The sequence below is a fragment of the Acidihalobacter sp. genome, from assembly GCF_037381185.1.
Lineage (GTDB): Bacteria > Pseudomonadota > Gammaproteobacteria > DSM-5130 > Acidihalobacteraceae > Acidihalobacter_A.
The window spans coordinates 57,672-106,041 of sequence record NZ_JARRQY010000002.1; the positions used below are offsets into that span (position 1 = coordinate 57,672).

45 protein-coding genes are annotated in these 48,370 nt (G+C 64.2%); 23 read left to right on the forward strand and 22 right to left on the reverse strand.

Annotation, left to right across the window (positions count from 1 at the left end; translation table 11 throughout):
* Positions 1 to 6 precede the first annotated feature (6 nt).
* Entirely contained in the window at positions 7 to 630 is a 624-nt protein-coding gene (locus P8014_RS00900; protein WP_337815421.1) for a DUF4232 domain-containing protein, read from the reverse strand.
* Between the two features lie 229 nt (positions 631 to 859).
* Here P8014_RS00900 and P8014_RS00905 point away from each other — a divergent pair, with 229 nt between their 5' ends.
* Entirely contained in the window at positions 860 to 1,918 is a 1,059-nt protein-coding gene (locus tag P8014_RS00905) for a hypothetical protein (RefSeq protein WP_337815422.1), read from the forward strand.
* Complete coding sequence (locus P8014_RS00910) at positions 1,915 to 2,364, forward strand: hypothetical protein (protein ID WP_337815423.1); 450 nt, start codon at positions 1,915 to 1,917, stop codon at positions 2,362 to 2,364. The genes P8014_RS00905 and P8014_RS00910 overlap by 4 nt, the downstream gene beginning before the upstream one ends.
* 81 nt (positions 2,365 to 2,445) lie before the next feature.
* On the opposite strand, the gene fis is transcribed toward P8014_RS00910, so the two are convergent.
* The 9 genes from fis to cutA all read right to left on the reverse strand — a co-directional run bounded on the left by fis (position 2,446) and on the right by cutA (position 11,294).
* Positions 2,446 to 2,730 (reverse strand): DNA-binding transcriptional regulator Fis, encoded by a 285-nt coding sequence (gene fis, locus P8014_RS00915; protein ID WP_337815424.1) that lies wholly within the window; start codon positions 2,728 to 2,730, stop codon positions 2,446 to 2,448.
* A complete protein-coding gene (gene dusB, locus P8014_RS00920; RefSeq protein ID WP_337815425.1) occupies positions 2,727 to 3,725 on the reverse strand; it encodes a tRNA dihydrouridine synthase DusB in 999 nt (332 codons plus the stop codon). Before dusB ends, fis begins: the two co-directional genes overlap by 4 nt.
* Positions 3,726 to 3,821: 96 nt before the next feature.
* Entirely contained in the window at positions 3,822 to 4,568 is a 747-nt protein-coding gene (locus P8014_RS00925; protein ID WP_337815426.1) for a DUF3426 domain-containing protein, read from the reverse strand.
* 126 nt (positions 4,569 to 4,694) lie between these two features.
* Positions 4,695 to 5,582: a 50S ribosomal protein L11 methyltransferase gene (prmA, locus tag P8014_RS00930; protein ID WP_337815427.1), complete on the reverse strand. Its 888-nt coding sequence runs from the start codon at positions 5,580 to 5,582 to the stop codon at positions 4,695 to 4,697.
* A gap of 13 nt (positions 5,583 to 5,595) precedes the next feature.
* The gene (gene accC / locus P8014_RS00935) at positions 5,596 to 6,936 is read right to left on the reverse strand and encodes an acetyl-CoA carboxylase biotin carboxylase subunit (RefSeq protein ID WP_337815428.1); all 1,341 of its coding nucleotides are present in this window, start codon (positions 6,934 to 6,936) and stop codon (positions 5,596 to 5,598) included.
* Between the two features lie 6 nt (positions 6,937 to 6,942).
* On the reverse strand, positions 6,943 to 7,392 hold the full coding sequence (gene accB, locus P8014_RS00940) for an acetyl-CoA carboxylase biotin carboxyl carrier protein (protein WP_337815429.1): 450 nt from the start codon (positions 7,390 to 7,392) through the stop codon (positions 6,943 to 6,945).
* A gap of 2 nt (positions 7,393 to 7,394) precedes the next feature.
* A complete protein-coding gene (gene aroQ, locus P8014_RS00945) occupies positions 7,395 to 7,853 on the reverse strand; it encodes a type II 3-dehydroquinate dehydratase (protein WP_337815430.1) in 459 nt (152 codons plus the stop codon).
* A gap of 850 nt (positions 7,854 to 8,703) precedes the next feature.
* The gene (locus tag P8014_RS00950) at positions 8,704 to 10,953 is read right to left on the reverse strand and encodes a protein-disulfide reductase DsbD (RefSeq protein ID WP_337815431.1); all 2,250 of its coding nucleotides are present in this window, start codon (positions 10,951 to 10,953) and stop codon (positions 8,704 to 8,706) included.
* Complete coding sequence (gene cutA, locus P8014_RS00955; RefSeq protein ID WP_337815432.1) at positions 10,950 to 11,294, reverse strand: divalent-cation tolerance protein CutA; 345 nt, start codon at positions 11,292 to 11,294, stop codon at positions 10,950 to 10,952. Before cutA ends, P8014_RS00950 begins: the two co-directional genes overlap by 4 nt.
* 127 nt (positions 11,295 to 11,421) lie before the next feature.
* Here cutA and P8014_RS00960 point away from each other — a divergent pair, with 127 nt between their 5' ends.
* From P8014_RS00960 to groL, 3 genes are all read left to right on the forward strand, one after another.
* Positions 11,422 to 11,868 (forward strand): FxsA family protein, encoded by a 447-nt coding sequence (locus P8014_RS00960; protein WP_337815433.1) that lies wholly within the window; start codon positions 11,422 to 11,424, stop codon positions 11,866 to 11,868.
* 162 nt (positions 11,869 to 12,030) lie between these two features.
* The gene (groES, locus tag P8014_RS00965) at positions 12,031 to 12,321 is read left to right on the forward strand and encodes a co-chaperone GroES (RefSeq protein ID WP_337815434.1); all 291 of its coding nucleotides are present in this window, start codon (positions 12,031 to 12,033) and stop codon (positions 12,319 to 12,321) included.
* A 53-nt stretch (positions 12,322 to 12,374) separates the two neighbouring features.
* Positions 12,375 to 14,018, forward strand: a complete 1,644-nt coding sequence (groL, locus tag P8014_RS00970; RefSeq protein WP_337815435.1) for a chaperonin GroEL — start codon at positions 12,375 to 12,377, stop codon at positions 14,016 to 14,018.
* A 79-nt stretch (positions 14,019 to 14,097) separates the two neighbouring features.
* Here the strand turns inward: groL and P8014_RS00975 are convergent, their stop codons facing one another.
* Entirely contained in the window at positions 14,098 to 14,784 is a 687-nt protein-coding gene (locus tag P8014_RS00975; RefSeq protein ID WP_337815436.1) for a Spy/CpxP family protein refolding chaperone, read from the reverse strand.
* A 321-nt stretch (positions 14,785 to 15,105) separates the two neighbouring features.
* Positions 15,106 to 15,348: an Lrp/AsnC ligand binding domain-containing protein gene (locus tag P8014_RS00980; RefSeq protein WP_337815437.1), complete on the reverse strand. Its 243-nt coding sequence runs from the start codon at positions 15,346 to 15,348 to the stop codon at positions 15,106 to 15,108.
* A 283-nt stretch (positions 15,349 to 15,631) separates the two neighbouring features.
* Here P8014_RS00980 and P8014_RS00985 point away from each other — a divergent pair, with 283 nt between their 5' ends.
* The 4 genes from P8014_RS00985 (at position 15,632) to P8014_RS01000 (ending at position 20,841) form a co-directional block, all read left to right on the forward strand.
* Positions 15,632 to 16,108 (forward strand): hypothetical protein, encoded by a 477-nt coding sequence (locus tag P8014_RS00985; RefSeq protein WP_337815438.1) that lies wholly within the window; start codon positions 15,632 to 15,634, stop codon positions 16,106 to 16,108.
* 125 nt (positions 16,109 to 16,233) lie between these two features.
* Positions 16,234 to 18,654 carry a HEAT repeat domain-containing protein gene (locus P8014_RS00990; protein ID WP_337815439.1) on the forward strand — a complete coding sequence of 807 codons (2,421 nt, stop codon included), beginning with the start codon at positions 16,234 to 16,236 and terminating at the stop codon, positions 18,652 to 18,654.
* Between the two features lie 13 nt (positions 18,655 to 18,667).
* Entirely contained in the window at positions 18,668 to 19,765 is a 1,098-nt protein-coding gene (locus P8014_RS00995) for a PilT/PilU family type 4a pilus ATPase (RefSeq protein ID WP_337815440.1), read from the forward strand.
* On the forward strand, positions 19,765 to 20,841 hold the full coding sequence (locus P8014_RS01000; protein WP_337815441.1) for a type IV pilus twitching motility protein PilT: 1,077 nt from the start codon (positions 19,765 to 19,767) through the stop codon (positions 20,839 to 20,841). The genes P8014_RS00995 and P8014_RS01000 overlap by 1 nt, the downstream gene beginning before the upstream one ends.
* 33 nt (positions 20,842 to 20,874) lie before the next feature.
* Here the strand turns inward: P8014_RS01000 and P8014_RS01005 are convergent, their stop codons facing one another.
* On the reverse strand, positions 20,875 to 21,609 hold the full coding sequence (locus P8014_RS01005) for a hypothetical protein (RefSeq protein WP_337815442.1): 735 nt from the start codon (positions 21,607 to 21,609) through the stop codon (positions 20,875 to 20,877).
* Positions 21,606 to 22,094: a sigma-70 family RNA polymerase sigma factor gene (locus P8014_RS01010; RefSeq protein ID WP_337815443.1), complete on the reverse strand. Its 489-nt coding sequence runs from the start codon at positions 22,092 to 22,094 to the stop codon at positions 21,606 to 21,608. Before P8014_RS01010 ends, P8014_RS01005 begins: the two co-directional genes overlap by 4 nt.
* A 1,110-nt stretch (positions 22,095 to 23,204) precedes the next feature.
* On the opposite strand from P8014_RS01010, the gene glnE reads away from it, so the two are divergent.
* The 9 genes from glnE (at position 23,205) to P8014_RS01055 (ending at position 33,902) form a co-directional block, all read left to right on the forward strand.
* On the forward strand, positions 23,205 to 26,099 hold the full coding sequence (gene glnE, locus P8014_RS01015; RefSeq protein ID WP_337815444.1) for a bifunctional [glutamate--ammonia ligase]-adenylyl-L-tyrosine phosphorylase/[glutamate--ammonia-ligase] adenylyltransferase: 2,895 nt from the start codon (positions 23,205 to 23,207) through the stop codon (positions 26,097 to 26,099).
* 29 nt (positions 26,100 to 26,128) lie between these two features.
* Complete coding sequence (locus tag P8014_RS01020) at positions 26,129 to 27,049, forward strand: branched-chain amino acid transaminase (protein WP_337815445.1); 921 nt, start codon at positions 26,129 to 26,131, stop codon at positions 27,047 to 27,049.
* Between the two features lie 139 nt (positions 27,050 to 27,188).
* On the forward strand, positions 27,189 to 27,422 hold the full coding sequence (locus P8014_RS01025; RefSeq protein WP_337815446.1) for a zinc-finger domain-containing protein: 234 nt from the start codon (positions 27,189 to 27,191) through the stop codon (positions 27,420 to 27,422).
* Positions 27,423 to 27,440: 18 nt separating this feature from the next.
* Complete coding sequence (waaF, locus tag P8014_RS01030; protein WP_337815447.1) at positions 27,441 to 28,469, forward strand: lipopolysaccharide heptosyltransferase II; 1,029 nt, start codon at positions 27,441 to 27,443, stop codon at positions 28,467 to 28,469.
* Between the two features lie 43 nt (positions 28,470 to 28,512).
* Positions 28,513 to 29,556 (forward strand): lipopolysaccharide heptosyltransferase I, encoded by a 1,044-nt coding sequence (gene waaC / locus P8014_RS01035; RefSeq protein WP_337815448.1) that lies wholly within the window; start codon positions 28,513 to 28,515, stop codon positions 29,554 to 29,556.
* On the forward strand, positions 29,546 to 30,322 hold the full coding sequence (locus tag P8014_RS01040; protein ID WP_337815449.1) for a glycosyltransferase family 2 protein: 777 nt from the start codon (positions 29,546 to 29,548) through the stop codon (positions 30,320 to 30,322). The genes waaC and P8014_RS01040 overlap by 11 nt, the downstream gene beginning before the upstream one ends.
* Positions 30,319 to 31,683, forward strand: coding sequence for a hypothetical protein (locus P8014_RS01045; RefSeq protein WP_337815450.1), 1,365 nt, complete (start codon positions 30,319 to 30,321; stop codon positions 31,681 to 31,683). Before P8014_RS01040 ends, P8014_RS01045 begins: the two co-directional genes overlap by 4 nt.
* Positions 31,680 to 32,741: a glycosyltransferase family 9 protein gene (locus P8014_RS01050; protein ID WP_337815451.1), complete on the forward strand. Its 1,062-nt coding sequence runs from the start codon at positions 31,680 to 31,682 to the stop codon at positions 32,739 to 32,741. Before P8014_RS01045 ends, P8014_RS01050 begins: the two co-directional genes overlap by 4 nt.
* A gap of 48 nt (positions 32,742 to 32,789) precedes the next feature.
* Positions 32,790 to 33,902, forward strand: coding sequence for a glycosyltransferase family 4 protein (locus tag P8014_RS01055; protein WP_337815452.1), 1,113 nt, complete (start codon positions 32,790 to 32,792; stop codon positions 33,900 to 33,902).
* Between the two features lie 6 nt (positions 33,903 to 33,908).
* On the opposite strand, the gene P8014_RS01060 is transcribed toward P8014_RS01055, so the two are convergent.
* From P8014_RS01060 to lpxL, 8 genes are read right to left on the reverse strand one after another with little or no spacing between them, the layout of a single operon-like run.
* Positions 33,909 to 34,952 (reverse strand): glycosyltransferase family 9 protein, encoded by a 1,044-nt coding sequence (locus tag P8014_RS01060; protein ID WP_337815453.1) that lies wholly within the window; start codon positions 34,950 to 34,952, stop codon positions 33,909 to 33,911.
* Positions 34,949 to 36,019 carry a glycosyltransferase family 4 protein gene (locus P8014_RS01065; protein ID WP_337815454.1) on the reverse strand — a complete coding sequence of 357 codons (1,071 nt, stop codon included), beginning with the start codon at positions 36,017 to 36,019 and terminating at the stop codon, positions 34,949 to 34,951. Before P8014_RS01065 ends, P8014_RS01060 begins: the two co-directional genes overlap by 4 nt.
* Positions 36,020 to 36,076: 57 nt before the next feature.
* Complete coding sequence (locus tag P8014_RS01070; RefSeq protein WP_337815455.1) at positions 36,077 to 37,195, reverse strand: glycosyltransferase; 1,119 nt, start codon at positions 37,193 to 37,195, stop codon at positions 36,077 to 36,079.
* 6 nt (positions 37,196 to 37,201) lie between these two features.
* Positions 37,202 to 38,314, reverse strand: a complete 1,113-nt coding sequence (locus P8014_RS01075) for a glycosyltransferase family 9 protein (RefSeq protein ID WP_337815456.1) — start codon at positions 38,312 to 38,314, stop codon at positions 37,202 to 37,204.
* 10 nt (positions 38,315 to 38,324) lie between these two features.
* Entirely contained in the window at positions 38,325 to 39,146 is an 822-nt protein-coding gene (locus tag P8014_RS01080; RefSeq protein ID WP_337815457.1) for a polysaccharide deacetylase family protein, read from the reverse strand.
* Positions 39,143 to 40,237 (reverse strand): glycosyltransferase, encoded by a 1,095-nt coding sequence (locus P8014_RS01085; protein ID WP_337815458.1) that lies wholly within the window; start codon positions 40,235 to 40,237, stop codon positions 39,143 to 39,145. Before P8014_RS01085 ends, P8014_RS01080 begins: the two co-directional genes overlap by 4 nt.
* Complete coding sequence (gene rfaQ, locus P8014_RS01090; RefSeq protein ID WP_337815459.1) at positions 40,234 to 41,337, reverse strand: putative lipopolysaccharide heptosyltransferase III; 1,104 nt, start codon at positions 41,335 to 41,337, stop codon at positions 40,234 to 40,236. Before rfaQ ends, P8014_RS01085 begins: the two co-directional genes overlap by 4 nt.
* Positions 41,337 to 42,257 carry an LpxL/LpxP family Kdo(2)-lipid IV(A) lauroyl/palmitoleoyl acyltransferase gene (gene lpxL, locus P8014_RS01095; protein WP_337815460.1) on the reverse strand — a complete coding sequence of 307 codons (921 nt, stop codon included), beginning with the start codon at positions 42,255 to 42,257 and terminating at the stop codon, positions 41,337 to 41,339. The genes rfaQ and lpxL overlap by 1 nt, the downstream gene beginning before the upstream one ends.
* 115 nt (positions 42,258 to 42,372) lie before the next feature.
* Here lpxL and hldE point away from each other — a divergent pair, with 115 nt between their 5' ends.
* The 5 genes from hldE to fabB all read left to right on the forward strand — a co-directional run bounded on the left by hldE (position 42,373) and on the right by fabB (position 47,995).
* Positions 42,373 to 43,815, forward strand: coding sequence for a bifunctional D-glycero-beta-D-manno-heptose-7-phosphate kinase/D-glycero-beta-D-manno-heptose 1-phosphate adenylyltransferase HldE (gene hldE / locus P8014_RS01100; protein ID WP_337815467.1), 1,443 nt, complete (start codon positions 42,373 to 42,375; stop codon positions 43,813 to 43,815).
* The gene (gene rfaD / locus P8014_RS01105) at positions 43,812 to 44,750 is read left to right on the forward strand and encodes an ADP-glyceromanno-heptose 6-epimerase (protein ID WP_337815461.1); all 939 of its coding nucleotides are present in this window, start codon (positions 43,812 to 43,814) and stop codon (positions 44,748 to 44,750) included. The genes hldE and rfaD overlap by 4 nt, the downstream gene beginning before the upstream one ends.
* A gap of 43 nt (positions 44,751 to 44,793) precedes the next feature.
* Positions 44,794 to 46,065, forward strand: coding sequence for a lipid IV(A) 3-deoxy-D-manno-octulosonic acid transferase (gene waaA, locus P8014_RS01110; protein WP_337815462.1), 1,272 nt, complete (start codon positions 44,794 to 44,796; stop codon positions 46,063 to 46,065).
* 185 nt (positions 46,066 to 46,250) lie between these two features.
* Entirely contained in the window at positions 46,251 to 46,766 is a 516-nt protein-coding gene (gene fabA / locus P8014_RS01115) for a 3-hydroxyacyl-[acyl-carrier-protein] dehydratase FabA (protein WP_337815463.1), read from the forward strand.
* A gap of 5 nt (positions 46,767 to 46,771) precedes the next feature.
* A complete protein-coding gene (fabB, locus tag P8014_RS01120; RefSeq protein ID WP_337815464.1) occupies positions 46,772 to 47,995 on the forward strand; it encodes a beta-ketoacyl-ACP synthase I in 1,224 nt (407 codons plus the stop codon).
* Positions 47,996 to 48,370: the final 375 nt, after the last annotated feature.

Consider the following 48,370-nt stretch of genomic DNA (forward strand, 5'->3'; position numbering starts at 1 on the left):
GCCCGCTCAGGGTGCTCCGGGCGACAGTGCGGAAACCAGCAGTTCGCCGCAGATCAGTTTCGCCACCGTGCCGCCATAGGCCGTAATCGACAACTTCAAATGCAGCGTGCCTGTCGCGCCCGGCGGCGTGACAGCCAGCGCCGCAGCGGTTGGGCAGCGCTCCGAGCCATAACCGGTGGCGGTGGCATAGTGCACCGTGAAGTGGGCCTTCTCTCCCGGCGCGAGCCGGATCATCGGCGGCATCCGACCGGGCACGAGAGGGTAGGGTGTGGTGCGCTGTACGGTTGGCAGCGGAGCACCGTGCGAATCCAGCAGTTGCACGCGGGGTGTGCCGAACAGTCGGCAGCTTCCGGTGCCGCGCCGTTCGAGCACGAGAGCCTGCGTGACGTGGCCCATGCCGGCGTCGGCCTGGCCGGCCCGCAGCGCAAGCTGGTTGGTCCGGCAGATCGGCGGCGCTGCACTGGTGCGCGCGGAGCCGCCGGCGCAGCCGGCCAGCGGGAGGGCGAACAATGCCGTGCCGCAGAGGCCTGCGAGCCGAAACAGGTGGGTCTCTTTCCAGGTTGTCCAGTCCATCAGCTTATTCCCGCAGCGGGGGGCGGATATGGCGTTCGTCAACTTCCATTCTCTCATGTGCCACTCCGGATCGTTTTCACTGACACTAAACTGCTACTCTTCCGCGCCGTCAACCGGGCACTTGCGCCATCGGTAGGACGGAGCTGGGCAGAACGCTCCATCCTGGTGCAAAGAATCGGCGTGAGGATTGCGGCTTCATGGAAGCATGGCCGTGCTGCGGTGCTGGCATCAACCGTGCTTCAAGGTAGAGCGTTTGGTCAAACCTGAGGATTGGTGATCGAGGTCTATGGACATTGCCGTAGTGGGTGCGACCGGAATGACCGGTCAGCAGATCGTGGTGCAGCTCATTCTCAAGGGACTGCTGGGGCCGCTCGACCGTGTGCAATTGGTTGGTCGGCCGAGTGCCGAAGCGCGTCTGCGCGGCATGGTGGTGGATTTGCGCGACGCCTTTTTCGAGGCTGCGCCGGATCTCGACGTGACCTTGACGCCGGAGGACATCACCGCGGATATCGTGGTGTTTGCCGCCGGCGGCACCCTGTCCACCGATCCCAACCAGCCGATGACCCGGGAAGCTCTGGCACAGGCCAATCTGCCTCTGTTCGAGAGTTATGCCGAGGCGCTCGCCAGCCATGGGCATGGGCACGAGCTGGTGATCGTGGTGAGCAATCCGGTGGAACTCGGCGTGTCCGTGTTTGCCCGCCATCTGGGGCGGCACCGGGTGTTCGGCATGGGCGCGTATCAGGATACGCTGCGTCTGCGGCGCGAAATCGCCGGCGATCTGGGCATCACGCGCCAGCGCGTGCAGACCTACATGCTCGGCGAACACGGTGCCGGATTGGTGCCGACCTGGTCGGTGCTGCGGCTGCACGGCTTCGACACCGAAGAAACGGATCAACTCAAGGCGCAGTTGCGCGGCGGGCTTAGCGCGGAAACCTACCCGGCCACGCTGGCTCAGGAGTTGAGCACGGTGCGTGGGATGATCGGCGCGGGCGATCTGCGGGCGGCTTTTGCGCACGTGCGTACGCTGGCGCCGGATCTGCGCGTGGCGCTGCGCCCCTATGCAGCGCACTATTCCGGCGCCAAGACGGCGGTGGCCACGGCCAACGCGACCATCGACATGCTGCGGGTGGTGCTGTCGGGGCATCAGACGGTGATGGCGGCGCAGGTGGCGTTGGAGGACGATTGGCCGGGTTTGCACGGCGTGTTGGGCGTGCCGGTGTTGGTCGGCCATCAGGGATGGCTGCAGGTGGATCCGCTCGATCTCGCGGCGGACGAGGAGGCGCATCTGCTGGCGGTAGGGCGTGGCGTGGCCGACAAGCTGCGCCAGTGGGAGGGTGTGCGGTGAATTCGATTCAGTGGGTGATGCGCCTGGAAGTGGTCGACCGCAGCGGCGCGCTGGCGCGTATCAGCGCGGTATGCGCCTATTGGGCGGTGTCTCTGCGCCTGATTCAGAACAGCGAGGCGGCGGTCGAAGGGATCAGTACCGTATTGCTGGGGTTCAGCGTGCCCGAGCGCCGCGCGACGCTGTTGCGTCGGCATTTGCGCCGGCTCGGCATGGTGCGCTCGGCGGAGTTGCTGCGCCACGACGATTCGCGTTTGCGCGAGGTCGCCTCCGTGCGCCTGACCAGCGGCACGCATCCGCGCTGTGCGCCCAAGGTTCAGGCCACAGCGCTGGACGCCTCCGGCGGACATCTGCTGACCGGGCCGATGCAGGCGGTGGAGGAGTGCGTGGGCGAGCTGCGGCGCAGTGGCTTGCTGCAGTCCGTGAGCCGGGCGTTGATCGTGCCTTGAGGCTTTGTACGTCGTCCGATGGGACGACCGTAAAGGCGGGATGTAAGGATACGGCGGGAAAGCAGACAGCTGCCGGCAGAATCAGCCTAGTCCGTATTCTTTGAGTTTCTTGCGCAGCGTTCCGCGGCTGATGCCGAGAAAGGCGGCGGCGCGGCACTGGTTGCCCTGAGCCTGTTCCAGAACGGCCTCCAGCAGCGGCCGTTCGACTTCTGCCAGAACCATGCGATACAGCGCGTTGGGTTCATGGCCGTCCAGGGCGGCGAAATAGCCGTCGATTGCGTGGCGCACTGCATTGGCGAGGGTGTCGCAGCCGTCCTGGGTGTGCTCGGCCGGGACGTTCAGTTGAGTGACGTTGGTTGCGCTCATGCGGCGAGACTTCCGTTGTCGGAACGGTGCAGGAAAGCCGACAGCAGGCGTCGTTGGGCTATGGTGCCTTCGGCCGAAAGAATTCTTGCGCGCCATTCGCGGGCGTCGTCGCGGTCGCGGGCGAGTTGGTCCTTGAGGTACCAGTCGATGTGTTTGCGGGCGACGCGGTAGCCGCGCGCCTCGCCGTAAAAGGCGTGCAGGTCGTCCAAATGTCCCAGCATGATAGTCTCGATCTCGTCCGAGTCCGGCGGCGCCAGCATCTCGCCGGTGGCGAGATAGTGGGCGATCTCGCGAAAGATCCAGGGGCGTCCCTGCGCGGCGCGGCCGATCATCACCGCATCGGCGCCGGTGGCGCGTAGTACGCGGGCGGCGCTCTCGGGCCCGTCGATGTCGCCGTTGGCGACGACCGGTATGCCGACCGCCTGCTTGACCGCGCGCACGGTCTCGAACTCGGCTTCACCGCGAAAGCCGCAGGCGCGGGTGCGGCCGTGCACGGCAAGTGCCTGAATGCCCGTCGCCTCGGCGAGTCTGGCGATACTTACGGCATTGCGTGTTTCCGGGCACCAGCCGGTTCTGATCTTGAGCGTGACGGGCACGTCGACGGCCATGACCACGGCCTCGAGAATGCGCCTCACCAGCTTCTCGTCGCGCAGCAGCGCCGATCCCGCGGCCTTGCTGCAGACTTTCTTGGCGGGGCAGCCCATGTTGATGTCGATGATCTGGGCGCCTTCGTCGACGTTGCGGCGCGCGGCCTCGGCGAGCATCTGCGGATCGGCGCCGGCAATCTGCACGCTGCGCGGATCGGGCTCGCCGGCGTGGTCGAGGCGCAGACGGGTCTTGTCGCTGGCTTGCAACTCGGGGCGGGCGGTAACCATCTCCGACACGGCGAGGCCGGCACCCAGGCGTCGGCAAAGCGTCCGAAAGGGACGATCCGTGACGCCCGCCATGGGCGCGAGTATCAGCGGCGTACCGAGCGGGAAAGAGCCTATATGCATTTTATGTGTGGATGTTTTATGCCCGTGGCGGGACAAAACGATAGTCGCTAGGCGGGTGGGTGTAAAGCGCCCTCCCGCCTGAAATCACCAGGAGCGTCAGCGGAAACTGAACTCGTAGGCCAGGGCCTGCTGGCCGGGATCGTCCACCGAAAAACTGATGTGCAGCGGTTTGCCGACCGGCATCAGACCGTGCGGGTCGACGCCCTTTGGAAGATACTGCGTCGGCTTGAAACGGCCCAGCGCGACGGTCTGTCCATCCAGGTTGGAAAAGCTGATCTGCAGCATCGGGTAAGGCTGCGGGAACGGCGCGTTGTTGATCATCGTCGCCGTGACCATGAGCGCATGCGGGATGTTCGGGTGCGTGAACACGTTGCGGCTGCTCAGCTCGATGGCGGCAAGGTCGCGTTGCGGCGGGAGTTCGCAGCCCGTCACGCGGCAGAGTTGAGCCAGAACTGGACGCAGTTCGGGATAACGGGCGAACTGATCGCGTTGGCTGAGCAGATACTGCAGGCCGAGCAGCGCGATCAGTACGAGGATGGCGGCGCTCCACAGCAGGGTACTGGATCGCCCGCCGAGTCGTCGTTTCGGACGCTGGGATTCTGGCGGCGATTCCTGAGGGACTGTGGGTTCGCCGAGGTCGAAAGTTGCCTGGTCCGTATCGGCGAATAGTTCATGCGTATTGTGCTCGGGCGCTTGCGGCGTCTGTTCCTCGGGGGAACTCAGCGTTTCGCCGGCTTCGAAAATGTGTCCGCATTCACCGCAGCGCACCCAACCCTCCGCGGCCTCGAGTTGGGCCTTGGTGATGCGGAACAGGGCTTGGCAATGGGGACACTCGACGTACATGGAATTGAGTCTATCATCAGGCGATTGCGTCTCGGCGGATGAGTTTAGCCGAGCTTGGGTCGTAATGACGTTAGTTCCGTTCGCTGCTTTTCAATACTGCCGAGTGGTTCGTTTCGTTTGGCCTGGTCAGCCGGTCTGAGCGCTGCGCTGACCTGCGAGGCGCACCCAGCCTTCGCGAACCGCATCGGCTTCCCAGTGGTCGATGTAAGCGGCATAGGCTTCATGTACCGCATCGGCCTGCTCGGCCAGAATTCCGGACAGGACCAGCCGGCCATGCGGCTTGAGGTGCTCGCACAGCAAAGGCGCGAGTTCGACCAGCGGTCCGGACAATATGTTGGCGATCACCAGGTCCGCTTCGAGCGGCGGCAGCCCCGTGGGTTCGACGGCGTAAAGATTGCCGGCGCCGATGCCGTTGCGCTCGGCGTTGGCCTCGGTGGCGACCAGTGCCTGGGGATCGATGTCGACGGCCCAGGCGTGGCGGGCGTCGAGCTTGAGGGCCGCCAGGCTGAGGATTCCCGAGCCGCAACCGTAATCGAGCACCAGCGCGCCGGAGGGAGGATTGGCGTCCAGCCATTCCAGGCACAATGCGGTGGTCGGATGGGTGCCGGTGCCGAAGGCCAGTCCCGGATCGAGGACGAGATTGACGGCGTCAGCCTCGGGCGGTTCCTGCCAACTGGGACAGATCCATAAGCGACGGCCGAAGCGCAGCGGCTGGAAGTCGTCCATCCATGCACGCTCCCAGTCCTGGTCCTCTACGGTTTCCACGCGTGGCGCCGCCAGACCGAATTCGGCGGCCAGCGCCGCGCCCAGCGGCGCCGGCTCCGCGTCCTGCGGGAACAGCGCGGTCAGGATGTTTTCCGGCCACAGAGGCGTTTCGCCGGGGGCGGGCTCCAGCACCGGCACGTCGCCGGCGTCGCTGACCGTCACGGACAGGGCGCCGGCCTCGAGCAGGCGCGCCTCGACGGCCTCGACCTGCTCGCGCGTGGTGGTCAGGATCAGGTTCTGCCAGGGCATCCGCGGTCTGGGCTCAGAGCCCGAGCTTCTTTTCGAGATAGTGGATGTTGGTGCCACCCTCGATGAAGGCGGTGTCGCTCAGGATATTCTGGTGCAGTTCGATGTTGGTCTTGATGCCGTCGACCACGATTTCCTGCAGCGCGCCGCGCATGCGCGCCAGCGCCGAGGCGCGGTCCTCGCCATGGGCGATGAGCTTGCCGATCAGAGAGTCGTAGTAGGGCGGCACGCGGTAGCCGTTGTAGATGTGCGAGTCGACGCGGATGCCGGGGCCGCCGGGGGCGTGGTACTGCGTGATGGTGCCCGGTGAGGGGATGAAGCTGTGCGGGTCTTCGGCGTTGATGCGGCATTCGATGGCGTGGCCACGCAGGACGATGTCGTCCTGCGTGAAGGGCAGTTCCTCGCCGCTGGCTATCAGCAGTTGCTGCTTGACGATGTCGATGCCGGTGACCATTTCAGTGACCGGGTGTTCGACCTGCACGCGCGTGTTCATCTCGATGAAGTAGAACTCGCCGTTCTCGTACAGGAACTCGAAGGTACCGGCGCCGCGGTAGCCGATCGAGCGGCACGCCTCGGTCAGGCGGGCGCCGAGGCGCTCGCGCTGCTCGATGCTGATACCGGGCGCCGGGGCTTCCTCGACGACCTTCTGGTGGCGGCGCTGCATGGAACAGTCGCGCTCGCCGAGATGTATCGCGTTGCCGTGAGTGTCGGCCAGGATCTGGAACTCGATGTGGCGCGGCGAGCCGAGGAATTTCTCCATGTATACCGTGCCGTCGCCGAATGCGGACTTGGCCTCGGTGCGGGTCATGGCGACCGCGTTGAGCAGGCTGCCCTCGCTGTGCACCACACGCATGCCGCGCCCGCCGCCGCCGGCAGCGGCCTTGATGATCACCGGAAAGCCGATGTCGCGCGCCAGCCGCAGGGTTTCGTCGGGGTCGTCGCCGATCGGACCCTCTGAACCGGGTACGCAAGGCACGCCGGCGGCGATCATGGCGCGCTTGGCCGAGACCTTGTCGCCCATCAGGCGGATGGTTTCGGCCTTGGGGCCGATGAAGGTGAAGCCGCTGGATTCAACGCGTTCGGCGAAATCGGCGTTCTCGGCCAGGAAGCCATAGCCGGGATGGACTCCTGTGGCGTCCGTCACCTCTGCCGCGCTGATGATTGCTGGAACGTTGAGGTAGCTGTCCGTGGAGGATGCGGGGCCGATGCACACCGACTCGTCGGCCAGGCGCACATGCTTGAGGTCGCGGTCAGGTTCGGAGTGGACGGCTACCGTTTTGATGCCGAGTTCGCGGCAGGCGCGCATGATGCGCAGCGCGATCTCGCCGCGGTTTGCGATAAGGACTTTATCCAGCATACGGCATCACTCGATGACGAACAGCGGTTCGCCGTATTCCACGGGCTGGCCGTTTTCCACCAGGATGGCCTTGACCACGCCGGCGCGGTCGGCCTCGATCTGATTGAGCATCTTCATGGCTTCGATGATGCACAGTGTGTCGCCTTCGCTGACGGACTGGCCGACCTCGACGAACGGCTTGGCACCCGGAGAGGAGGCGCAGTAGAACGTGCCGACCATGGGCGAGGTCACTCGGTGGCCGTCGGGAACACTGTCGGCCGGTTTCTCGTCGGTGGCAGCAGCGGGCGGCGGAGCGGCGGCCGGGGCCGGGGCGGGCGCGGGCGCGTAGACGGCCGGGGCGGGGGTGGAGCTGGCGCGGCTGATGCGCACGGACTCCTCGCCTTCCTTGATTTCGATTTCGGCGATGCCGGAGGATTCAAGCAGCTCGATCAGCTTCTTGACCTTGCGAATATCCATATTCAGACCTCGATGGGACCGGGGCGGGCGATGGCCTGGGCGGCGGCATCCAGAGCCAGCCGGTAGCCAAGCGCGCCGAGTCCGATGATGACGCCATGCGCTACGTCCGACAGATAGGAATGGTGTCGGAAGGGTTCGCGTGCGTGGATGTTGGACATGTGTATTTCGACGAAGGAAATTTTGACCGCCAGCAGCGCATCGCGCAAAGCGATGCTGGTGTGCGTGTAGGCGCCGGGATTGATGACGATGAAATCGACGTTCTCCCGACCCGCCTGATGTATGCGGTTGATCAGTTCGCCTTCGACGTTGGATTGGAAGCACACGAGTTCCAGGCCCAGCTCGAGTGCCCGGTGACGGCAGTCACCTTCCATCTGTGCCAGCGTTGCGGAGCCGTAGCGTGCGGGTTCCCGCGTGCCGAGCAGGTTGAGGTTGGGGCCGTTTATGAGTAGGACTTTGGGCATTGGAATACGCGTGGTCGCGACCGGGATCGCGAATGCGCGGAGTTTGCCGAACGTTGGGCATCTTGTCTAGTTCTCGGCGTAATTGCCGACGTTGTCCGGAAAATGCTGCCGTTTGTCGTGTCTTGGTTGATTTCTTTTGGGGCGGATTGGAGGGGCGAAAGAAAGGCACCCGAAGGCCTTGTCCCTGACGGGCAAACCTCGAGCGCACACCCCCTCGCGGGGCACCGCAGGCACTTGCCATCCTGGCAAAGCCTGCTCGGGCGGCATCCCTGCCGCTCGACCCCGCGCCGGGGCGTACGCTCGAGGCAAGGCCGCACGGGAAACGGGGAGTCAACACAGAACGCACCCTAGGCCGCTGAGTTACGAGTCAGCCAATGTAGAACGATTTCGCTTCGGACTCGCCCGGTTTTGACGTTCGCCCTCCCTGATCGCTTGCCTCACGGGCCCTGTTCAGGGGCACGTTCGCGAGGTTGCCCGAGGGACAAGCGATCCCGGGGGCGTTTCTTTCGCCGGTTTCTTTGCGCATTTCAAAGAAAAAATCGCCGGGAGTGATTTTTCGCCCCAGCCCCGAAAGGGCGAGGCGCAGAGATGCTCCGAACAAATCGGCTCGGGCGCGTCACCGAGTCAGAGCGAAATCACCGGTCGCTGATTCGCGTCCGAAACAGATCGCCCGGGCCAACGAGTACGCAGCCCTTACTCACACAACATCAAAACCACAAGTGCTGATCCACGTCCGAAACGGACCTTAAGCGCAGAACAATGCACGGTTCCAGCACGGTCGCTAACGAGAAACAGCAAACCCCGAAGCGCATTCGCAACGAACCCGGATAGGTACCGCGACAGCCAAGATTCAACGCGCCTGTTCGATCTTTTTCAGAAAATTTCCCGCGGGCATATATCCGACCACGCGCAGATTCCGTTCTTCACGCCCATTGCCGCCAAAAAAGATGATGCCGGGAGGTCCGAACAGACCGAAGCGCTTCAGCAGAGCCTGGTCGGCGGCATCGTTGGCGGTGACGTCCGCCTGTAGCAGGACGAAATTCGACAACGCTTTCTGCACCGCTGGGTCGGAGAAGGTGTATTCCTCCATCTCCTTGCAGGAGACGCACCAGTCGGCATAGAAGTCGAGCATGACCGGACGGCCGTTGGCGGCGGCTAGGGCCTGCTCCAGTCCCTGCACGCCTTTTATGCGCTTGAACAGAAGTGCATGGACCGCTGTGGCGGGTTCCGATCCGCCGGCGCCGCCGAACACGCTCTTGAGCGGTGTGAGCAGGCCGCCGCCACCGGCCGCGACGCCGATCAGCACCAGGCTGCCCCAGAGCAACAGGACGAAGCCCGTGCTCTTCCACAGCTTCTGCCAGCCTGAACCGCCGGCGGATTCCAGAGCGCCGAGGTAGATGCCGGAGGCGATCAGCAACAGCGCGCTGAGTGCGGCGGTGGTCCAGGCGGGTAGGAAACGCGACAGCATCCAAATCGCTACGGCGAGCAGCAGTACGCCGAATACCGCCTTGATTGCGTCCATCCAGGCGCCGGCGCGCGGCAGCAGCTTGCCCCCGGCCGTGCCGATGAGCAGTAGCGGCGCGCCCATGCCGAGGCTGAGGCTGAACAGGCTCAGCCCGCCAAGCACGGCGTCGCCGGTGTTGGCGATGACCAGCAGTGCTGCGACTAGCGGCGCGGTGACGCAGGGGCCGACGATCAGAGCTGAGAGAAACCCCATGATGGCGACGCCGAACAGCGTGCCGCCCTGTTGGCGGTTGCTGATTTCGGTCAGCCGGCTCTGGACGAAATTCGGCATCTGCAGTTCATAGAAGCCGAACATGGACAGCGACAGCAGAACGAAGATCACGGCGAACGCCGACAGCACCCACGGGTTCTGGAACCAGGTCTGGACGCTGGCGCCGGTGAGGCCGACGATGACGCCGGCCACGGTGTAGGTGAGCGCCATGGCCAGCACGTAGACCAGCGAGAGCACGAAGGCGCGTCCGGTCGAAGGCGTTTCCTTCTGGCCGACGATGATGCCCGAGAGGATCGGAATCATCGGGAACACGCAGGGCGTGAACGCCAGACCGAGTCCGATGAGGAAGAACAGGCCGAGGCTCATCCAGAGCGGCTTGTCGAGGAGAAAGCGGGCGAGGCGGTCCTGTTCGCTGCCGCTGGCGATGTTGTCCTGCGCCGTATTGGGGCTGGTTGCAGTGCTCGTGGATGCGGCTGCCGGAGGTGTTGCTGCGTCGGCGGCACTGCCGACGGCCGGCAGGGTGAAAGCGATGCGTTTGGTGATGGGCGGATAGCAGATGCCCTTGTCGGCGCAGCCCTGATAGCGCACGACCAGCGTACCGCTGCCGGAACTCCCCGCGGTGCGCGTGATGGGAACGGTGACATCGATCGGTTCGGCGTAGACGACTTGCCGCCCCAGGAAGGCGTCGTCGACGACTTCGCCCTTGGGCATCTGGATTTTGCCGAGACTCAGGCCGGAGGCATTCTCTAGGCTGAATTTGATTTGGTCGCGATAGAGGTGGTAGCCGTGGGCGATGTCCCAGTGCGCGACCAGCCGGTTGGGGCCGGCAGTCTGCAGGTCAAGCTTGAAGGCCTGGCCGGGCGGCAGGAATTGGTTGTCCGCGGTGTCTCCAGTCAGTGCCGCGAGCGGGCTTTCCGAACTGCTTGCGGCCGTTTTCTGCTGCGGCAGGGTCACCTGCAGGGTCTGGGTGAACGGCGGATAGCAGATCGCGTTTTCCTTGCAGCCCTGTGCGGTGACCTTCAGCGTGACTTCGCGGGCGGAACCGATGACTGGCAGGCGTACGGTCAGGCCGTGGGTGAATATCTCCACGCGCCCTAGAAACGGGTCGTCCTTGACCTTGCCGGGCGGGATTTTCGGCTTGCCGAGGGTGATGCCGGAGGTGTCGCTGGCGAAGGCGAACTTGTCGGCATACAGGTAGTAGCCGGGCGTGACGTTCCAGTGCACGGCAACCGTGTCGGCGTTCAGCGCCTGCGCGCTGGCGGGAAAGGCCTGTTCCGGCGGCAGGATGTCGCCGCCCGCGCTTTGTGCGGCATAAGCGGCGGGAGTGAGCAGCAGGGCAAGCAGTAGGGGTAGCAGGCGTGTCATGAGGTCGATTCGTCAATCCACTGGAGATAGGCAGGCAGGCCGCCCACGATCGGCACGGCGATCAGTTCGGCCAGTTCGTAAGGGTGGGTCTTGGTGACGACGTCGCGCACGGCGTCGAAGCGCGCCGATGTGGTTTTGATGAATACCTGATGCTCTTCGCCGCTTTCCTCGCTGCCGTTCCACGTATATATGGAGGTCATCGGCGGGAGAATGTTGATGCAGGCGGCTAGGCGTTGGTGCAGCAGTGAGCGCGCCAGTTCGCGTGCGCCTTCGGCATCGGGCCAGGTGGTGAGTACCAGCAGTGGACCGTCGTGCCGGCGTATTTCGTCGTCGTTCGTCATAGATATTAGATGCAACGCCCGGGCAAATTATTTCGGTCGCCCTTGAAAGCGCGCCGAGTCGCCTCCAAGTCTACTCTCACATCGACGTTTCAACAGGATCCGCCACGTGCGGACGGCTATCGAAAGCATGCCTGCATTGCCTTTATTCGCCCTGCTGTTGCTGGGCTTTCCGCTCCTGGAGCTGTACCTGCTGATCAAGGTCGGCACGCTGATCGGCGCCTTGCCGACGGTGATGCTGGTGGTCGGCACGGCGGTGCTGGGTCTGGTTCTGCTGCGCCGCCAGGGTTTGCAGAATTATCGCCGGATGCAGCAGTGCACCGCGCGCGGCGAGGTGCCGGCGCTGGAGATGATGGAAGGCATGGTGATGCTGGTTGGCGGCGTGATGCTGCTGGTGCCGGGGTTGATCAGCGACGTGGTCGGCTTGCTTTGCCTGTTCCCGCCGGTACGGCGCGCGATCGTGAGGCGTTGGCTGCGCCGGATCCAGGTGCATGTCTATGGCGGCGACGCTCAGTCGGGCGGGCGGGTCTACGATGCGGAATACCGCAATCTTCCTCCTGACGATCGCCGCCGTTGAGCAGCCCGGGCGGTGTGGGCATGTGAATGTTGAATAACGTTGGAACCGAGGCCTTGATTTTGAGTTGTTGGCCTCTATTATTAGCACTCGCCGCCCGGGAGTGCTAAAAGAAGTCCGGGCAGAATTGACAGCAACCATTCAAATATCCGAGGAGTTCAAGGCATGAACATTCGTCCTCTGCACGATCGCGTCGTGATCAAGCGCATGGAAGAGGAGCGCACCAGTCCCGGTGGCATCGTGATCCCCGACTCGGCGACCGAGAAGCCGGTGCGCGGTGAAGTCGTCGCCGTCGGTAACGGCAAGATCCTGGAGAACGGCGAAGTCCGCGCTCTGGACGTCAAGGTCGGCGACAAGGTGCTGTTCGGCAAGTATGCCGGTACCGAAATCAAGGTCGACGGCGAAGAAGTCCTGGTGATGCGCGAAGACGACATCGTTGCCGTGATTGAAGGCTAAGGTCCTGTTCTCCGGTTGAACCGACATCAACTCAGTTCTGAGGAAGAAAGAAGATGAGTGCAAAGGAAGTCAAATTTTCCGATGATGCCCGCCAGCGCATGGTGCGCGGCGTCAACGTGCTGGCCAATGCGGTCAAGGTGACCCTGGGCCCGAAGGGCCGCAACGTGGTGCTGGATCGTTCCTTCGGTGCCCCGACCGTGACCAAGGACGGCGTGTCCGTGGCCAAGGAAATCGAGCTGGAAGACAAGTTCGAGAACATGGGTGCGCAGATGGTCAAGGAAGTCTCCTCGCAGACCTCCGACGTCGCCGGTGACGGCACCACCACTGCCACCGTGCTGGCCCAGGCCATCGTCCGTGAGGGCATGAAAGCCGTGACCGCGGGCATGAACCCGATGGATCTGAAACGCGGCATCGACAAGGCCGTCACCGTGACCGTAGAGGAGCTGCGCAGCATCTCCAAGCCCTGCACCGACAGCAAGGCGATCGCCCAGGTCGGCACCATCTCTGCCAACTCCGATGAGGCGATCGGCAAGATCATCGCCGACGCGATGGACAAGGTCGGCAAGGAAGGCGTGATCACCGTCGAAGACGGTTCCGGCCTCGAGAACGAGCTGGACGTGGTCGAGGGTATGCAGTTTGACCGCGGCTATCTGTCGCCCTACTTCGTCAACAACCAGCAGAACATGTCGGCCGAACTCGACGACGCCTTCATCCTGCTGTTCGACAAGAAGATCTCCAACATTCGCGAGCTGCTGCCCGTGTTGGAAGGCGTTGCCAAGGCTGGCAAGCCGCTACTGATCATCGCCGAGGATCTCGAAGGCGAAGCGCTGGCCACCCTGGTGGTCAACAGCATCCGTGGCATCGTCAAGGTCGCCGCCGTCAAGGCGCCGGGCTTCGGTGATCGCCGCAAGGCCATGCTGCAGGACATCGCCGTGCTGACCGGCGGTCAGGTGATCTCCGAAGAGGTCGGTCTGTCGCTGGAGAAGGCCACCCTGGACGACCTGGGCCGTGCCAAGAAGATCCAGGTCACCAAGGAAAACACCACCATCATCGACGGTGCCGGCGCCGAAGGTGAAATCAAGGGCCGCGTCGAGCAGATCCGTGCGCAGATCGAGGAAGCCTCTTCCGACTACGACCGCGAGAAGCTGCAGGAGCGCGTCGCCAAGCTGGCTGGTGGCGTTGCCGTGATCAAGGTCGGTGCCGCGACCGAGGTCGAGATGAAGGAGAAGAAGGCCCGCGTCGAAGACGCCCTGCACGCCACCCGTGCGGCGGTCGAGGAAGGCGTGGTGCCTGGCGGCGGTGTGGCGCTGATTCGTGCGTTGAGTGCGATCGAGAGCCTGAAGGGCGACAATCACGATCAGGATACCGGTATCAGCATCGCGCGCCGTGCGATGGAAGAGCCGCTGCGTCAGATCGTTTCCAACGCTGGCGACGAGCCTTCCGTGATCCTGAACAACGTCCGCGAAGGCAAGGGTAACTACGGTTACAATGCCGGTTCCGGCGAGTACGGCGACATGGTCGAGATGGGTATCCTGGATCCGACCAAGGTCACCCGTTCCGCGCTGCAGAACGCCGCTTCCGTGGCCGGTCTGATCATCACCACCGAGGCGATGGTCGCCGAGCTGCCGAAGAAGGACGAGCCGGCGATGCCGGCCGGCGGCGACATGGGCGGCATGGGTGGCATGGGCATGATGTAAGCCCGGCCCTCAAGCCGTTCGAAAGGAGAGCCCCGCCTTGTGCGGGGCTCTTTTTTTGTGCGCATGGGTAGTGCGTTGCCTATCGCCTCGGTGCGCCGCCTTGACGAAGCAGCTTGCGCTGTTCGGCGGTCAGTACCGCCCAGACGGCGCGATGCGTCAGGATACGGACATCGAGCAGCTTGCGTCCGCTTTGGCTCAATTTGTCGTAGGCTTCATCCACCGCCTTCATATCGGGGTTTTCGCGGGCGAGCAGGCGGGCGAGGGCGAAGCGTTCCAGTTGCATCTGTCCCATCAACGGCCACATCTGCTTGATGGCCTTGGCATGGATGTCATCGAGTTGTCGGCGCTGTTGGTCGCTGAGGTTCAGAGGCGCCCGGTGCCAACCGGTATAGCCACCCATCATGTCGGCCCCATATCCACCCCAGCCACCCATTATGCCGGGGCCGTATGCATCGCCGCCCATCATCATGCCGGGACCGCCCCAGCCAGCGATGCCCGGTCCGTAGCCATATCCGCGCATCATGTCGGGACCTTGCCGGTATCCTGCTCCGTAACCACGCATCATGCCAGGGCCGTAAGCGGGGCTGTTCCCGCTCGCACCGCCTGGGGTGGCTTGGTAGCGCCACATCATGCCCGGTCCGTAGGGCGGGGTTCCTCCAGTGTCGTCGGCGTCCGCCCAGGCGGTTGGACCGCCGAGCAGGAGCGCGGCCCCGAACAGCAGGCCGAAAGCCTTGTGTACTCGTCTTGTGGTGTGGATGGTGTGCACTGTCTTTCCCTCCGCTGGATTCGGAACTAGAGCTTTGATCTTCACCTTGAGCATAGGACTGGTCCGGGAGAAGTAAATGGGGGGCGTGTGTAGTTGTTGAGCACAGCGACGGGACTGCGGCTGGCGGGCTGGAACGCCAGATCGTGGACGCGAAGTGGAGATGGGAGCGGTGCAACCCCCTCCGTCCGCACGAAGTCTGCAGTGTCGGAAATCCTCGAGGAGAACTACACGTGGATCCAGGTCGAGCGGGAGGAATTCAGGCGGCGCAACGATCTCTAGGGCGCGGATTAGCGGTGGCGTCGAGTGCCGTTTTGGCCTGGGTCAGGCGAAGGCGTTGAAGGCTACCAGCGTGTAGGTGGATTCGATGCCTTCGACGTGCTGGAGCACATCGGTGACGAAGCGTCCCACGTCGCGTTCTTGCGGCAGGTAGAATTTCGCCAGCAGGTCGTGCTCTCCGGAAATCGAGTAGACTTCCGACGTCTCCTCGATTTCGCCCATGATCGTCTCTGCAACGGAGTAGGTCGTGCCGAGCGCGCACTTGATCAGTACGAATAGGGTTTGCATCGTTGTATTCCAAGGTTGGTGGTCGTGTGTCCGATGCGCTTATCGTAGGCATGAACTTGTTTTGCGACGAGCGCGCGAAATACTAGCGATCTTCGCTTAAGGCGAAGTCTTCTCGCTACCAAGCCTCAAGAATATGTGCTAAGTGTCCGCGAGGAAAGGTGTCCAATATGGTAGCGTATTATATGGCTCAGGCGGGCGGCGTCGAGACGGGCCTACCATCAATTTGACGAGTTTTTAGCACATTCGATCAACCGTCGATAAATCTAAAGAAGAGAGGACGAGGATGAGTAGCGAGTCCTTGATCGTGCCCAAGACGCTGAAATCGGTGCGTCTATGGATCCACCCCGAGGGTCCGGTGCTTGGTAGCCTCTATCTGCGTTGCCCGGAACGCGGGATGCAGCCTGACGAGTTGCCTATCGAACTGCTCAACGAACCGGCGCCGTTTCTGGTTTGCCGCTGTGGCGACGAACCGCACGAGCAGACCCGGTTTTACAGCAAGAACGCGATCACCCGTATCGATTATGAAGATGCGAAGGAGGAAGCCAGTTCGGCGCGCGTACAGATCGGAGCCGAGTTCCAGTTGATGGACGGCGCGGTTTTCCGGGGGGAAATCCGGGAAGATCTGCCGCCCGACCGCCAGCGCTTGCTGGACTATATGAATGTGCATACGGATCGTTTCGTGCGAATTTTCCTTGAGGGCGGCGGTCTGACTCTGATCAACAAGGCATACATCATGCGGGTGGTTCCGTTGGACGACTGAATGCTGCAGACTGGTTACGGTTTGTTTTTGCGGTCGATAGAATCACCATGGTCTGGGCTGGCCGTGGGAGTGCCGGAGTTTGTCTGCGATAGAGGGAGGGCTCGTGTCTGCCGAGGGCGGCCGGCATGAGCCTGTTCCGCGATTTTCGGGCGGAGCGTAGAGTGGCCAGGGCGCTCGTACTCAAGGAATTGACGAGCGGAGAAGCCCAGCGCACGCTGCAAAAGCTGAAGGATTCGGCGGCCGAGGCCGTGCCGCGACTGGTGAAACTGTTGGTTCTGTCTGATCGTTCGGACAAGAATCATGTCGTACAGCTGCTTACGCGCATACTCGACAGCAAAACGCTGGACTATTTCTGCCAGGCTTTGCGCGGTAGCGATCCACGCACCATGCAGGCGGTCGTCGGCATTCTGCGCAGCCGGCGAAGCTACGACCCCAACCTGCTGCTGGAATACCTTGGCGATACCAGTATGCCGAAATCGGCTTTGCTCGAAGTGCTCTCGGCGCATTCCGAAGCGCTCGATGCTCAAGGGCTGTTGCGCCAGATCGGCGTGCTCGATCCCAGTGAACGCAATGCCGCTTTTCGGCTGCTCGACGAAGTCGCGGATACCGCGCTGGTGCCCGACCTGATCAACCGGGCGACCGCGAAGGATCTTCAAATCCGCCAGGGTGTGGCACGCATCCTGGGGCGCTTCGATATGCCGGCTGCACATGAAGCCCTCAAGCGCCTGCTCGACGATCCAAGCAAGTCGGTGCGGCAGGGGGCTCTCGAAGCGCTGTCGGCGCAAGCTACCGCGCTCGATGTCGATACCTTGTTCCACCTGCTGCACGACGCGGACATCACGGTGCAGAATCAGGCTGTCGACGGCATTGTCAAGCTCAATCATCCCAATACGTTGCGCTATGTCATCGATGTGCTCCGCGACGAGTCCGAGTATGTGCGCCGTGCCGGTGTGGAAGTGCTCAACGAGGTGGGCGACGTTCGCGCGATCAAGGATCTGCTCAACGCTATCAAGGACGACGATTGGTGGGTGCGAGCGCGCGCGGCGGATGCGCTGGCGCGCATCGGTGGACCGCGGGTGATCCAGGCCGTGGTCGAACTGCTGCGCGACGACGATGAATTCATCCGCCGTTCGGCGATCGAAATACTCAATTCGATCAAGGATGAAACGTCGTTCAAGCACCTGATCGATGCGCTGAAGGATTCGGACTGGTGGGTGCGGGAAAGAGCCGTGGACGCGTTGGCCAATCTGGGTACCAAGGCGGCGATTCCGGCGCTGCTGCCGCTGCTCAAGAGCGATGCCTCGACCGTGGTGGTGACCTTACGCGCGCTCGCCAAACTCGGCGATGCGTCGCTGCTCAAGCACGTGCTGGACACGCTCAAGCGGGCGGAGCCGACGGTGCGTACCGAGGCGTTGCTGACGCTGGTCGAACTGACCGACGCCGGGTGTCTCGAGTGGGTGCTCAGACAGATCGACGACGTCGCCCAGGGCGCGCCGGAAGAGGAGATACAAGAGGTTGCGCGGGATAGCGCCTCGCGCCTGCGCGAGCGCTTTGAGACGCCTGACTCGCAGTCGTCGGCTTCTTCCTCCCTGGGAAGTGCGGGGGCAAGTGTGCGTAGTCCGGTGCCGTCCTCAATCGCCCGTTCGGATGTGGAGTCGACGCCGAGCGTGCCGGTGGTCGACTCGAAGCCGATTGTCCTCAGCCGGTTGCGGGCCGGAGAAATGCTTGGCGATCGTTATCGCTATACTCGGCGCGTGGGGCGTGGCGCGTTCGGCACAGTAGTGTTGGTCGACGATCTGACGCGCGGAGAGAACGTCATTCTCAAGTTTCTGCATGCCCAGATGGCATCCGACGAAAGCATGGTCAAGCGCTTCCAGCGCGAGCATAATTTCGCCAAGCGGATCGAGCACCACAATATCATCCGCATTTACGATTTTTTCGTGCTGAGCGAGATGTACGTCATCAGCATGGAGTATTTTTCCTCGACGCCGCTGTCAGCCGAGGTCAAGGCCAAGGTGCCGCTGAGCCTGGAACGCAGCCTGCACATCATCTACGAGGTGGCTTCGGGGATGATGGCGGCCCATGCCTTGGGCATCGTGCACCGCGATCTCAAGCCGGGGAATATCCTCATCAACGAACATAACGTGGTCAAGGTCGTTGATTTCGGCGTGGCCGCCGCGGTCGACGGCACCGACACGCGACTGACGCGCACGGGGCTGCTGGTCGGCACGCCGCGCTATATGGCGCCGGAGCAGGTGCTGGGGAAACCCGTCGACGAGCGCACCGATATCTACGCGCTGGGGGTGATCTTCTACGAGATGCTCACCGGCAGTTCGCCGTATTCCGGCGATGACAACGTCGCGGTGATGTACAAGCACGTGCAGGGCGGGGCGCAGCCGCCGCACGAACGCAATCCCGAGGTCTCTCGGACGCTCAGTGCGATGGTGCTGCGCATGATGGCGGCCGAGCCCGAGCGGCGCTTCAAGAGCATGGCGGAGGTGCGCCGGACGCTGGAACCATTCATCGCCGCCGGACACCGCCTATGACGAGGAATACAAATTGCCGCGTATAGATGCGTTTCTGAAGCTGGGGCGAGAACAGGGTTGTTCCGATATCCATCTCGCCGTCGGCGTGCCGCCGCTGCTGCGCATGAACGGCGACATCATGCCCATCAAGTTTCGCGAACTCGGCGATCGCGAACTCCAGGGGTACGTATTTGAACTGCTGACCGAAAACCAGAAGGCCGAATTCCGCAAGGGTGAGGACCTGGATTTCTCCTATATGTCGCAGGATGCCGGACGCTTTCGGGTCAACGTGTTCCGCAAGTCCACCGGCATCGGTGCGACGTTCCGGCATATCCCGACACTCATTCCTTCGCTTTCCGAACTGGGGCTGCCGCCGCTTATCAACAATCTTGCCGATCATCATCAGGGGATGGTGCTGGTCACTGGCTCCACCGGCACGGGCAAGTCGACCACGCTGGCTGCAGTGCTGGATCACATCAACCGCCAGCGTGCGGTGAACATCCTGACCTTGGAAGACCCGATCGAGTTCATCCATGAGAGTCAGCATGCACAGGTGGTGCAGCGGGAGGTGGGTACCCACGTGCCGAGTTTCACGGCCGGTCTGCGTGCGGCGCTGCGCGAGGACCCCGACGTGATCATGGTCGGCGAGCTGCGAGATTCGGACTCGATCATGATGGCGATGGTCGCGGCGGAAACCGGTCACTTGGTGTTGGGAACGCTGCATACCACGACTGCGGTGAAGACTATCGACCGCATCATCGACGCGCTGCCCATGGAACAGCGCGAACAGGGCAAGAGCTTTCTGTCACAGAATCTACGAGGTGTAGTGACGCAGATTCTGGTGAAGACCGCTGACGGCCATGGACGGCGCGCGATTATCGAGTCATTGGTCATGAACCATGCCGTGGGCAAGCTGCTGCTGTCCGACAAGACCCACCAGATACCCTCGCTGATGCAGACCGGCCGTGACCAGGGCATGCAGTTGCTCGATCAGGCTCTGCTCGAGGCCATTCAGCGCAAGGACGTCGATCCCAATGATGCGTATCTGTACGCGCAGGACAAGAAGCAGTTCCAGCGTTTCGTGACCGACGCTTCGCTGCTGCCGCGCGTCGAATTGGCGGGGAGGGGTTGATGGCACGCATCGACGCACTGCTGAACCAACTGCTGGACAGCAAGGGTTCCGACCTGCATCTGATCGCCGGCCAGAAGCTGCGCATGCGCATCAATGGCGAGTTGGAGGCCGTTGGTTCGGAGCGGATCGATGCGGAAGACGTCGCCGCCATGGCTGGGGAGATCCTCGGCAACCGTGCGCGTGAGGAACTCGAGCGTGACGATGGCGCTGACTTCGCTTACGAACTGGATGGGCTTGCGCGTTTTCGCGTCAACCTGTTCCGCCACATCGGTGGCCTGGGCATGATCATGCGCGCGATACCCACCAAGGCCTTGGACCTGAAGGCTCTCAATATGCCCCCGGTGGTGCGCAGTCTGTGCATGCACAAGCAGGGATTGGTGCTGGTCACCGGCAAGACGGGGTCAGGCAAGTCGACCACGCTGGCGGCCATGGTCGACGCGATCAACGAAAGCAAGCGAGGTCATATCCTGACCATCGAGGATCCCATCGAATTCGTGCACCAGCGCAAGCACAGCCTGATCAGCCAGCGCGAGATCGGGCGTCATGCCAAGACTTTTTCCAGCGCTCTGCGGTCGGCGTTGCGCGAGGACCCCGACGTGATCCTGGTTGGCGAGTTGCGCGACCTGGAAACCATCAGCCTCGCGGTTACGGCGGCTGAGACGGGTATTCTCGTGTTGGGTACGCTGCATACCAGCCGCGCGGACGTGACCGTCGATCGCATCATCAACACCTTCCCGGCCGGCAAGCAGGCGCAGGTGCGCATCATGTTGTCGACTTCGCTGCGCGGCGTCATCTCCCAGCAGCTTGCACGTCGTGCGGATGGCGAGGGGCGTCTGGCGGTCAGTGAGATCCTGGTGAATACGCCTGCTGTGGGTAATTTGATTCGCGACGGCAAGACCGAGCAGTTGGAAACCGTCATGCAGAGTGGCGCGCTGGTCGGTATGCAGACTATGGACGGAGAACTTCGCCGTCTCATGGACGCTGGCATGATTACCGGGCTGGAAGCGTATCGCCGTGCCATCGCCAAGGAGAATTTCAGACGCTTTGCCGGTTCGCAGGCCGAGGCGTTGGGGTAGTGCTACGCGGTGTCCCGGCTGCGTACCGCATGCTCAGGCGTTGATGTAGACCCAGCCTTCGCGCAGCCGCTTGACGATTTCCTCTACTGCCGAGGGTGCGACCCGCACCTGATGCATCAGGTCGATTGGAAAGCCGCGGGCTTCAAGATAGCCGATGCCGGTACCGCAGGCCACGATGTGCAGGTTCGGGTATTCCTTCATCAACGCGTGCACGCGCGCCGCGTAGGGATTGTCGCCTGCCTGCAGCAGATTCAAAGCGCCCCCGTTGACTACCACTTCGACCACCAGGCCCTGCTTGTGATAGGTCTTAAGCAGGTGCGCGGCTTGATCCAGGGTATGTGTGAACCGGACGTTGTTTTCCGACGCGATATGCAGCAGGACGTGGCTGGGGTTGGTACTGACCCCGGTTTTCTCCAGCCCGATTGCGCCCAACGAACCGAGCGTCGCGCGCAACGAGGGCTGGCCCGCATGGTTGGCGTAGAGTCCTCCGGCGAAACTCAGCATCATCAGCGCGATCACGGCGGCGACGGCCGAAACGCGGCGCCATGCGGAGTGGGACTTGGTGCGTGTCTGGCGTACCGGTGGGCTTGGTGGCTCGGCGAAGGCGTAGCGCACGAGTTCCTTGGTTCGATGGATTTCGCACATGCGCACGCAGAGCGCGTCATTCTGCAGCAGTTGCTGCATGAATTCGTAGCGGTCGCTGGGCGTAAGCTCGTCGTCGACGTAGGCGTGCAGCCAAGCTTCCTGGGTGTAGTCTTCGCGGGTCACTTGACCCTCCTCAGCGGTGTTCGTCGAGGCTCCTGTTCCTGGCCCAGCTCGCTCAGGGCGGACTGCAACGCCTTGCGGCCGCGGTTGAGGCGGCTCATCACTGTGCCGATGGGTATTTCCAACACTTCCGCGACCTCGGCGTAGGTGAAGCCGTTGAGATCGACCAGAGTGATGACCTCGCGCTGCCCAAGGGGCAGGTGGGCGATGGCCGCACGCACGGAATCGATGACCTGCTGTCGCTGGTTGAGTTGTTCCGGGTTATCTTCGCAGGGGATGATTTCCTCGTCCAGCGGCGTGTCCGGTTTCCTCTGTCTCAGGTAAGTACGCCAGCAATTGTGCAGAATGGCGTAAAGCCAGCTCTCGAGGCGTTCGGGTTCGCGCAACTGGTGAATTTTCTGCAGAGCCTTTGCGAGCGCCTCTTGCGCAAGGTCGTCGGCCAGGGCCGGTTCGCAGCACCAGGCATATGCCATTCGATACAGGCGCATCCGTTCTTCTGCTATGCGTTTTTTCAGTTCGTCGGTTTTATGTCTGAGGCTGAACATCGCGGGCGTTTCCATGGAGTCGACGTGCTCCCTCATAATAATTATATGATGCCAAGTATACCGTATTCATTCCCTCTGGTTTGGTTTTGGGATGCGACGCATTGGTTGTTTTATGTGAATTTAATGAAATAATTAAATTCTTATTTTTGTTCTGTCTCTTTAAGGATTTCTTTGGAGTGCTGAAGAGTTGGGCTATCGGCAGTGAAGGGCTATTGAAGCAGTATGTCCGCTTGCGTAGTGGGAAAACGATGCGGATGGTTTGAGATTTCCCCGAATTTTGGTTGCAAATGGTGCTCCGGGAATAAGTCGCTCGACCGCCTGGTCTTTGGGTTCTCGTCGGCGTTTCGGGAGCATGGCGATAGTCGCTGCTTTGCCGGCGTTGGTAGGTCAATGAGGGGAGGGGCTGCCGGTCTGTGTCAGGAATCTCGAATCCGGCTTTCAGGGTTGTCGTGTATGTCGTGTCGTGCGGGATCGTGAGCTTGTCCCGATGCGGCTATGTCGAGGCTTTTTAGTTGTTGCTAGCGTAGCGGGTTTGGCGTGCCCTGAATGAGCACCTGAGCGGGGCCGTCGCTCGATGTTCGTGCACCGTGTTTTGTAAGCCTTGTCTGCGTATCCCGTTTGCTCATTTGCCTCGCGCGCTTGAACTTGCCGGGCCGGTGATGTGTTCAGTGAGTGATAGTTCGTTGCCTGTGGTTGATAATTAATTCTGTAGATTATTATTTAATTATTTTTTGTATTTATGATCAAGTTGTTATATATATTTTTTTGCGTATGATTATCAGTGCAAATTGCATCGTTGCGTATTTGACCCCGGACATTGTTCGGGGTTTTTTTATTCTGCGTGCCTTGTCGGCCAGTTTGGGTTTTTCGTTCACTACCTCGCCGCGAGTTTTCGATCCGACCGTACGGTATGGGTAAGTGGACACGGTAGGTGGGCTGCTGCGTTGCGCACTCGCCACCAGACCATCTGCGATGCATCTTTCCCCGCGTTGTAGGGGAGGGCTGCTGTCATGTGCTTGTGCGTTATCTGTCGGCCAAGTAGGCTCGACGTCCATGTCATTACCCCAGTCTTTCGTTCAGCTCGTCGAGCGCATGCCCGCTACACTGCAGCGGGAATTCGAACGGCGCTGGGCTGTCTATACGGAAAGCCTAGCGGAGTCGGGGTTGTCGCTGCCGTCAGCGCTTCCCGACGCATTGCCCGACGTCTGGGCGGTGAGCGAGTTTGTCTTCGAAACCTGCCGACGCTATCCGGAACAATTCGACGCCTTGTCGCGTTCCGGGCGCCTGTCGCGCGCTGCTCGGCGCGAGGATCTGGATGCCGCGGTTGGTCAGGCGCTTGCGCAGCATGCCGACGAACCCGCTTTCATGCAGGCCTTGCGTCGCGTGCGGCGAGTCGAACTGACGCGCATCGCCTGGCGTGATTTGGCCGGCGAGGCCGGGGTGGACGAGGTGCTGGCGGAGCTTACCTGGCTGGCCGAAGTGTGCATCGAGCGCGCCTTGCGTTTTGCGGAGACTCAACTCGAAGAACGCCATGGCGCGCCGCGAACGGCCGATGGCCAGCGCATGCGGTTCTGCGTGCTCGGATTGGGCAAGCTGGGCGGTGGCGAGCTGAATTTCTCCTCGGATGTCGATCTGATCTTTGCCTACGCCGACGGCGGCGAGACCGACGGTCCGCGTCCGTTGGACCATCAGCAGTACTTCGTCCGCCTGGGCCAGCGCCTGATCAAGCTGCTCGCGGAGCTGACCGCCGACGGCTTCGTCTACCGCGTGGACATGCGCTTGCGGCCCTTCGGCGATGCGGGTCCGCTGGCGATGAGCTTTGCCGCGACCGAGGACTACTACCAGACGCACGGCCGTGAATGGGAGCGTTATGCCCTGATCAAGTCGCGCGTGGTGGCCGGCGATGTGGAGGGCGGCGATCGGCTGATCGAGGCACTGCAACCGTTCGTCTACCGGCGCTACCTGGACTACGGAGTGTTTCAGGCGCTGCGGGAAATGAAGGCGCTGATCAACCAGGAAGCCGAGCGCAAGGGGCGTGTGAACAACGTCAAGCTGTCGCCGGGGGGAATCCGCGAGGTGGAGTTCATCGGTCAGGCCTTCCAACTGATCCGAGGCGGACGTGACAGGGGCTTGCAGTTGCGCGGCATTCGCGAGGTGTTGCGCTGTCTGGTTGAGCGCGGATTGTTGCCGCCGTGGGCGGAGGTCCAATTGCAGGAGGCCTATGCTTTCCTGCGCCGAGTGGAAAACCGGCTGCAGATGGCCGCCGACCAGCAGACGCACGCCCTGCCCACCGATGAGCCCGGGCGGCAGCGCCTTGCATGGTCGATGGGGCGGGGCGACTGGGATGCTTTTAAAACGGTGCTGACCGGACAGATGCGCCGGGTGCATGAGCAGTTCGAACAGATATTTGCGGCGCCGCAGGCCGACGAGGACGAACGCGACCGCGGCGAACAGCGCTTTACGCGCTTGTGGACGCACGGCAAGAGTGAAGATCTGGCCGACCTGCTGGAGGGGATGGGGTACGTGCAGCCGGAAACGGCCGCACGGAAGCTGGTCGAATTGCTCGACAGCACGATCTGTCGTGCGCTGACCGAAACCGGCCGTGAGCGCCTGGATCGGCTGATGCCGTTGCTGGTTCAGGCCGCTGCCGGTCAGGATAGTCCGAACGTCGTGCTGGAGCGCGTACTTGGCGTCATTCAGGCGATCGCGCGGCGCTCGGTTTATCTGGCGCTGCTGGTGGAAAGCCCGCTGGCGCTGTCCCAGCTGATCAAACTGTGTGCCGCGAGTCCCTGGATAACGCGCCAACTGGCGCGGCTGCCGCTATTGCTCGACGAGTTGCTGGATCCGCGTAGCCTGTACGCCCCGCCGGACCGGACCGGGTTGTCGCGCGAACTGGAGCTTGCCCTGCGCGATACGGTCCCTGACGATTTGGAAAAGCTGATGGACCAGCTGCGCCACTTCAAGGAGGCGCAGGTACTCAAGGTGGCGGCGGCCGACGTCATGGGCGTGTTGCCGCTGATGCGCGTCAGCGATCAGCTGACCTGGATCGCCGAGACGATTCTGGAGCGGGTGCTTGATGTGGCGCGCGCCCAGCTCGTCGCGCGCCACGGCGAACCGCGCCTGCAGGATGGACACGCGGCCGGTTTCGGGGTCGTCGGCTATGGCAAGCTCGGTGGCATCGAGTTGGGCTACGGCTCCGATCTCGACGTGGTGTTTCTGTACGAGAGCGATGGGGGCGCGATGGGCACGGACGGCGAGCGTCCGTTGGATGGCGCGCTGTTTTTCGCCCGCCTCGCACAGCGCGTCGTGCACATGCTCACCGCCTATACTGCGGCCGGCACGCTGTACGAGGTGGACATGCGCTTGCGTCCCAGTGGCGCTTCGGGGCTGCTGGTCAGTTCGCTGCGGGCGTTCTCCGCATATCAGTTCGAGCAGGCCTGGACCTGGGAACATCAGGCGCTGGTGCGCGCGCGCTTCATTGCGGGCGCGCCGGAGGTGGCGGCGGCGTTTCAGTCGGTGCGCGAGCAGACACTCGCGCGAAACCGCGAACGCGACGATCTGCGCCGCGAGGTGCGCGAGATGCGCGAGAGGATGTGGCGCGAGTTGGGTGGTGCCGATCCGCAGCGCTTCGATCTGAAAAAGGATCCGGGCGGTATCGCGGACATCGAGTTTCTGGTGCAGTATTATGTGCTCGCGCACGCGCACGACCATCCGGAACTGCTGCGTTATACGGACAATATCCGCATCCTCGAGGGGCTTTCCGCTGTCGGTCTGGTCGACGCCGACGACGCCCGCTTTCTCACGGATGCCTTCCGCACGCTTCGCGATCGCATTCACGCGTTGACCCTTCAGGCCGAGCCGGCCGTGGTCGACGCAGGCGAGTATGCGGCGCTGCGCGCCGAGGTGGGCCGTATCTGGCGCGCCTGCTTCGGAACCGGGCAAGACTGACTTTTGAGACAAACTGTGGAGAACGGACGATGGTGATGGATGACCGTGACGGTCTGATTTGGCTGGATGGGGAGATGGTGCCGTGGCGCGAGGCCAAGGTGCACGTGTTGACCCATACCCTGCACTACGGCATGGGCGTGTTCGAGGGCGTACGTGCTTATGAGACCGATCGCGGCGCGGCGATTTTCCGGCTCGACGAGCATACCAGGCGTCTGTACAACTCGGCCAAGATCCTCGATATGAAGATCCCCTTCGAGTACGACGCGGTGCGCCAGGCGCAACTCGACGTGGTGCGCGAGAACAAGCTGGCCAGCGCCTACATCCGTCCGATGTGCTTCTACGGCTCCGAGAGCATGGGTCTGCACGCCGACAACCTGAAGGTGCACTGCATGGTCGCCGCCTGGGAGTGGGGCTCGTACCTCGGCAAGGAAAACATGGAGCGCGGCATCCGCGTGAAGGTGTCCTCCTTCTCGCGCCACCACGTCAACGTCACCATGTGCCGCGCCAAGTCCAACGGCAGTTACATGAACTCGATGCTGGCGGTCAAGGACGCCACGGCCTGTGGCTACGACGAAGCCCTGCTGCTCGATACAGAGGGCTATGTCGCCGAGGGTAGCGGCGAGAACGTGTTCATCGTGCACGACGGCGTGCTCTACACCCCGGATCTGACTTCCGCGCTGGACGGCATCACCCGCCGCACGGTCTTCATGCTGGCCGAGGAGCTGGGCATCCCGATGCGCGAGAAACGCATCACCCGCGACGAGGTCTACATCGCCGACGAGGCCTTCTTCACGGGCACCGCCGCCGAGGTCACGCCGATCCGCGAAGTGGACGGCCGGGCGATCGGTTCCGGCAGCCGCGGGCCGATCACCGAGAAGCTGCAGTCGCGCTATTTCGATCTGGTGCACGGACGTCTCGACGCCCACCAGGACTGGCTGGCCCACGTCTGATCCTGCCTGTGCCCGGAGCCTGTTAGCTCCGGGCCGCATGTATCCTCGCTCCCAATGCAGTACACTAGCGGGCCTGCGGCCCTAGACTTCGCTGTAGTACAACAACTCGGCCGCGAGCGTTGGCTTATCGAGGTTGCCCATGTCCAATCCGCAGAGTGCGGTTCAGCCGAACCAAAATCCCTCTCCGCCGGCCTCCAGCGTGGAAATCGCCGCCGCCGACCTGCCGTTGCACTGCCCGATGCTCGGCAGTCCGCTATGGAACTCACACCCGCGGGTGTTTCTGCCGATCGACGAGGCGCCGCAGGCAGCGGACGGCTCACGGCGCATGCGTTGTCCTTATTGCGGCACGGAGTACGTGCTGCGTGAGGCATAAGGCGCGGGCCCATCGGCCGTGAGTCCCGCTGGCGATAGATGCCTGATCGTCGGTCCCTCCTGGGTCGGCGACATGATCATGGCGCAGAGCCTGTTCATTCGTCTGCGCGAACGCGGCCTGGAGATCGACGTCCTGGCGCCGGCCTGGACCGAACCGCTGCTCGCGCGCATGCCCGAGGTGCGCGATGCGGTGAACATGCCGGTCGGCCACGGTGAGCTGGGTCTCGGCCGCCGGCTCCGCGTCGCCCGCGATTTGCGCAGCCGCGGCTACGGCTGCGCCATCGTGCTGCCCAATTCACTGAAATCCGCCTTGATCCCGTGGCTTGCCGGCATTCCGCGTCGCACCGGTTTCCGCGGCGAATACCGTTACGGGCTGCTCAACGAACTGCGCCGTCTCGACAAGCGACAGCTGCCGCGCACGGTGCAGCGCTTCGTCGCCCTGGGCCTGCCGCGCGGCAAGTCTCCGGAGCTGGAGGACTGCCCGCGGCCGCGGCTGCGTGTCGAACCCTCGGCCGGCCGCGCCGCGCGCGAACGGCTTGGACTGTCGATCGACAGGCCGGTGCTGGCGCTGTGCCCCGGTGCCGAGTTCGGGCCTTCCAAACGTTGGCCGCCGGCACATTTCGCCGCGGTGGCGCGCCGCTACCGCACGCTGGGCTGGCAGACCTGGGTATTCGGTTCGCAGCGCGATTTCGAGGCGGCCGAGGCCGTATGCCAGGATGCGGGGCCGGACTGTTTCAACCTGGCCGGCCAAACTTCGCTCGGTGAAGTCATCGATCTGATGGCGCAGGCCAGCGCAGTGGTCAGCAACGATTCCGGGCTGATGCACATGGCCGCCGCGCTCGACCGGCCGCTGGTCGCGGTATACGGTTCCTCCGACCCGGGCTTCACGCCGCCGTTGTCGCCGTATGCGCGCATCGAACGCCTGGACCTGGCATGCAGCCCGTGCTTCCAGCGCGAATGTCCCCTCAAGCATCTTGATTGCCTGCACGGCCTGCATCCCGACCGGGTCATTCGGGCGCTGGACGGCCTGCTGGAGGAAGCCGCGTGAGGAACCCGCTGAAGATACGGTTCCCCGCTGTCCTCGCCTCCTGATGCGCCTGTTGCTGATAAAAATGTCCTCGCTCGGCGACGTCATTCACGTGCTGACAGCGGTGAGCGATGCGAGCCGGATCGTGCCGGGGCTGCGCGTGGACTGGGTGGTGGAGGAAGGTCTGGCCGAAATCCCAGCCTGGCATCCGGCGGTCGAGCGGGTGATCCCCATCGGCTTGCGCCGCTGGCGGCGGAACTGGCGGGCGACGCGCGGCGAGCGCCGGGCGTTCAGGGAGCGTGTACGGGAACGCCGCTACGATCTCGTGCTCGATGCCCAGGGGCTGATCAAGAGTGCCTTGGTGGCCCGCCTGGCGCGAGGTCCGCGCTGGGGGCTGGATCGGCGTTCGGCGCGCGAGCCGCTCGCCGCGCTGGCCTACGGCCATCGCGTGGCGGTAGCCAGGGATCAGCATGCGGTGCCGCGGCTGCGGCAGTTGTTCGCAGCCGCCCTGGGCTACGAGCCGCCAGGTACCGATGCCGATTACGGTATCGATCGCGAGCGTCTGCCTGCCACGGCGTACGAGGCGGATCTGGTTTTCCTGCACGGCACGACCTGGATGACCAAACACTGGCCCGAGGAGTACTGGCAGGCGCTGGCGGCGCGTGCGGCCCAGGCCGGTCGGCGGGTGTTGCTGCCGTGGGGCAGCGATGCGGAGCGAGAGCGTGCCGAACGCATTGCCGCGGCCGCGCCGCAAGCGGTCGAGGTATTGCCGCGGCTGGGGCTGGGCGAACTGGCCGGTGTGCTGGGGCGGGTGCGTGCAGTGGTCGGCGTGGACACCGGTCTGGCGCATCTGGCGGCCGCGCTTGGCGTGCCCTCGGTGACGCTCTACGGACCCACGCGTCCGGATCGCACCGGCACATACGGTCCCGGGCAGGTGCACTTGTCCGCCGAGTTCGCCTGTGCGCCCTGCATGAGCCGCACTTGTACGTACCGCGGCTCGGCGGACGTGGAACCCGCCTGCTTCGGTACGCTTCCGTCGGAGCGGGTGTGGGGGGAAATCGAAGCGGTGCTGACGACTCACGATGGGGAGGCCGCGCATGGCGCGTGAAGCGGTTTCAGCCGTATTGGTGACGCTCAACGAGGCCCTCCGACTGGAGGCTTGCCTGAAGAGCCTGGGTTTTGCCGACGAGGTGCTGGTGGTCGATTCCGGCAGTACGGACGACACCGTGGCGATTGCCGAGCGCTGCGGCGCGCGCGTGATCCATCAGCCCTGGCTGGGCTACGGCCCGCAGAAGCATTTCGCGGTGGAGCAGGCTGCGCACGACTGGGTGCTGTGCGTGGACGCCGACGAGCGCGTCAGCCCCGAGTTGCGGGCGAGCATCGAAGAAGCGTTGACGCATGACCGCGCCAAGGCCTGCCGCCTGACGCGCCGCAATCGCTTCCTCGGACGCTGGCTGCGCCACGGCGAGGGTTATCCCGACTATATCGTGCGTATGTTCCACCGTGCGCACGCGCAATGGAGCGACGACGCCGTGCACGAAACCGTGCTCACCGACGACACGCCGCTGATCACGCTGCACGGCGAGCTGCTGCACGAGTCCGAGGACGGCGTGTGCGACTACGCGCTCAAGCAGGTGCGCTATGCGCGTCTGCAGGCCGGGCGCCTGCGTGCGGCCAGCAAGCACTCTTCGGTACTCAAGGTGGTGGGCAGTCCGCTTGCCCGATTCATCAAGTTCTATATCATTCGCCTCGGTTTCCTCGACGGGCTGCCCGGCTTCGCGCACATCGCGCTGGGCTGTCTCGCGTCTTTTCTCAAGCATCTGGAGCTGGCCCGCCCGACGGGCCGTTCCGGCAAAAAGGACCTTACCCCGTGACCTTGGCCCATTCCCCGGCTCGTTCCCCGTTTTTCGTCTGGTCAGGACTCTTTCTGCTGACTGCGCTGATGACGGTGTGGCCGTTGCAGCACAGCATCGCGCTGCGCTATCTGCTGCTGGGCCTCGCCTTGATCTGGAGTGCGACCGGCTGGCTTGCCTACGGCTCGAAGCGCGAGGCCGGCCGTCTGCCCTGGCTCGCATTGTTGGCTTTGCTGCTGCTCACCGCGTGGATGTATCTGGGAGCCTTCGGTTGGGCGTTGGACCGCACGAAGACGCTCAGCGAGATCGGCGGGCAGTGGCTGGTGCCGCTGTCGAGCTTTGCCATCGGCCTGGGCGCCGCCTACCTGCTGCCGGATCATCGACGCCTGCTGGCGCGCCTGTTGTTCATCGTACTGGCAGTGAACGTCTGGGCCCTGGTGGGGCTCGATTTGGTGCACTGGCTTCAGCACGGCAGCCTGATGCGCCGCTACGGCGGTCTGGAGTCGGCCAATATCTTCGTCAACAACGACAGCATGGACAAGGCCAACTACCTGACCAACATGTATTTTGCCTTTCTGCTGGCCGAACTGGTGTTGCGGCGGGCCGGGCGGCGCGGTGTGGTCGGTCTGGGCTACGCGGCCATAGCGGTTTTGTTCGCCGTAGGCTTGGTGGCCTCCTACATCCAGGACATGCGCAACGGCACTGTGGCATTGGCGCTGATGGTCCTGCTGACGGCGGCCCTGCTGATTTCCGTGGCGCCGCGCGAACGCCGTGGCCGGGAGCTGGCCGTGGCCGCGGCGGTGCTGCTGCTCGGCGTGGCATTCGTCGGCTATATCGTTTCGCATCAGCCGCGCTGGCGTTCGCTGGCGGCGACGCTGCCGATCGCGCTGGATACGCAGCACAACCGCGAATGGCTTACCGGCGGGTTGCCGAAGTTTCCGGACGGCGCCACGGTGGACGAATCGAACTATCAGCGCATCGCCTGGGCCAAGGAGGCGCTGCACGTGCTCGCGGTCTATCCCTTGGGTGTTGGCTTCCAGCGCCAGGCCTTCGGCTACGGCGTCGATGCGATCTATCACACAGACGTCGGGCGCGGAAAGCACAGCCACAGCGGCATCCTCGACTTTGCCGACGGCGTGGGTATCCCGGGGCTGTTGTTGTGGGTCGTGTTCGTGGTCAGCGTCTGGATCAGCGCCTTGCTGGCGTTCAGGAAGCGCACTGTCGCGCCGGCTGCGGTGGTGTTGTTGATCGTCTTCGACTATAGCGCGCGCAGTGTCGTCGACAGCATTTTGCGTGACCACATGTGGCAGCAGTTCATGTTCCTCACCGGTTTTTTCGCGTGCTGGAGCGTGATCGAGGCGAAGCGTGGAGAGGACGCATGAGCGGGAAGACGCCGCGTATCCTGGTTATCCGCCGCGACAACATCGGCGATCTCGTTTGTACCCTGCCGCTGATCGCCGCGTTGCGCCAGCGCTTCCCGGACGCTTATCTCGCAGCCCTGGTCAACAGCTACAACCGCGATGTCCTGCAGGGCAATCCCGACCTCGACGAGGTCTTCGCCTACACCAAGGCCAAGCACCGCGAGCCGGGCGAAACCGTACTCGGCGTACACTGGCGCCGGCTGATGCTGTTCCGCCATCTGCGCAAGCTGCGCTTCGACTATGTCGTGCTCGGCGGCGCGCATTTCCTGCCGCGTGCGCTGCAGCTGGCCCGCCCGCTGGGCGCGAAGCACATCGTCGGCTTCACCGAGCCGGACCGCCGCGGCGTGGAGCACGTTGATACGGGTGTGCCTTACGGTAGCGGCGATGGTCTGCACGAGGTCGAGGATATTTTTCGGCTTGCCGCGCCCTTCGGCATCGAAGGCGAGGCCCCGCCGGCCCGCGTGGTGCCCGATGAAGGCTTGCGCCAGACATTTTTCGCGCAACTGCCGCCCGATTTCGCCGGTCACCTTCTGGTCGGTCTGCACGTCAGCGCCCGCAAGCCGTCCAACCGCTGGCCTGCGGAGCGTTTCATCGAACTCGCCCGCCGTCTCCACGAAAGGCATGGGGCGCGCTTCCTGCTGTTCTGGTCGCCGGGCGCCGCCGACGACCGCTTCCATCCCGGCGACGACGACAAGGCACAGGCCATTGCGGAGGCACTGGGGCCCGAGCTGCTGCATCCGTTGCGCACCACGCGGCTCGGCGAGCTGATCGCCGGCCTGTCGCTATGCGATGCAGTGGTGTGTAGCGACGGTGGTGCCATGCATATCGCCGCGGCGCTGGAAAAGCCCATCGTCTGCCTGTTCGGCGGCACCGATCCAGTTCGCTGGCATCCGTGGCGGGTACCCCACGTCCTGCTGCAGGAGCCGAGCCGGGACGTGTCGAATATTGACATAAATAAATTGTCCGGGGCCTTTGACGCTCTGATGGAACGGACGTCCGGCGACCTGGAAAAAACATGACATTCGACGCCACGGGATTGGCTTTCGTTGTCACCGCTTGGAGGGGCAATGAAGATTTTGCTGATCACCAACGAGGTAAGTACCCGTAACGGCTGGGCAACCGTGGCGCTGGCGTTAGCCGAAGGATTGTCGGAAAGCCATCGGGTCACGGTTCTCTCGGAGCGTGGCGACGAGGCCAATCCTGGGCTTGATCTAATCAGTTCCATGGGGCTCAGGACGCCCTTGGCGCTCAGGCGCGACACGCTGGAAATAGAGCGGCGTCTGGGAAACGAAGATTTTGACGTCATCCTGTGCGCGGTCGAGACACATCTGCCATTGGCCGCCCGGCTCAAACGCTGTTTGCGGGTGAGCCGCCTGGTGCTGCTTGGGCACGGCACTTACATCTATTACCCTTTTGTATGCGGCGCCTGGTGTCGCTTCAACCGCTGGACGGCCCGTGCGGTGGACTGTCTGGTCGTGCCGAGCCGTTTTACTGCCGAGAAGGTGCGCACCTGGTATCGCGGTGCGCTCGAGGTCATTCCCTGGGGCGTGGACAGCAAGGCGTATCGCCCGATAATGGGGTGCAAGAAGGAAGCGGCCTTTCTGTTCGTCGGGGCACAGAAGCCGCGTAAGGGCGTTGATGATCTGCTCAAGGGCTTCGCGCGGTTGGCGGGCGAGCATCCTGAGGCCCGTCTGTATCTGGTTGGCCAGATGAACGAATGCTACGAACGGCGTCTCGTCGAACTGGGCATCGATTCGCAGGTGATCCGCACGGGCATCGTGTCGCATGACGAACTGCTCGAATACTACAGCCGCTGCCTCTGCCACGTGCTCCCTTCGGTCAATACGGAGAACGCCTTCGAGGGTTTCGGGCTGGTGCACCTGGAAGCGAACGCTTGCGGTATCCCTTCCATCGGTGCCTTGGGAACGGCGAACGAAGAGATTATCGAGGATGGCGTGAGTGGCCTGCTCTGCAGCCCTAACGATCCGGATTCTGTTTACCGTTGCATGAAGCGGATCATAAGCGACGAAACCACGACTCGACGCATGTTCGCGAAGTCGCGCCGGCACGCCGGCGGCTATACCTGGCGTCGGGTGATCGAAACACTGGAATCGAAGGTGCTAGGTGCGGACGCGGTACCCGGCAGGGCATGCGAGCAGCCGCGTGCGAGTGTTGTCTGATTGGAACTAACGCGCGGCGGGCTGCGCCAGCGTACGCCGGATCGAGTCGATGGCGAATGCCGGAGTCAGTTCGCCCATGCAGGGCTTGCCGGGTACCGGACAGTCCTTGAGTCCGTCGAGAAAGCAGGGCGCGCAATTCGGCAATTGGTTCTGGATGATGGCCACGGTGTTCGGATAAGACGTCATCTCGCGATAGGAAAAGCCCGAGTAGACGACGAAGGACGGCGGTTCGAAGGCGCCGGCGATGTGGTTGTACAGCCCCTCGATCGCCAGCGTGAAACGGGCGTTGGCGATCAGGTAGAAGAGTTCGCGCAGCGTGGTCTTGCCGCGCAGATCGATCACGCCGTCGAGTAGCGGTTCGTCCGGCGCCCCGGGTTGCACCCAGACGACGTCGGGGAAGGCATCGATCAGCGTCTGAAAGTTCTCCAGTCCCCATTCCTTCTTCGTGGTCACGCTGGTTTTGCCGGTCGGTTTGATCACCGCGTAGGACGGCGGCAAGGCAAGTGCGCGGCCCAGCCGTTCGCGTTCCTCGTCGTCGAAGGCGATCTCGGTACGCAGGGTGCGGTACTGCAGGCCCGGAATGTGGCGCGAGTTGGTGACGATGGAGTGTTCGCGATGACTGAGCAGGTAGCCTTCCAGGTCACGCATCTGCGGGTGGTACTTCGCGATATGCGAGCCGTGCAGGATGTCGAGGCCGCTCTTGATCAGCGTCTTCTCCAGCCTGTTCATCTTTTCGTAGGAGCGGCAGAACAGCACGTGCGGGTTGTGCAGGAAGATGTCGTCGTTCTGCTTGACGTAGACGATGACGCGACAGCCGAGGTCCTCGGCAATGCAACGCACCACGCCGGTCATCACCACGGTGTCGCCGATCGCGCTGCCGTGCAGCCGGTAGAGCACGAACAGCTTCCGGCGCCGCAGCCAGGCGTTGACGCCCAGGACCAGCGGATAGCCGACGTAGCGCAGCACCAGCAGCAGGTTGTCCTTGATCACCCGTTTGAACCAGCGGGTCAGCTTCTTGCGCGCGGCGGTGAAGCGGTTCACTGTCGTCACGTCCGCCCCGCGGCCAATGCGAGTGCTTCGTCGTAGAAGCCTTCCAAGCGTGCGGCGACCACGTCGGGGGTGTAACTCTCGGCCACGCGCCGCGCTGCCGTGCGCAATTGGTCGGTACGCTCGTCGCCGTCGCTGATCATGTCCAAAGCCGATTGCAATGCTGAGGTCAGGCTTTCGACGTCGCCGGGCTCGGTCAGGATGGCGTAGTCGGGGCCGAGCATTTCCGCGAAGCCGCCGTCGTTGCTGGCGACCAGCAGCTTGCCCAGATACAGCGACTCCAGCGCCATCAGCGCGAAGGGTTCCTTGCGTGAGGGCATGGCGATGATGTCCGCTTGCTGCATCTCGTGGATGAAGCGCGTGTAGGGGATCAAGCCTAGCACCTCGACGTTGTCCTGCCCTGGCGCGTAGCCCTCGAGTTTGGGGCCGCAGATCTTGATCACGCAATCACCCTTGAGCCGGCGAATCGCCTGAACGAACTCCGGGAAACCCTTGCGTTCGACTTGTCCGCCGCCGAACAGGATTACCGGCCGTGGATTGTCGGGGTTGGCCGGCGCATGTTGGAGCAAGGCATCGGACAAGGGGTTGTGCAGAACCTCGAAGGGCTTTTGCGTGCCGCTTACGTCGACGATGTGCCGGCGTGTGGCATCGCTGACGGCCAGTAGCAGATCGGCCGTCTCGGGTACGCAGGGCGTGGCGAAATTGCGGTGGTAGTGGACCACGACGGCTGGCCGGTAGCTCAGCCGGGCCACCAGTCGGTCGACTAGTTCTTGGCGGTTGTGCACGTGCAGCACATCGGGCCGCTCTTCCTCGATGATCGGTACCAGACTGTCGAAGGTGAAGGCGTGCAGGCCGAGCAGCTTGTTCAGCAGTCGGTTCTTGAACGCGGATTCGGCAAAGCTGCGCACCGCCAGGCCGTCGACTTCTTCGCGAGTGTTGCGCTCGCCCTTGCAGGCGATGGCCGGCTTGTAGCGGGTCTGGTGGCGGGCAAAGGTAAGCACCAGCTTCTCGACGCTGCCGGCGGTGTTTCCGACGTGGCCCCAGAAGTGGACCTGCAGGGATTTCTTCATGGCGAGGCAGTATACAGGCAGTATACAGGCAGGGTTCAGGCAGGGTTCAGGCAGGGTTCAGGCAGGGTCGCGGCCCGAAGCGGTGAAAAACTGCAGGAGTCCGGCGGCCATGCGGGCGTAGTCGCGCAGCTCGCGCACACGCTCGCGACCGCGCTGTCCCATGGCGTCCAGCTGCGGGCGCGGACAGTGGGCTGCGCGTGTCACCGCCTCGGCGATGGCGCTGGCGTCGAAATCCGCGAAGAAGGCGCTGTCCCCGTCGAACAGGGCGCGGTGATCGCCCAGTTCGGAGAGCACGGCCGGCAGGCCGGCTGCGTAGTATTCCAGCGTCTTGGTCGGCGACGAGCCGAGATAGAGCTTTTCCGGCGGAATCAGGCTCACCCCGACGTCGGCCGCTGCAATGTGTCGCATGAGCTCTGCGCGCGGGACCGGATCGTGGAACACGAAGCGCGGATCGCCCTCCAGTCCGAGGTTGCGACGGGTCGCTTCCGATGCGGGTGTATACAGATGCAGCTCGAAGTCGCCGCTGGCGCGCCGAAAGCCCTCCAGCACGGTGTCCATGCGCCGGAGGCGGTCGATGGTCCCGGCATAGACGAAACGGATCGGACCTTGCCGCTCGGGGCGGGCGGCGGCTTCCGGGAAGGCGGAGAAGTCGAAGCCCATCGGCAGCGGGTGGGTCGGCACCTTCAGTTGGGGAAAGAACAGCTCGCGATGGGTCGCTGTGATCGGCAGATAGGCGTCGCAGGCCGCCAGCAGGCGGCTTTCCGTACGGTGGCGCCAGCGGTATTCGAGCGCCTTGCGCAGGCGTGCGCGGCCGGTCCGTTCGGCCTCGAAGCGGCGTCGGTAGGCGTGCGGGAAGGAATCCCAGAACGCCACGCGATAGCCGTGCCGGATGCGCCCGGCGAGTATCGCGCGCAACGCGGGAAACAGGTTGCGCACCACGACGATGTCGTAAGCCGAGAGCTCGGCAACGTCGCCGAGCGCTTGCAGCAGGCCGCTGCGGCGGCAGCGGTGCGGCAGGATCAGGCGACTGTCGTCCGTGCGTTCTGCATGTGCGATATCGCGGTCGAAATAGACGCGTTCCACGGTGGCGACGCGTTGCAGGTGGCGCCCGAAGATCGCTTCGATGGCGGAGTGATCGCTGCCGCGGTACTGGTCGGTTACGAGCAGGATGTGCATGCCGTCTCAGTCTGCCGTGTGACGGTCGAGTGTGGTTTCCACCGCGGCGCGGACCTCGTCCACGTCGATGCGTGCCATGGGCTCGACCAGTTTTCTGGCCTCGGCGTCCCAGGGTTTGACGATGAGGGTGTGGCGGTCCAGGTCGTAGATCGGCCCGGCGCCGGCGGGATCGGAAGCTCCGAACAGGCATACGGTCGGGGTGCGTACGGCGACGGCTACGTGCATGGTGCCGGTGTCGCCGGTGACCAGCACCTTCATGTGGCTGATCAGCGCCGGCAGGGCTTCGATGTCCAGCTCGCCGGCCAGCGAGACGGCGGCCGGGCCGATGTCGCGGGCGATGCCGGCGCAAAGTTCTCGCTCGGCCGGCGAGCCGGTCAGCACGATGCGCGTGCCGGGCCGGTGTTCGGTCAGCGTGCGGCCGAGCTCCGCGAAGCGGGTCGCAGGCCATGCGCGGCGGCGGCTGGAGGCGCCTGCCTGAAAGCCGACCAAGGGGGTGTCGACGGCGATATCCTTAGTTTGCAGCGCATCGAGTACGGACGCGCGCTGCGCATCATCGATGTCCAGATGCATGCGCGGGTCGTCGCTCTCGGCCCCGGCCAATTGCGCCACGGCGAGGCGTTGACGCAGGCCGTGGCCTATCTGCGGCCATCCGAGGACGAGCTCGCGATTGGAGAGCAGGAAGCGGTAGCGGCTCAGGTTGGGCAGCTTGAAGATGAAGGGAATGCCGGCCAGGTAGAGCAGCGGCGTCATCTGCGGCTCGTTGCCGTGGAACACGGCGGCGACATCGAAGCGGCGTCGACGCAGTTCGCGCAGCGTCGGTAGAAAGCGATCATAGCGACCGGCGTAGAACAGTCGCTCGTCTATGTCCTGGCTGTGTGCCAGCAGGCGTCCGTTGATCGGATGCAGCAGCGCGGTGATGTGCGCCCGCGGGTAACGCCGGCGCAGCGCGCGAATGCCGGCGGTGCTCATCACCGTGTCGCCCAGCGCGGTGGTGGACACCAGCAGCAGTCTGCGGACCGTCGCGGGGTCGAAGTCCGTGGCATCGCGTGCGCGGCGATCGAGTCGCTGGGCGATGCGCAGCAGGCCGTAGAGCAGTGCGGTGCCGGGTTGAAGGCGCATGCCGTGGCGGTCAGCGCCCGCGCAGCGCTAGGTAGGTCCGCCCGAGGCGCGGCGAACGGTAGGTGAACAGCTGGCGGGCCAGCCAGCCCGCAGGTCGTTCCTTGGTATCGATGCGCTTGATGTGCAGCGGATCGTCGCCGGGGAGATTCAATCCGCGTTCGACGGTGTATTGGGCATCGAAGCCGAATTCGCGGGCCAGGGTCTGGTAGCCGGTATCGTAATGTCCCCAGGGCCAGCACAGGTGGCGGCTTTCCCGGCCCAGACGCTGCCGGAGAGTGTCGCGCGACTGGGCGAGGTCATGGCGCAGCGCGTCGAGGCGGGTCGAGGCATTGGCGTGCAGTTCGTCCCAGCGCACGTGGGTATGCGTGTGCGAGTGGAACTCGATGGTGCCGTCGGACTCCATCAGCTCGATTTCGGACCAGCGCAGCATGGCGTCGTCGGCACGGTCCTCGGCGATGGCCTGCTTGCAGGCCTTGTGCGAGGGCAGGTCGGGCAGGTCCTCGTTGCCGTCGGCGTTCGGGCGGACAGGGCCGTCGCCGATCCAGCCGGTGACCAGGAACACCACGGCATGCAGGCCGAACCGCTTGAGGGTCGGATAGGCGTGTACGTAGTTGTCCAGATAGCCGTCGTCGAAGGTGACGAGCACGCTCTTGTGCGGTACGTCGACGCGGCCCTGCATCCAGGCCAGGAAGCGGTCGGCGGTGAGCGTGGTGTAGCCGGCGCGGGCCAGGCGCTCCATATGAGCGGCGAAGGTCTGCGGCTTGACCGTCACCAGCCCCGGTCGCGGGGCGACGTGGTGGTACATGAGCACGGGCACGGCCTTGGCGTTCATGCGCGGGATTCCAGCAGTTCGTCGTAGAGGGCTTCGATGCGCTTCACCATGAGGCGCTGATCGTAGAGTTCGTGTACGCGCCTCAGGCCCGCCGCGGACAGGCGTTCGCGCAGCTCGGGCTCGGCGGCCAGGCGCTGCAGCGAGGTGGCCAGGCAGTCGACGTCGCCGACCGGGCAGAGCAGGCCGGCGTTCTCGCCGGTGGCCTCCGGGATTCCGCCGACGCGGCTGGCCAGCACCGGCGTGCCCATAGCCAAGGCCTCGAGAATCGCGGTGCCCAGGGCTTCGAGCGTCGACGGCAGCACGAACACGTCCAGCGCCTTGAGGATGTCCGGGGCGTCGCGGCGGGTGCCGGGCATGGTCACGGCGTCCTGCAGACCGAGTTCGCGGACCTGGGTTTCGATGTTGTTCCAGCCCGGTCCGTCGCCGACGATGAGCAGGCGGGCTGCAGGGTTCTGTGCGTGCAGGCGGGCGAAGGCTTCGATCAGGAAACGATGGCCCTTGGCATGGCGCAGCACGGAGACGATGCCGACCAGGAAGGCCTGCTGCGGGATGCCGAGTTCGGCGCGCACGTCGGTCAGGTCCGCGCGTGTCGGATCGAAGCGCGTCAGGTCGACGCCGGTCGGGATGTTGACCACCCGGGCGGCCGGTACGCCTTCGCCGATCAGGTACTGGCGCACGTCCTCGCTGACGCCGATCACGCGGTCGGCCAGACGGCGGTAGACGAACGGCCCGCCGATAGGCGTGCGCAGGTGGCGGGTGCGCACTACCGGCACGCGCGCCAGCCGTCCTGCGAAGCCCGCGATCCAGGCGTCGCGCGAGCTGTGGGTGTGGATCAGGTCGACCCGCTCGCGGAGAAGGATGCCGAGCAGGCGGCTTATGGCGACCGGGTCGACGGAGTTGCGCATGCGCAGGGTATAGGTCGGAATGCCGAGTTCCTGCGCCACGGGGATCGACTTACCGCCGGGCGAGCAGACGTAAATGGGGCGAAAACGCTCGCGGTCGAGCAGTTCCATTTCGCGCAGGATGCGCCGTTCCTGGCCGCCGAGGTCGGTGGCGGCTTCGGTGTGCAGGATGGTGAGCGGTCGGCTCATGCGGTAGTGGTCTCGGCGAGTGCCTGATCGAGGATGGCGATGACGTCTGTGGCTTCGGTACGTTCCAGGCAGTCCGAGCGCTTGCTGCCGCCGCAGCCGTCCTGGCCGCAGGGCACGCAGGGCCAGCTCTGCTGGATCACGCGGTGTGCGCCGGCCGATTGTAACCCGCTCACCTGCGGATAGGGGTTGTCGTTCCCGCGCCAGCCGTTCGGCCATGGGCCCCAGTCGAATACCCCCGAGGGGCCGAAAATCGCCACCACCGGGGTGCCGACTGCTGCGGCCATGTGCATGGGCGCGGTGTCGACGCCGAAGAACAGTGCGGCGAGGCGGGACAGGGCCGCTGTCTGTTTGAGCGTCAGGCGTCCGCCGAGGTCGAAGGGGCTATGTCGGCAGAGTGCGAGGATGGCGTCCAGTTTGGCGCGTTCGCGGGCGTCAGGGCCGCAGCTCAACGCGACCTGGACGCCATGCTCGATCAGGTGGTCGATCGTCGCCGCCATGCCGGTGTCGGTCCAGCACTTGAAGAACCAGCGCGAGGTCGGGTGGACCTGTACCAGCGGGCGGGTGGGGTCATAGCCCTGCGCGTCGAGCAGGCGGCGAACGGCGTCGAGGTCGGCCGCGTCGACGTGCAGGTCGACCGAAACCGGGATGTCGGCCGCCTCGGGCTGCCCGAGGTCGAGGTTGCGCAGAACCGTGTGGCGGCGCCCTTCGCGCGGACGAACGGTTTCGTTGAGCAGACGCAAGCGCCAGGGCTTGTCCTTGCCCGGGGTGAACGGCCCGCGCCGGCGTGGCGCGCCGCTCAGGAAGGCGGCGATGGCGCCGCGGTCGCCCTCGGTGGTGTTGATCGCCAGGTCGAACTTTCTGGCGCGCAGGCCACGGTAGAAGGCGAGTTCCCGGCGCAGATGGGCGAACCGGCTTTCGCCCTTGGCGCGAGGCGGATAGACCAGTACCTCGTCTAGCTGCGGGTGGCCTTCGAGCATCGCCTCGGTGCCGCTCTTGACCAGTGTGCTGACGCGGTGGCCGGCGGCGTGCAGCACGCTGACCAGCGGCGCGGTGAGCAGCACGTCGCCGATGTTGCGGAACTTGATGAGCAGGATGTTCATCAGTAGAAACGCGGGCCGTCGTCCGGTCGGTCCTTGAAACGCCGGTGGGTCCAGAAGTATTGCTCCGGCGCCTGGCGCACCCAGTCCTCGATGATGCGGTTGATGCGTTCGGCGTCGGTTTCCGGAGTCGGTCCGGGGAAGTTGTCCAGAGCGGGGCTGATGATCTGCTCGTAGCGTCCGTCGGGCAGGCGCCTCGTGAAGAAGGGCACTACCACGGCGCCGGTCATCGAGGCCAGGCGCGTGGTGGCGGTATTGGTGGCCGCGGGAATACCGAAGAAAGGCGCGAATACGCTGCCTTTGTGGCCGAAGTTCTGGTCGGAGGCGTACCACACGGCCTCGCCGCGCTTGAGCGCACGAAGCATGGCACGGATGTCCTCGCGCGGGATGGGCGTGCCGAACTGGCGTTCACGGTTGCTGCGCACCATGCGCTCCATCACCGGGTGCTCGCTGGGGCGATACAGTGCCTTGAGCGGCAATCCGTCGGCACACAGGGCCAGGAGGCGACCGCCGATCTCAAGCGTGGTGAAATGGGCCGAGAGCAGGATGACGCCTTTGCCGCGCTCGAGCGCCTTGTGCAGGTGTTCCAGGCCATGCGCCGTGACCAGGCGGCGCAGTCGTTGGTTCGTTCCCCACCAGCCGAAGCCGAGTTCGAACAGGCCGATGCCGAAGGCCTCGAAATGACGTCGAACCAGCGCCGCGCGCTCGGCCTCGCCGAGTTCGGGAAAGCACAGGTCGACGTTGATGCGGGCAATGCTTGCGCGCCGCCGGCCGAACAGGCGGAACAGTCGGCCGATAAGTCGGCCGAGGATACGCTGCACCGGCATCGGCAGCAGCGTAGCCGCCCGCAGCATGCCGAAGGCTGCCCAGATCGGCCAGTGGCGGGGGCGCAGCGATGGGTTCACGGTTGAAGGTGCACGCATGACAAACGAATGATTGTACGTAGCACCGCATGGGCTGGACAAGCGCGGTGCGCAGAAGGGGCTAAGCTTCCTATGATATGATGCGCGCCGCCATATGGCCTCGTACCGCTTTGAAATGAGTCTGCCGATACCGAATTTCGACCGCGCCCGCGTCCTAGTGGTGGGTGACCTCATGCTGGACCGCTACTGGCACGGCGATACTTCGCGTATCTCGCCCGAGGCGCCGGTGCCGGTGGTGCGGGTCGGGCCTAGCGAGGAGCGTCCCGGCGGCGCCGCCAATGTCGCGCTGAACCTGGCGGCGCTGGGTGCGCGGCCGCACCTGCTCGGCCTGACCGGCCGCGACGAGGCGGCCGATACTCTCGAGCGCGTGCTCACCCAGGCCGGCGTGCAGTGCCATTTCCTGCGCCTCGGCAGTCATCCCACCATCACCAAGCTGCGCGTACTCAGCCGCCACCAGCAGCTGATCCGGCTCGATTTCGAGCAGGGCTTCCAGTCCGGCGACGCAGCGCCTCTGGCGCTGGACTACGCTGAACTGCTGGCCGATATCGACGTGGTGGTACTGTCCGACTATGGCAAGGGGACGCTCGCCGCCAGCCGCGAACTGATCGCGCTGGCCCGCAGTCAGGGCAAGCCCGTGGTGGTCGACCCCAAGGGCAGTGACTTCGAGCGCTACCGCGGCGCGACGGTGATCACGCCCAACCGCAAGGAATTCGAGGAAGTGGTCGGCCGCTGCACCAGCGAGCAGTCGCTGGTCGAGCGCGGCCACGCCCTGATCGAGCGCGAACTGCTCGACGCGCTGCTGGTCACGCGTAGCGAGGAGGGCATGACGCTACTGCGCGCCGGCGAGCAGCCGCTGACCCTGCCTACCCACGCGCGCGAAGTGTTCGACGTGACCGGCGCCGGCGACACCGTGGTCGCCGCCCTGGCCGGTGCGCTGGCCGCCGGGCAGAGCTGGGCACAGGCTGTGGCGCTGGCCAATCTGGCCGCCGGCATCGTGGTCGGCAAGCTGGGCACGGCCACCGCGACCACCGCCGAGCTGCGCCGCGCGCTGCGCGAACACGACGAACAGCCGAGCGGTGCGCTCACCGAGGACGCCCTGGCGCAGGTGGTCGAGGAGGTGCGCATCCACGGCGAGCGCATCGTCATGACCAACGGCTGCTTCGACATCCTGCACGCGGGGCATGTCGACTACCTCACCAAGGCCCGCCAGCTCGGCGACCGCCTCATCGTGGCGGTCAACAGCGACGAGTCCGTGTCGCGTCTCAAGGGCCCGACGCGTCCGATCAACACCCTGGCCCATCGCATGGCGGTGCTCGCCGGCCTGTCCGCGGTCGACTGGGTGGTGCCCTTCGAGGAGGACACCCCCGAACGCGTGATCGCCCGTCTGCTGCCCGACGTGTTGGTCAAGGGCGGGGACTACCGTGCCGAGGAGGTCGTCGGCTATGCCGACGTGACCGGCAACGGCGGCGAAGTCCGCATCATCGATTTCCGTTACGACTGCTCCACCAGCAAAATCGTCCAGGCCATCCAGCGGGACGATTCGGAGACACGCACATGATCATCGTTACCGGCGGCGCCGGTTTCATCGGCGCCAACATCGTGCAGGGCCTCAACGCCCGCGGCGAAACCGACATCCTGGTCGTCGACGACCTCAGCGACGGCACCAAGTTCGCCAACATCGCCGACCTGCAGATTGCGGACTACCTCGACAAGGACGATTTCCTCGCCCGCGTCGAGGCCGGCCAGGATTTCGGCGCCCGCGCCATTTTTCACGAAGGCGCCTGTTCGGCCACCACCGAGTGGGACGGCCGCTACATGATGCGCAACAACTACGAATACTCGAAGTCGTTGCTGCACTACTGCCTGGAGCGCGGCGCGCAGTACCTCTACGCCTCCTCGGCTTCTGTGTACGGCGCCGGCCCCGTGTTCACCGAGGGCCTGGAGCACGAGAAGCCGCTCAACGTCTACGGCTATTCCAAGTTCCAGTTCGACCAGTACGTGCGCCGCCTGCCCGCCGAGGCGCAGAGCCAGGTGGTGGGTTTCCGCTACTTCAACGTCTACGGCCCGCGCGAACAGCACAAGGGCTCGATGGCCAGCGTCGCCTTCCACTTCAACAACCAGATCAAGGCCGAGGGTCGCTGCCGCCTGTTCGAGGGCACCGACGGCTACGCCAACGGCGGGCAGAAACGCGATTTCGTCTACGTCGGCGACTGCGTGGCCGTCAACCTGTGGTTTCTCGACCATCCCGAGGTCTCCGGCATCTTCAACCTCGGCACCGGCCGTGCGCAGGAATTCAACGACGTGGCCAACGCGGTGGTGGCCTGGCACGGCAAGGGCGAACTCGAATACATTCCCTTCCCGGACCACCTCAAGGGCCGGTACCAGAGCTATACGCAGGCCGACATCGGCGCTCTGCGCGCGGCCGGCTACGATGCACCCTTCAGGACCGTCGAGGAAGGCACGCGCCTCTACCTCGACTGGCTGAACGGTTAGGCCGATCGATCCGGCGGAGCCGCCCGGCTCCGCGCGCCGCCTCATGCGTATCCTGTACACCTTGCTGCTCTACCTGTTCACGCCGGCCGTGCTGCTGCGCCTGTTGTGGCGCAGCAGGCGCAATCCGGGCTATCGCCACCGCATTCCCGAGCGTTTCGGCTTTTTCCGGACGCCGATGATGCGGCCACGCATCTGGGTACACGCCGTGTCCGTGGGCGAGACCATTGCCAGTGCGCCGCTGGTGCGCCGCCTGCAGGCCGAGCATCCGGATCACGCGCTGCTGGTGACCAGTACCACGCCGACCGGCTCGGCGCAGGTGCGGCGCCTGTTCGGCGACGCGGTCGAGCACGTCTACATGCCCTACGATCTGCCCGGTTCCGTGGCGCGTTTTCTGCGCCGCACCCGCCCGAGTCTGGCGCTGTGCATGGAAACCGAGATATGGCCGAACCTGTTCGCCGCCTGCGCGCGCCGTGAAGTGCCCGTGCTGATCGCCAATGCGCGCCTGTCGGAACGTTCGGCACGCGCCTACGGGCGTGTGGCCGGTCTGACCCGTGCCACGCTGGCGCGGGTGGCGGTGGTGGCCGCGCGCGATGCCACCGACGAACAGCGCTTCAAGACTCTGGGCGCACCGAACGTGATCGTGGCCGGCAACCTCAAGTACGACCTCGAGGTGCCCGCCGCAGTACGTGAGACGGGGCAGGCTCTGCGTGCCGCACTGGGTCGCGATCGGCCGGTGTGGATCGCCGCCAGCACCCATGCCGGCGAGGACGAAATCGTGCTCGAAGCGCACTGCCGGCTGCGCGAACGACTGCCCGGCGTGGCGCTGATCCTCGTACCGCGTCATCCCGAGCGCTTCGACGAGGCTGCCGGACGCTGTGCGGCCGCCGGTCTGCGCATGGTGCGCTGCAGCAGCGGCGAAATGCCGGAGGAGAACACCGACGTGCTGCTCGGTGACACCCTGGGTGAGCTGATGGGCTTGTACGCGGCGGCCGATGCGGCCTTCGTTGCCGGTAGCTTCGTTTCCGCCGGGGGCCACAATCCGCTTGAAGCGGCCGCGTTGGCGCTACCGGTGCTGACCGGACCGCAGTTGTTCAATTTCGAACACGTCTACACCGAGTTGTTCGCTGTGGGAGCGGCACGCAAGGTGGAGGGCGTCGCCGAACTCGCCGCTGCGCTGGAGGGTCTGCTGTCCGATTCGGCCTTGCGTGAGCGAATGGGCGCGGGCGGCGAAAAGGTTCTGGCGGCGCATCGCGGCGCGACCGCGCGTGTCGCTGAACTGGCTGCTATGGCCCTGCACGAGGCGTCCCGTGCGTAATCCGAAACGAATCGCAATGCGCGGAAACGTGAGTTCGCCGTCTTGCGATGGCAATATAGGCGCCCCCGCACGGGGCCGCGGTATGCTGGCCGGTGTCGACAGGCGCCGAACCGCCAATTCAGGGTGGCGAGAGATCGCTACAATTTGCGCAACGACATCGACGCCAGTGGCGTCTGGTAGGGTCTATGGAACGTAAGACGAGCTTTGCCCGCGAAGAACTTCTCAAGTGTGGTCACGGGGAGTTGTTCGGCCCCGGCAATGCGCAACTGCCGCTGCCGCCTATGCTGATGTTCGATCGCATTACGCACATCAGTGAAGACGGCGGCCCGCACGGCAAGGGCCAACTGATCGCCGAACTCGACATCACGCCCGAGCAGTGGTTCTTCGGTTGTCATTTCGAAGGTGATCCCGTCATGCCAGGCTGCCTCGGGCTGGACGCCATGTGGCAGCTCGTCGGTTTCTTTCTGGGCTGGAGCGGAGGGCCGGGGCGCGGCCGTGCGCTGGGCGCCGGGGAGGTCAAGTTCACCGGGCAGGTGACGCCGAGCTGCAAGCTTATTAGCTATGAAATCGACATCAAGCGCCTGGTCAAGCGCAAGCTGTACATGGGGGTTGCCGACGCGATCATGAGCGTCGACGGGCGCAGCATCTACGAGGCTCACGACTTGCGCGTCGGGCTGTTTACGTCCACAGAGGGGTTTTGAAGTTTATGTCCGCACGACGTGTCGTGGTGACGGGGCTGGGCGTCGTATCCAGTATCGGCAACAACGCCGGCGAGGTTCTGGCCGGGCTGCGCGAGGGGCGCTCCGGCATCGAGTTCTGCCCGGAATACGCTGAGCAGGGGTTGCGCTCGCAGGTACACGGTTCGCTCAAGGTCGATCTTGACGAACGGATCGATCGTAAGCAGCGGCGTTTCATGAGCGACGGGGCGGCTTACAATTACCTGGCCATGGCCGAGGCGGTGGCGCACGCCGGGTTGGAGGAATCCGAGGTTTCCAACGTGCGCACCGGCCTGGTAATGGGCTCGGGCGGCACCTCCACCGCCAATCTGCTGCTGGCCACCGATACGTTGCGCGAGAAGGGCGTGCGCCGCGTCGGTCCCTACATGGTTACTCGTACCATGTCCAACAGCAATTCCGCCTGTCTAGCCACGCCGTTCAAGATCAAAGGCGTGAGCTATTCGATCAGCTCAGCCTGTGCGACCAGCGCGCACTGCATCGGCCACGCGGCCGAACTGATCCAGATGGACAAGCAGGACATGGTGTTTGCCGGTGGCGGCGAGGAACTGCACTGGACCATGAGCCTGCTGTTCGACGCCATGGGCGCCCTATCCAGCAAGTACAACGACACGCCCGAGCTTGCCTCGCGTCCCTACGACGTCGCGCGCGACGGTTTCGTGATTTCCGGTGGGGGCGGTGTGCTGGTGATGGAAGAGCTGGAGCACGCCAAGGCGCGCGGCGCCAATATCCTTGCCGAACTCGTCGGTTACGGCGCCACCTCCGATGGCTACGACATGGTCGCCCCGTCCGGTGAGGGCGCGGTGCGCTGCATGCAGCAGGCCATGGCTACTGTCGACGGCCCGATCGACTATATCAACGCGCACGGTACCAGCACGCCGGCCGGGGACATTCCCGAACTCAGGGCCATGAAGGAGACTTTCGGCGACAGCATGCCGGCGGTTAGTTCGACCAAGTCGATTACCGGTCACGCGCTGGGCGCCGCCGGTGTCAACGAAGCGATCTACTCGCTGTTGATGATGCAGAACGACTTCATCGCCGCTTCGGCCAATATCACCGAACTCGACCCGGCGGCCGAGGGTATGCCCATCGTGCGTGAGCGTCGCGACGGTGTGCGGCTGGACCGCGTGATGTCGAACAGTTTCGGTTTCGGTGGCACTAACGGTTCGTTGGTGTTCCAGCGTTACGAAGGCTGAGTTCGTTTCCACCGGAATGAGTGAGGGCGCCGGCCCCGGAGGTGATCCGGGGGCGGCGTTTTTGTGTGTTCGTTTGGTGTGTGGGTCAGCGTTTGTGGTGGGCGAGGACGGCGTATTCGTTGATGGTAGTGGTGGATTTCGGGCGCGATTCGACGTTTGGGGCTCAGATCAATCGAGGTGACGCACCCGAGCCGATTTGTTCGACGCATCGCTGCGCCTCACCCCTTCGGGGCTGGCGCGAAAAATCGCTCCCGATGATTTTTTCTTTGAGTGCGCAAAGAAACCGGCGAAAGAAACGCACCCTCAAAGCACTCTGCTCCTGAGCCATTCGCGACTGTAGTGGACTGGTGTGCGTTCAGGGCAAGGCGCGGCGCG

Excerpts from the sequence above, each read along its gene's own strand:
- accB (WP_337815429.1), bottom strand. The coding sequence starts at position 7,392 with ATGGATATTCGCAAGGTCAAGAAGCTGATCGAGCTGCTTGAATCCTCC.
- P8014_RS01070 (WP_337815455.1), bottom strand. The coding sequence starts at position 37,195 with ATGCACATCCTGCTCGTAACCGACCAGTACCGCGGCAGCGATCACTCC.
- aroQ (WP_337815430.1), bottom strand. The coding sequence starts at position 7,853 with ATGCCCAAAGTCCTACTCATAAACGGCCCCAACCTCAACCTGCTCGGC.
- P8014_RS01075 (WP_337815456.1), bottom strand. The coding sequence starts at position 38,314 with ATGCGCCTTCAACCCGGCACCGCACTGCTCTACGGCCTGCTGCGCATC.
- P8014_RS01050 (WP_337815451.1), top strand. The coding sequence starts at position 31,680 with ATGAGCGGGAAGACGCCGCGTATCCTGGTTATCCGCCGCGACAACATC.
- P8014_RS00990 (WP_337815439.1), top strand. The coding sequence starts at position 16,234 with ATGAGCCTGTTCCGCGATTTTCGGGCGGAGCGTAGAGTGGCCAGGGCG.
- rfaQ (WP_337815459.1), bottom strand. The coding sequence starts at position 41,337 with ATGAACATCCTGCTCATCAAGTTCCGCAACATCGGCGACGTGCTGCTC.
- P8014_RS01000 (WP_337815441.1), top strand. The coding sequence starts at position 19,765 with ATGGCACGCATCGACGCACTGCTGAACCAACTGCTGGACAGCAAGGGT.
- P8014_RS01040 (WP_337815449.1), top strand. The coding sequence starts at position 29,546 with ATGGCGCGTGAAGCGGTTTCAGCCGTATTGGTGACGCTCAACGAGGCC.
- dusB (WP_337815425.1), bottom strand. The coding sequence starts at position 3,725 with ATGCATATAGGCTCTTTCCCGCTCGGTACGCCGCTGATACTCGCGCCC.
- P8014_RS00985 (WP_337815438.1), top strand. The coding sequence starts at position 15,632 with ATGAGTAGCGAGTCCTTGATCGTGCCCAAGACGCTGAAATCGGTGCGT.
- P8014_RS01025 (WP_337815446.1), top strand. The coding sequence starts at position 27,189 with ATGTCCAATCCGCAGAGTGCGGTTCAGCCGAACCAAAATCCCTCTCCG.
- fabB (WP_337815464.1), top strand. The coding sequence starts at position 46,772 with ATGTCCGCACGACGTGTCGTGGTGACGGGGCTGGGCGTCGTATCCAGT.
- accC (WP_337815428.1), bottom strand. The coding sequence starts at position 6,936 with ATGCTGGATAAAGTCCTTATCGCAAACCGCGGCGAGATCGCGCTGCGC.
- P8014_RS00925 (WP_337815426.1), bottom strand. The coding sequence starts at position 4,568 with ATGTACGTCGAGTGTCCCCATTGCCAAGCCCTGTTCCGCATCACCAAG.
- P8014_RS00905 (WP_337815422.1), top strand. The coding sequence starts at position 860 with ATGGACATTGCCGTAGTGGGTGCGACCGGAATGACCGGTCAGCAGATC.
- waaA (WP_337815462.1), top strand. The coding sequence starts at position 44,794 with ATGCGTATCCTGTACACCTTGCTGCTCTACCTGTTCACGCCGGCCGTG.
- lpxL (WP_337815460.1), bottom strand. The coding sequence starts at position 42,257 with ATGCGTGCACCTTCAACCGTGAACCCATCGCTGCGCCCCCGCCACTGG.
- P8014_RS01065 (WP_337815454.1), bottom strand. The coding sequence starts at position 36,019 with ATGAAGAAATCCCTGCAGGTCCACTTCTGGGGCCACGTCGGAAACACC.
- P8014_RS01085 (WP_337815458.1), bottom strand. The coding sequence starts at position 40,237 with ATGAGCCGACCGCTCACCATCCTGCACACCGAAGCCGCCACCGACCTC.
- P8014_RS00900 (WP_337815421.1), bottom strand. The coding sequence starts at position 630 with ATGAGAGAATGGAAGTTGACGAACGCCATATCCGCCCCCCGCTGCGGG.
- glnE (WP_337815444.1), top strand. The coding sequence starts at position 23,205 with ATGTCATTACCCCAGTCTTTCGTTCAGCTCGTCGAGCGCATGCCCGCT.
- P8014_RS01020 (WP_337815445.1), top strand. The coding sequence starts at position 26,129 with ATGGTGATGGATGACCGTGACGGTCTGATTTGGCTGGATGGGGAGATG.
- P8014_RS00960 (WP_337815433.1), top strand. The coding sequence starts at position 11,422 with ATGCCTGCATTGCCTTTATTCGCCCTGCTGTTGCTGGGCTTTCCGCTC.
- P8014_RS01055 (WP_337815452.1), top strand. The coding sequence starts at position 32,790 with ATGAAGATTTTGCTGATCACCAACGAGGTAAGTACCCGTAACGGCTGG.
- P8014_RS00950 (WP_337815431.1), bottom strand. The coding sequence starts at position 10,953 with ATGACACGCCTGCTACCCCTACTGCTTGCCCTGCTGCTCACTCCCGCC.
- prmA (WP_337815427.1), bottom strand. The coding sequence starts at position 5,582 with ATGCCCTGGCAGAACCTGATCCTGACCACCACGCGCGAGCAGGTCGAG.
- hldE (WP_337815467.1), top strand. The coding sequence starts at position 42,373 with ATGAGTCTGCCGATACCGAATTTCGACCGCGCCCGCGTCCTAGTGGTG.
- waaC (WP_337815448.1), top strand. The coding sequence starts at position 28,513 with ATGCGCCTGTTGCTGATAAAAATGTCCTCGCTCGGCGACGTCATTCAC.
- P8014_RS01010 (WP_337815443.1), bottom strand. The coding sequence starts at position 22,094 with ATGCGCCTGTATCGAATGGCATATGCCTGGTGCTGCGAACCGGCCCTG.
- P8014_RS00980 (WP_337815437.1), bottom strand. The coding sequence starts at position 15,348 with ATGCAAACCCTATTCGTACTGATCAAGTGCGCGCTCGGCACGACCTAC.
- groL (WP_337815435.1), top strand. The coding sequence starts at position 12,375 with ATGAGTGCAAAGGAAGTCAAATTTTCCGATGATGCCCGCCAGCGCATG.
- cutA (WP_337815432.1), bottom strand. The coding sequence starts at position 11,294 with ATGACGAACGACGACGAAATACGCCGGCACGACGGTCCACTGCTGGTA.
- fis (WP_337815424.1), bottom strand. The coding sequence starts at position 2,730 with ATGAGCGCAACCAACGTCACTCAACTGAACGTCCCGGCCGAGCACACC.
- fabA (WP_337815463.1), top strand. The coding sequence starts at position 46,251 with ATGGAACGTAAGACGAGCTTTGCCCGCGAAGAACTTCTCAAGTGTGGT.
- groES (WP_337815434.1), top strand. The coding sequence starts at position 12,031 with ATGAACATTCGTCCTCTGCACGATCGCGTCGTGATCAAGCGCATGGAA.
- rfaD (WP_337815461.1), top strand. The coding sequence starts at position 43,812 with ATGATCATCGTTACCGGCGGCGCCGGTTTCATCGGCGCCAACATCGTG.
- P8014_RS01080 (WP_337815457.1), bottom strand. The coding sequence starts at position 39,146 with ATGAACGCCAAGGCCGTGCCCGTGCTCATGTACCACCACGTCGCCCCG.